The sequence below is a fragment of the Sphingobium sp. FW305-3-2-15-F-TSA7 genome (assembly GCF_058787155.1).
The window spans coordinates 111,711-168,959 of the sequence record NZ_JBYSZM010000011.1; the positions used below are offsets into that span (position 1 = coordinate 111,711).

Sequence of the window (57,249 nt, forward strand, 5' to 3'; positions counted from 1 at the left end):
ACCTGGTCGACGATGCCGACTTCTCGATGTTCCGGCTGGGGACCACCGTATTGGTGCCCGAGGCGGTCGAGCTGCTGCGCATTATCGGTGACGCGGTGAAGGGGGAGGCCGGCGCGCTGACCATCCGCGGCCATACCGATGCCTTGCCCTGGCGGCGGGGGCAGGTGGCGAGCAACTGGTCGCTGTCGTCGGGGCGTGCCGAGGCGACGCGCCAGGCGCTGATGGGCTTCGGCGTGGCCGAACCGCGCTTCCGGCGGATCGAGGGTGTCGCCGATCGCGAGCCGCTGATCGTGAAGGCGCCGACCGACCCCAGAAATCGTAGGATTTCCATCACCTTGGCCGACTGAATTCCGGCTTGCCTTTCCACTGCCAATGACTCTACATGCGTAGAATCCCTGTATGTCCCAATATGGGAAAAGGGGATATGCAACCGGAATAGCCTGTGGGGGGCTTGTGGGTTGCTTTGGCCTGTGGGGGGCTACTTGCTGGATGTTTCGCGGCGCCGTGATGGCGTTTCCTTCCTGATATCCGGTCTGATCGACCGTCGCGTGACGCCCGCCTGATGGGCGCAGCGGGATTGATCGGTGCCGCCATGGTCCAGTCGCTTGGGCTGGGCAGCGGCGTGCAGACCACGATCGTGACGCTCGATCGCGAATGGGCGACATCGCTGGCGCAGGAATTGCGCGACCACCATCTGCCGACCCTGACCCCGGCCAGCCCGGCGCGCTGGCGTGAGCATTTCGACACGGGCCGCGCCAATTGCGTGATCTTCGATCTCGATCACGGCAGCGAAGGCGCGTTCGACGCGATCGCCCAGATCAAGACCCAGTCCGAACATACGATGGTGGTGGCGGCGGCGTCGTCGCCGTCGATCAAGGTCGTGGTGAATGCGATGCGCGCCGGCGCGATCGATTTCGTCAACAAGCGCCAGCCGATGCGCGAGGCGCGCGAACAGATCTTCCAGGCCGCGGCACAGGCACGTCAGCGCGAAACCGCTCAGGTCGAGGGCAATGCCCATCGTGAGCGGATCGATGCGCTCAGCGCACGTGAGCGCGAAGTGCTGCGCCTGCTCGCGGCCGGCCTCGCGACCAAGCAGATCGCGCATCGCATGGAGCTCAGCCCGCGCACCGTCGAGATGTTCCGCCGCCGCATCCGGCAACGGCTGGAAGCCAATTCGATCGCCGAAGCGGTGAGCATCTGGATGGGCCACCGCGACCAGCCGCATCTGCGCGCCGTCGCCTGACGCGTCATCGGCTCAGACGCGGAGACGGCATCTTCGCATAGGGCGCTTTACGGTGCCCTCACCGTGTCATCCCCGCGAAAGCCCACTGCTGTCCGGAATTTCATTGGAGGCGCGCGACGGCGAGAATTCTCCTCCCTACGCGCAGCGTGGGGAGGGGGACTGCCAGCCAAAGGCTGGTGGTGGAGGGGAAATGGGATGTCTCCGCTTCGCGCTGCCTTCGAGCCGGATTCTCTTGTGATTTCTGGCAGCTACGGCGCTGGATAAGCCATCGCATTTCCCCTCCACCACCACGGCTCACGCCGTGGAGTGACGGGTCAATCGTGCCCCCGGCACGATCTTGGATTGCCGGGGGCAATCCAACCCGACACTCCCCCTCCCCATCTTCGATAGGGAGGAGAGGTTGGGCTGCGACTGTAAACCATGTCTCTACAGCAGGATCGTCAGTGCATTCCTCCGAATTACTGGGTTCGCGCCGAGCAGCCCGCAGCAAATCCCGGACACCAGTGCGCGAAAGCGGGGATCTCGCTTCTTCCTGTTCTTTCTGATGCTTCACGGAAAAGCTGGATCCCCGCTTTCGCGGGGATGACAGGTTGGAAGCATCGCAATCAGACTTCTGCAAAGGCCTCGTTTCCGCCGGCACGACGGTTGGGATATGAAGCCGGTCGCCGCAGACGAATGCCAGGAGGAATCGCGGTTCTTGTGTCCGCTTCGATTCCCCAAAAGGAAACGCCCGGCGACCTGTCGGTCACCGGGCGTCTTTTCGGCCGTCCTTCGGACGATGTGCCATTGCCGCTGGCTGGATGGGCAATGACGAAAGCAGCACCCCCACGACGCCGCATGACCGGGAACGACCGTCCCCCCGAAGCCAGCGAAACCCGGCGCGAGGAGGGCCGGTCTCGAATGGCTGGGAATGCGGACTGGAAACCGCGACACTGAAGCGCGGCCCGATCCGCAAACCGGATCCGGCGCTTTATCGGCGCCGGATCCAGCGGTGCCCGGTTTAACGCAGGAGCGAGAGAACGCTCTGCTGGCTCTGGTTCGCCTGGGACAGCATCGCGGTCGACGCCTGGCTCAGGATCTGCGCCTTGGCGAGCGCAGCGGTCTCGGCCGAATAATCGGCGTCCTCGATGCGCGACTTCGCGTCGGACAGGTTGGTCGAGTTGGTCGTCAGGTTGTTGACCACCGATTCAAGGCGGCTCTGGCCGGCGCCGAGCGAGGCGCGCGCCGCGTTGACCGAGTCGAGCGCGGTGTCGACATTGCCGATGGCGGTGCCGGCATTGGTGTCGCTGGTGACGCTGAACGCCGTCGTGACGCCGGTCAGCGCCGAGATCGACAGGCCGACGGTATCGCTGCTTTCCGCACCGGTCTGGATCGTGACGGTGGTCGCGGCCGAGGTGCTGAACAGCGTGACGTCGTTGAACTTGGTGTTGCTGACGATGCTGCTGATCTGGTTGGTCAACTCGGTCACTTCGGTCTGCATGTTGGTCCGGTCGGTACCGCTATAGGTGCCCGACTTGGACTGGACGGCCAGTTCGCGGACGCGCTGCAGCATGTTGGTGACTTCGTTGAGCGCGCCTTCGGCGGTCTGCGCCAGCGCGATGCCGTCATTGGCGTTGCGGATCGCCTGGTTCATGCCGCGGACCTGCGAGGTCATCGAGGTCGAGATGGCGAGGCCGGCGGCGTCGTCCTTCGCGCTGTTGATGCGTTTGCCGGTCGACAGGCGCTCCATGGCCGAGCCCAGCGCCTTGTTGGCGGAGTTCGAAGCGTTCGCTGCCCGCAGCGACGCCATGTTCGTATTGATAACTGTCATGTCTGGTCTCCAATTCTTGCCGACCCACGCCCCATCGGTGGGCCTGATGTCGCTTCAGGCAACACGTGCCGTCAGCAAGAGCGGCGAATGCATCCGGGAGTTAAGGGGATGACCCGAAATTAACCAGCTATTTCTTTGAAAAATAACGAGAATAATTAATCGCTACAGGGATTTTGCGGTACCCCCATTTGCGTCATCGTTAACCTTAACGGACCCATAACCATCGTATTGAAGTTGCCGGGGTTGGGGGGCATCGAACGATGACCAGACTAGATCATGACGATATCGTGTTGCGCGCCCATGGGCAGCTCGTCCATCGCGCATCGGCCATCTTCGCGGCATCGGCGGGCGACCGTGGCGACGCCGGCTGCACGGTGATCGCATCGGACGCCGAGCAGCCCGCGGGCCATCGCGGCCGCATCGTCGCTCTCGAACGCAGCAACATGCCGTCGATCGAGCGCCTGACCGCCAACCGGCTGAAGCTCGCTTATGACGATGGCGGATCCGAAGCCTCGCTCGCGGCACTCATCGCCTGCGTCACCAAGGCGGGCGACCCGATCGCCGCCGATCCCGAAAGCCTTGCGGTGCTCTCGCTTGCCGAGCGTCTTGCCGCCAGCGACATCCCCGTTCTCGTCAACGGCCCGACCGGCACCGGCAAGGAAGTGCTGGCGCGCTTCATCCATTCGCGCAGTGCGCGGGCCGACAAGCCCTTTATCGCGGTCAATTGCGCTGCGGTTCCCGAAGCGATGCTCGAGGCATTGCTGTTCGGCCATCAAAAGGGTGCCTTCACCGGCGCCCACGCTGCCGGCGAGGGCTTTTTCCGCGCGGCCGATGGCGGCACATTGCTGCTCGACGAGATCGCCGAGATGCCGCTTGCGCTTCAGGCGAAGCTGCTCCGCACGCTGCAGGAAGGCGAAGTCGTTCCCCTGGGCGCGACCAGGCCGATCAAGATCGACGTCCGCATCATCGCATGCGCCAACCGCGACCTGCCGCTCGAAGTCGAGGAAGGCCGGTTCCGCGCTGACCTTTTCTACCGGCTCAACGTCTTCCCGCTTTCGCTGCGCCCGCTGTGCGAGCGTCCCGAGGATATCGCGCCGCTCGCCTTCGCTCTGGCGCTGCGCCACGCGCCGGTCGGCGCGCCGCTGCCCTGGCTCGCTGCTGACGCGCTCAATGTGCTCAAGGCGCATAGCTGGCCGGGCAATATCCGCGAGCTCGAAAACGTCATGCGCCGGGCGCTGCTGCTGTCGAACGGCGATGGCGAGATCGGGTTGCGCCACATCCATTTCGATCGTCCGGCGCGGCTGGTGGCCGCGAACCCGGCCATCCCCCCGATGCAGCTGCCCAATGCGGTCCATGCGGTCGCGACGGACGGCGAGGCACTGAGCAAGGTCGTCCAGCTGTCCGAAGCGCGCGCCATCATGGCGACGCTGGAGGCCTGTGACGGCAGCCGCGTTCGCGCCGCGAAGCGCCTCGGCATCTCGGAGCGCACCTTGCGCTACCGCCTGGCGCGCTTCCGTGACGCCGGCCAGATGATTGCGGGAGGCACGGCATGACATCCCCGATCGGCGGCACTGCCGGCCTTCAGCAGATCCTGTCGATGCGGCAGGAGATGATCGACAAGAGCCAGCTGCTCCAGAATCTGCGCGTCGGCGGTGCCCAGTCCGAACCGCAGGGCGTTGCCCCCGCACAGGGCAATGGCCCGGCCGGCGGCTTCACCGACGCGCTCAAGACCGCGCTCGACGGCGTCAACGCCTCGCAGCAGCGCGCCTCCGATATCTCCGCCGCCTATGAGCGCGGCGAAGTCACCGACGTGTCGAAGGTCATGCTGGCCCGTCAGGAAGCGGGCATCGCCTTCGAAGCGACGCTGCAGGTCCGCAACAAATTGCTGTCTGCCTATCTCGATATCCTGCGCATGGGAGTCTGATAGATGAGCGATCTCGTTCCCACGGCGCCCGTGCCGCTCGGCAATCCCCGCCCCGGCGGGGGACAGCGCCTGCCGTTTCTCCAGCAGGTCAGCGGTTTTGCCGCCCAGCCTGCGGTCAAACGCACTTTGCCCTACGCCGCTGCCGTCGGTGTGCTGGGCTCGGCGGCGCTTGCCTGGATGATCCTGAGCCCCGCGCCGCAGCGCGTGCTTTATTCCGAACTCGGCGATTCCGAGAAAGCCTCGGTGACGCAGGCGCTCGACAAGGCCTCGATCCCCTACAAGCTCGATCCTAATTCGGGCGCAGTGACCGTGGGGGAGGGCGATATCTATCGCGCACGCATGATGGTCGCGTCCGACGGCGCGGTCGCGGCGCCGAGCAGCGGCACCGATCTTATCGACTCCATGCCGATCGGCGCCAGCCGCAGCGTCGAGGCCGAGCGTCTCCGCGCCGCGCGCGAGCGTGAGCTGCAATTGACGATCATGGAGATCGACGGCGTGGAATCGGTCCGCGTCCATCTGGCGCAGGCCGAGAAATCGGTATTCGTGCGCGACAATTCGCCGCCGCGCGCCTCGGTGATGCTCAAGCTCGCGCGCGGGCGCCAGCTGTCCGACGGTCAGGTCAGCGCGATCGTCAATCTGGTCACCGGATCGGTGCCGGGCCTGTCGAACGACGAGGTCAAGGTCATCGACCAGCATGGCCGGCTGGTGTCGGACCGGAATGCCGGCAGCGCCAATATCGACCGGCTGAACATGCAGGCGCGGATGGAAGAGAAGCTGCGCAGCCAAGTCTCGCAGCTGCTGGCGCCGATGTTCGGCGACGGCAATTTCTCCACCGAGATCCAGGTCGATCTCGACATGAATGCGGTCACCTCGGCGCGCGAGAGCTGGAACAAGGAAGGCGCCGTCCGCTCCGAAACCACGCAATCCTCGCCCATGGTTGAAAACACCATCGGTTATGGCGTGCCCGGCGCGCTGTCCAACACGCCGCCGCCGCCGACCCAGCTCGTGCCCGGTGCGCCGCAGGGCACGCCGGCCAAGCCGCCCGCGCCGGCGCCGGCGGCGTCCGCCGCCGCGACCCCGGCGCCCGGTACGCCCGGCGCAGCCGCCGCGGGCCAGGCGCCCGCCGCGCCCGCGCCCGATGTGGCGCAGAGCGCCACGCGCACTTATGAACTCGGCCGTGAGGTCGCGGTGTCGAACGGCGCGCCCGGCGACATCAAGCGATTGTCGGTCGCGGTCGTGCTCAGCAGCAGCGCGATGGCATCGCGCAAGCCCGCCGATATCGCGCAGATCAAGGCACTGGTCGGCGCCGCCGTCGGCGCAAATCCGCAGCGCGGCGACCAGGTCGAAGTCATCGCCCGCAAGTTCCAGAGCGAAGCGGCCGTCGTCGTGCCCTTCTACCAGGAGGCCTGGTTCGCGACCGTGCTGCGCAATGCCGTCGCGCTGATCTGCGTCCTGCTGCTGATCTTCTTCGGTCTGCGCCCCGCCATCGCGGCGATGCGCCGCAATCGCGAGGAGAAGGCTGAGAGCGACGGGGACGGACCGCGCGCGCAAGTCGCGAATGACGCCGGCGCGGACGGAGCGCCGATGTCGACCGAAGCGCTGCTGACCGGCCGTCTCGACCAGATGAAGCTCGCCGATCAGGTCGGGTTCGCCCAGCGCTTCATCAGCGAACAGCCCGACAGCGCGATGGCGGCGATCCGCCAGATGCTTGCCGAAGCCGATTCCACCAAGGCCGAGGCGGCATGACCGAGCATAAATCCGATTTCACCAAGGCCGAACGCGCTGCGATCATGATCATGATCATGGACGATGAGCAGGCCGCCGAAGTGCTGCGCCATCTCGAGCCGCAGGAACTGCGCCTGCTCGGTCAGGCGATGTGCGACCTCAAGGACGTGGCGCCGTCGCAGGTCGCCGCGACCATCGGCGGTTTCCTCGATCGCACCCGGCGCCAGGGGCTGGTCAGCCACGACAATACCGGCCGGGTCCGCAACCTGATGAACATGGCGCTGGGCGAGCGCAAGGCCGACAGCCTGATGTCGCGCATCGCGCCCGCCGCGAAGACCAGCTCGATCGAGCTCACCAAATGGCTCGACGCCTCGGTGATCACGCCTTTGGTCAAGAACGAGCATCCTCAGCTGATCGCGGTCCTGCTCACCAATCTGGAGCCCGAGACCGCCGCGCAGGTGCTGCATGCCCTGCCCAGGGCGCTCCAGCCCCAGGTGGTGCATCGCATCGCGACATTGGGGCCGGTCACCGCGGGTGCGCTCACCATGCTCGAAACCGTGTTGTCGCAGCGGATCACCGACAATCATGGCCCCGCCGCGCTCAATCTCGGCGGTCCGCGCGAAGCGGCGGAGATCATCAACAGCGCGTCGCGCGCCACCGAAAAGCGGATCATGCCCGAACTGGCCAAGATCGACCGGCTGGTCGCCAAGCAGATCGAAGGCGAGATGTTCAAGTTCGACCATCTGCTGTCGATCGACGACAAGTCGATGGGGGCGCTGCTGCGCGAGATCGATTCCGAACAGCTCATCGTCGCGCTCAAGGGGCTCGAGGACGAGGACCGCGAAGCGTTCTTCCGCTGCATGTCGAGCCGCGCCGCCGATGGCGTGCGCGACGAGATCGAAGCGCGCGGCCGGATCAAGCTCAGCGAAGTGGTCGACGCGCAAAAGGCGATCGTCCAGATCGCGCGGCGGCTCGCGGCCGAAGGCACGATCTCGTTCGGCGCCGGCGATGACGATTATGTCTGAGCCGACCCATGACTAGGGCCTTGTCGATCACCGAACTGGCCGAATTGCTCGCGCGCGATCCAGGCGGCGAATTCGCCTTCGAAAGCGCCGGTTTCGACGCCGAGGCATTTGACGGTGACGATCTCGATGTTTTCGATGCCGGGCAGGCGGCTCAGCCGCGATCGGCCGCCGATTTCGCGGCATCGTCCGGCAATGCCGCCCAGGCCTATAGCGAAGCGTCGCCGTCCGGGCCCCGCCATTTCGCCCCCAATCCGGATATCGCCCGGGCCTTGGGCGTCATGCCGCAATCCTCCGATGAGGATCCGATCCGCCAGGCCTGGAAATCGGGCTTCGAGGACGGCGTCGCCACCGAGAAACGGCTGGCGCGCGAAATGCAGGGTGAGGATGTGGCGGCGCTGACCGCCTTTGGCGATCAGATCCGCCAGATCGATGCCGCCGGCATGCAGATGCTGGAATGCCGGATACGCGATGCGGTGGTGGCGCTGTGCCGGCAAGTGATCGACGAGTGTCCGATCGCACCCGACCGGCTCGCCGCGCGGATCGAGACCGCCGTCCGCATGCTTGCGGCCGGGCACAATGAAAAACGCGTCGAGGTCAGCCCCGGCGATCTGAAGCTGCTCGGCGGTCTGCTGCCCGCCGAATGGACGCTGACCGCCAATCCCGATCTCACGCGCGGCGCCATCCGCGTGATGACGCCCGAAGGCGGCATAGAGGACGGCCCCGAACAATGGAAACTGGCGCTGGAAGAGGCGATCCGCACATGCTGAACAGCCTTGTCGCGCTGCTCGACCGATTCGAAGCGGCGGAGATCGATGGCGGACTGCACAGTTTTGGCCGCCTGACCGCCTGCGACGGCCAGTTGCTCGAAGTCAGCGGCCTCGCGGTGCCGATCGGCACCCAATGCCTGGTCGATTATCAGCCTGGGCGCAGCGTTGCCGCCGAAGTCATCGGCTTCCGCAACGGGCTTTCCATCATGATGCTGCTTGCCGATCCCATCCTGATCCGGCCGGGCGCGATCGTCCGGCCCGCGGGCCTGCCCGGACTGGTGCCGGTGGGGCATGAATTTCTCGGCCGCTCGGTCGACGGTGAAGGACGCCCGATCGACGGCGGCCGGCCGATCCGCTCGGCCGAATTGTGGCCGGTGGGCGGCATTCGCGGCAATCCGCTCGACCGCAGCCCCGTTCGCCTGCCTTTCGATACCGGCGTGCGCGCGCTCAATGCGCTCACCACATTCGGGATCGGCCAGCGCGTCGGCATCATGGCGGGGTCGGGCGTCGGCAAATCGGTGCTGCTCGGCATGATCGCCGATGGGGCCCGGGCGGATGTCGTGATTGTCGGCCTGATCGGCGAGCGCGCCCGCGAGGTTTCCGATTTTGTCCAGCATCGCATGGCGGGCGAGATGCGCCACCGCACCGTCGTCGTCGCGGTGCCGGCCGATCACGCGCCCAACCTGCGCGTTCGCGGCGCGCTGCATGCGACCGCGCTCGCCGAATATTTCCGTGCCCAGGGGCTGTCGGTGCTGCTGATCATGGACAGCCTGACCCGCGTCGCGCACGCCGCGCGCGAAATCGCGTTGCTGCTCGGTGAGCCCTGTTCGGCGCGCGGCTATCCGCCCTCGGCGCTGTCGACCTTGACCAAATTGGTCGAGCGCGCGGGCAATTCGGGCGAAAGCGGCGGGGCGATCACCGGCATCTACACCGTGCTCGCCGATGGCGACAATCAGGACGATCCGGTGGTCGATACCGCGCGATCGATCCTCGATGGCCATATCGTGCTCTCGCGCGATCTTGCCCAGCGCAATCAATATCCGGCGATCGACGTCGCCGCATCGCTCAGCCGGGTGATGAGCGACATCGTCGAACGCGATCATATGAAGATCGCGCGCGAGTTCCGCGCGCTGTCCGCCACTTACGAAACCAATCGCGACCTGATCCTGATGGGGGCGTACCGCGCCGGCAGCGATGCCGGGATCGATCGCTCGATCGCGATGCACGAACATCTCCAGCATTTCATCTGCCAGGCCGAGGAAGAGCGCGTGCCGCTGACCGATAGCATCGGCCAGCTTGCCGCACTGCTTGGCCATGGCCAATGATCCCGCGCGGCTGAAGCGATTGCGCCGGATCGAAAAGGTCCGCGCCGTCGCCAAGGAAATGAAGCTCGCCGAGGCGGCGCGTGCCGAAAGCACGCTGCACCAGCTGCGTGGCCTTGCCGAACGGACGCGGGAGATGGCGGCGGGCTATGCGGCGCGCGCCGATCCGACCGATGCCGGCCAGCTTGCCGGCATGTTCACTTTCTCGCAGTCGCTCAATCGCATGTCGGACAAGGTCTCGGCGGATGCGGCGACCGCGCAGCATCTTGCCGATCGCCTGGGTCGCGACGTCCATGCCGCGGAACGCAGCCGTGCCACCGCGCAGGAGCGTGCGGACGATTACCAGGCCGCCTTGGCGCGCGCGGCGGCGACGAACTACGCCGATGCACCCGGCCGAAAAGGGTTTGGCACGAAGTTTGAATAGCAAAGGGCGAACCCGTTCGAGGACCTTTGCCCCAATGCCCGATGTTGCCGCCCCGATCCTCCAGCCAATGGCGCAATTCCTGGCGATTGGCGTGCCGATTGTAGCCGATGGGGCGGTTGCGGGGGATTTTGCGGCGCTGCTCGCCCAGCAGGTCGTCGATATGCCGGCGCCGACCTTGCCGGTACCCGGCAAGATCTTGCCGGCCGGCCGGCAAGACTTTGCCGCCCTGCCGTTGCCGGTCGTGATCATGCCGGGCGAAGCCACCCCGGACGGCGATATCGAAGATGCGGTCGATGGCGATGCCGAGAGCGACGACGATCTGGCCGCAAGCGCGCCGCTTCCCGAAGCCCTGTTCCCGATCCTCGCAATGCTGACCCAGCCCATTTCGACGCCGACGCGACCGGAGCCGGTGACCGCCGAACGCCCTGCCACCATCACCGTCACCGCCGGGGACGCTCGTCGCCTGGAGATGCCCGCGATCGTGCCCGCCGAGGTGCGTGCGCAGATGGCCGCTCCAGCCGCCAACCCGGCCGCCGCGCCGATCGCCGATCAGGCCGCGATCATTGCCGATATCGCCGATACGGCCGCACCGGCTCGCCCGGCGTCGGTTCAGCCGGCCCAGCTTCAACCGGCCCGGCTTCAACCGGCACCGGCACACAGCGTCGCGTTCGTGATGCGCGCGGCGCCTGTCGCCGTGTCTGCCGCGACGCCGATCGTCCAGCCGGCCTTGGCACCCGTCATCGAAATCCGGGCCGCGGAGTTACAGACCGCCGATGCCGAAGCGCCGGTGCAGGATGCCCGGCCGGTCCGCTTCGTGCCGCAGCCGGTGGCCGAAGCGCGCAACGCCGCGTTCGCATTGAACGCCGATCCGGTTGCCGAGCCCGTCTCGCACAAGCGGCGCGCAATCGTGGATCCCGCCGCGACCACCGATGCTTCGGGCCTGCCCGTCACGACGTCGACCGAAATCCGCGGCGTGGCCGCACCCTCGGCGACCGGCGCGATCGACGCCATGCCCCGCGATCGCGCGGCCGCCTTGGTGGAAACCATCGCGACGCTGCGCAGCGAGGCCAAGGGCGGCACGCTCAATCTGGCGATCCAGCATGACGATTTCGGCCCGATCGCGATCCGCTTCGAACAGGCCGACGACAGCGTCGTCGTCCGCTTCGACACGCGCGACGCCGATCTGGCGCGGATGATCGCCGATGCCACGCCCGATCTGAAAGCCGCCGGCGAACCGCACGGCATGCGCTTCGAACGCCGTGACGGCGCCGGCACCGGCGCGAACATGGGCAGCTCGCACGATGCGCCGCGCCACGGCCGTGAACCGGCCGGCACCCGATCCGACCAACAACGGCCACAGTCCGGCGCGACGCGCGGCCGTGGCGGCATTTTCGCCTGACATTGACCTTCCGGAGACCATGAGATGAGCACCGCAAAGACCGTGGGCGCCCCCGAGGCACCAGTGAAGAAGAGCAAGGGGCTGATGATCAAGCTGCTCGCCGGGGCCACGCTGATCGGCGCCGGTGGCGGCGTCGCTTATGGCCTGATGCTGCAGGGCGTGATCGGCAGCGCCGCCGAGGCCAAGGAAGACAATAATCCCAAATTCGTCCGCAAGGGCGAGGCGGATCCCTATGCGCCGGCGGGCGAGGGGCATGGCGAGGGCGCGGGCGCGAAGGAGATCGACGGCGAGGGCGGCGAACCTTATCGCACCAGCTATTACAGCTTCAACGACGAGTTCACCTCGAACCTTCGCGAGAGCGGCCATTTCGTCCAGTTGAGCCTGGCCGCCTCGACCAATTATGACGGGCGCGTCCTGCTCTGGCTCAAGAAGCACGAACTGGCGATCCGCTCGGCCATATTGATCGTGCTCGCCGACACCAGCGAGGCCGAGGCCTATAGCGTCGTCGGCAAGGAAAGGCTTCAGAAGCGGCTGACCGACGCGATCAACAAGGTCCTCGTCACCAATGAAGGCTTTGGCGGCGTCAAGGCCGTCTATTTCAAGTCGTTCATCGTCCAGTGAACGCGCATGTCGGCCTTTCCAGCGACGGGCGGGGCCCGTCGGCGCAGCACGCGGGCACGCTGCTGTCGGGCAGCCAGTCGGCCGCGCTCGATCTGGATCCGCTCAACCAGCTTGCCGGGCGCCTTCGCAAGGGCATGAAGATGGGCCTGGAGCCCATTCTCCACACTCTGCCCGAAGTGACGCTGCAGCCCGCGGCGATGATGCGCTACGACGCCTATATGGCCGACGTTCCGTCGCTGGCCAGCAACAGCCTGTTCCGCATGAAGCGCTCCGATGCGCGTTTCCTGCTGTCGGTCGATGGTGGCGCGATCATGCGCCTGGTCGATCGCTATTTCGGCGGCAGCGGCGCGGCCGATCTCGTCCTGCCCCAGGAATTCCCGATGTCGGCCGAACTGATGATCGACCGGCTCGAAACGATGATCGTCGCGCGCCTCGCCGATGCGATGGGCACGTCCACCGTGCCGGAGATCGAGCGCGAGAAGCATGAGGCGACGATTGCGCATCTCGCCTATCTCGAGCCGAGCGACCAGATCGTGCTGTCGCGGATGACCGTCAGCGAGGCCGCGCGCGACCCCTGGCATATCGATTTCGTCTTTGCCGGCACTGCGCTCCGCATGCTGGTGCCGAAGCTCACCAACCGCGTCACCAGCAGGCGGCCCGGCCATGCCGACTGGGACGATATGGTCCAGTCGCCGCTGGGCGAAGTGCCGCTGTCGATCCGCGCGGTCATGGCGGAAACCTCGATCTCGATGGCGACGATCGCTGCACTCGAACCCGGCCAGATACTGCCGATCTCGCTGGCCCGTCACATCGCGCTGCGCGTCGGCGAACAGGCGATCGGCTTCGGCACCATGGGCAAGCATGACGACCGCATGGCGGTCCGCATCAAGCAGATCCTCAAGGACTAAGGACCAGATGATGACCATCACCGCGAAGAAATTCGACATATTGAAGGACGTCGACGTCCGTCTGACGGTCGAGCTCGGCCGCACCAATCTGAAGCTCAAGGAACTGCTCGCGCTCGGCGAGGACAGCGTCGTGACGCTCGACAAGCTGTCCGACGAGCTGCTCGACGTGCTCGTCAACGGCACGCTGATCGCGCGCGGCGAAGTGGTGACGCAGGGCGACCGTTTCGGCCTGCGCATCGTCGAGCTCGCCAACCGCGCCGGCGGCAGCGACGAGGATGCCGCCTGATGCTCTGGTACATCGTCAAGCTGCTGGTGATATTGCCGATGATCGCGGGGCTGGCCTATGGCAGCCTGCGTCTCGCCAAGCATATGCAGGGGCGCCTGTCGCCCAACCAGGGTGATCGCATCGCCAAGATCATCGAATCCTCGATGCTCTCGCCCGGCATCAAGATCGCCGTCATCGAATTCCATGGCCGCGAGATCCTGGTGTCGGCGACGCGCAACGGCCTCGTCACCCTGGCCGAGGCGCCGGCGCGTCCGCGTGCCGTTTCCGCGCACGGAGACGTCAAGTGAAGCGTATCCTGTTCGCATTGTGTTTCATGGCGGTTCTGATCGCGCCCGAACTGGCGCATGCCGCCGCCGCCGCGCCGGCGGCGATGCCGGCCGTGCCTGCGGCGCTGCCCGGCGCGCTCGATCGCGCATTCGGCGAGATCAGCGGCAATCAGGGCGGCAGCATGTCGCTGTCGCTCCAGTTCCTGCTCATCATGGGTCTGCTCACGATCCTGCCGAGCCTGTTGCTGATGATGACCAGCTTCACGCGCATCCTGATCGTGCTCGCGATCCTGCGCCAGGCGCTCGGTCTCCAGCAATCGCCGCCCAATCAGGTGCTGATCGGCCTGTCGCTGTTCCTGTCGCTGTTCGTGATGGCACCCGTGCTCGAACAGGTGAACACCAACGCCATCCAGCCCTATTCGGCGGGCACGATCAATGCCGAACAGGCGATCGCCAAGGGTGGCGAGAGCTTCCATGCCTTCATGGTCACGCAGACGCGCAAGACCGATCTGCAGATGTTCTCCGAGATGGCCGGGCAAAAGGGTTACGCGCGCGCCGCCGACATCCCCTTTTCGATCCTGATGCCCGCCTTCGTCACCAGCGAGTTGAAGACCGCCTTCCAGATCGGTTTCCTCGTCTTCCTGCCATTCCTCGTCATCGATCTCGTCATCGCCAGTGTGCTCATGTCGCTCGGCATGATGATGATGTCGCCGACCGTCGTCTCATTGCCCTTCAAGCTGCTGCTGTTCGTCCTGGTCGACGGCTGGGCGCTGCTGATGGGCTCGCTCGCCGCCAGCTTCGGAACCTGATCCCATGGACAACGCAACCTCGCTTCTCGAACTCGCCAACCGGACGATGTGGATCGTGGCGCTCGTCGCGGCGCCCGTCCTGCTTTCCTCGCTGGCGGTCGGCCTCGTCGTCGGCATGATCCAGGCGGCGACCTCGGTGAACGAACAGACGCTGACCTTCGTGCCCAAGCTGGCGGTCACCGCATTCGTGCTGGTGCTGTTCGGCGGCTCGATGATGGGCCTGATGACCGATTTCACCCAGGACCTGTTCGCGATGATCCCGGAGATCACCCGGTGATAGCGATCGATTTCGGCTTCGGAAGTATCGAGGCCGAATTATGGCGGATGATGTTCGTGATGACGCGGATCGGCGCGGCGCTGATCGCCGCTCCGATCTTCAGCTCGGCCGGCGTGCCGGTGCAGCTGCGCGTCGCGATCACCGGCGCCATCGCGATCCTGGTGACGGCATGGACCGACGTGGCGGCGCCCGCGGCGCTGCTGTCCGCGGCGGGCCTGGTCGCGGTCGCCAGTGAAGTGATGATCGGCCTTGCAATGGGTTTCGTCATCCAGCTGACCTTCGCTGCGCCCACCATCGCCGCCGAAGTGATCAGCGGCACCATGGGCATGAGCATCGCCACCGCCGCCGATCCCAATTCGGGCGCGGGATCGACTGCGCTCGGCCAATATTTCTCGATCCTGCTGACGCTCGCCTTTCTCGCGGTCGACGCGCATCTCGAATTCGTCTCGCTGATCGTGCGCAGCTATGCGGTTTTCCCGCCGGGCGGGGCCTGGCTGTCGGCCGCCCAGTTCGAACAGGTCGTCGATTTCGGCGGTGACATGCTGGTGACCGCGGTGTTCCTCGCGCTGCCGGTCACCTTGATCCTCGTGCTCGTCAATGTCGTCACCGGCATCGTCAGCCGGTCCGCGCCCTCGCTCAACCTGTTCGCGCTCGGCCTGCCGGCCAGCGTCTTCGCCGGCATCATCGCGCTCGTCATCGCGGCGCCGCTGCTCAACGAACAGCTTCTCGGCCTGGCGGGCGACGCCGTCGCCGATGTCGAAACCATGCTGGTGGCCCGATGAGCGAGCAATCCGGCGAAAAGACGTTCGCACCAAGCGAAAAGCGGCTGCGCGATGCCGCGAAGAATGGCGATGTCCTGCGCTCGCGCGAACTGGCGACTGCCGTCGTCGTGCTGGCGGGCGTCGCCTGGCTCTGGTTCGCCGACGACTGGATGATGGCGAATTTCACCGAGGTCTTTCATATCGGCCTGCGCTGGGACCGTGCGGCGCTCGACAATTTCGAACCGGGCGCGATCCTGCGCGCGGTGCTCGGCGCCGCCCTGCCGATGGTGCTGATGCTCGGCGTCGTCACGATCATCGTCTCGCTCGCCTCGCAGCTCGCTTTCGGCCATGGCCGTTTCATCGCCGGCAATGTCGCGCCCAAATTCAGCCGCATCAATCCGCTCTCGGGCCTCAAGCGCATGTTCGGCGCCAATGGCTGGATCGAGCTGGGCAAGGCGCTGGTCAAGGTCGCGCTGCTCGGGGCGATCGCCTGGTGGTTCGCCCAGGGCGTGATCGGCTCGATCCTGGGGCTCGGCCGCGGCAATCTGTTCGGGCAGCTCGATTATGCCTGGGATCTGCTGATCCGGCTGATGTTCACGCTCTCCGCCGGCCTGATCGTCATCGCGATGTTCGATTTTCCGATGCAGCTGATCCGCCAGCTCGGGCGCCTCAAGATGACGCATCAGGAAATGCGCGACGAGCATAAGGAAAGCGAAGGATCACCCGAGAAAAAGGCCGCGATCCGCCAGCGCCAGCGAGAGATCGCCAAGGGCGGCGTCCATCGCGCGATGCGCGACGCGCAATTCGTGATCACCAACCCGACCCATTTCTCGGTGGCGCTGGCCTATGATCCGACGCGCGCCTCCGCACCGATCGTGCTCGCCAAGGGGCGCGGCGAAAAGGCGCTGGCGATGCGTGAGCTGGCGAAGGAACTCGACCTGCCGGTGCTCGAATATCCGATGCTCGCCCGCTCGGTCTATTTCACCACGCGCGAGAATATGGTGATCCGTGAGGAGCTGTTCATCGCGGTCGCCTCGGTGCTGGCCTTCGTCATGTCGCTGAAGCGCGGCGAGCGGCCCCAGCGCCCGGTGATCGACGTGCCCATGGCGCTGCGCTTCGACGAATTCGGGCGCGCGAGCGCATGAACCAGGTCCGGCATTAAGTTTCGGACCAGAGGGCCGTTCTTGCGATCATGGCATCGATCATCTCATCATTGGGCGCCGGCAGCGGCATCGACATGGCGGCGCTCACCACGCAGCTGGTCGAGGCGCAATTCTCCGCCAAGATCGCGCGGCTCGACAAGCGGGACGAACAGCTCGACGCGCAGATTTCCGCCGCATCGTCGATGAAGAACAAGATCCAGTCGCTGGCGAACGCGCTGGGCGATCGGGTCCGCACCGGCGATCTGACGCCGCTGCCGACCATCGCCAATGCCGCGGTCGCGACGGTCAGCCGCGCGTCGGTCGCGGCGCCGAAATCGGGTTCCTATTCGCTCGAAGTGCTGGCGCTGGCGCGATCCCAGTCGGTGGCGAGCACGCCTTATGCCAGTGCCGCGAGCAATGTGGGGTCGGGTACGCTGACATTGCGCTTCGGCGCGGTCGACGGCGCGACTTTCACCGCCGATGCGGACCGCAATCCCGTGGCGATCACCATCGCGTCCGGCGCGACGCTCCAGGATGTCGCGGACGCGATCAACGGTTCGGGCAGCGGCGTTTCCGCCTATGTCGCGGTGACGACGACGGGTGCGAAGCTGGTGATGAAGGGCGCCGAGGGCGCCGAGAACGGCTTTACCATCGAAGCGAGCGAAACCGTGGGCGACCCGGGGCTGGCGGCTTTGGCATGGGCGCCGGGCGGCACCTCGTCCGCGCAGGTTCTGTCGAATGCCGGCGATGCGCTCTACCGGCTCGACGGGCTCGAAATGTCGAGCCCGATCAACACCGTGACCAGCGCGATCAACGGCCTGTCGATCTCGCTCACCGGCACCAATATCGGCAATCCGACGCGGATCGGTTTTTCCAATCCGTCACCGAACATCACCAGCGCGCTGACCGATTTCGTATCCGCTCTCAACGAGATCAAGGCCGAAATGGCCGAGGCGATGGACGCCCAGACCGGCGATATCCGCCGCGACAATGGCGCGCAGGCGCTGCGCCGCGACCTTGCCGGCCTGACCTCGCGCATCATCATGCCCAATGCCGCCGAGGGCGAGCCCGCGACGCTGGCGCAGCTCGGCGTGAAGACCAATCGCGACGGCAGCTATGCGCTCGACACCGCGGTGCTGGCCAAGGCGCTCGCCGACAATCCGGAGGCGGTGGCGGCGATGTTCACCCCCGGCCTTTACGGCGTCTATGCGGAGATGGACCGGATCTCGCGCGGCACGTCCGCGGTCGGCAATCCCGGCTCGCTCGCCGCGTCGATCCAGCGTTATTCGAGCATGAAGACCAGCATCGTCGAGGATCGCGCGGATCTGGGCGAAGCATCGGAGAAGCTGCGCGCGCGACTGAGCAAGCAGTTCACCGTTGCCGACACGCGCGTCGCCGGATTCAAATCGACGCTGACCTTCCTGCAGAACCAGGTTGCCGCCTGGAACAAGTCGGACTGATATGCTCGCGCTCAGCAAAGATCCCGCCGCGACCTATCGCCGCATCGAATTCGACGCCCGGGTCAGCGGCGCCGGCCAGGCCGAACTCGTGACCCTGCTGCTCGAGGAACTGCTCTCCGCGCTGCAATCGGCGCTGTTCGCCTATGATCATGGCCATAATCAGCGCAAGAGCGCGGCGATGACCCGCGCGATCGCGGTGCTCACGACAATGGAGCTGGGCGTGACGCCCGGTCCCGCTGACGGCATCGGCGCGACCCTGCTCCAATTCTACCGGGGCGGCAAACGCACGATCCTCGATTCGGTGGTCCGCTTCGATCGCGAAGCGATTGCGCGCCTGCACGGCGATTTCGAGGATATTCGCCGGTCGTTCGTTCAGCGCTGAGTGTGGCAAGCGGCGCGTCCGCGCCTGCTTGACGAACTGAAATAGGGCGCGCGATTGCGCAACAATTTCGTCCATTCCCGACGCGTCAGCGGCAGTTTCGATCGCAGTAGCTCGCTGTATCGCGCCGGCGAATAGAGGGTCGGCCAGTCGGACCCGAAGACGAACCGCTTCATGCCGATCTCGCGCATCTTCGCCGTATAGGCCAATATCAGTGCCGGGTCCGTTTCCTCGTCGACCACGATCAGCGCGACGTCGAAAACGAGATTCTTCGTACCCGGCTTCCCGTGTCTGATCGCCTCGGCATAGCGGCCGATCGCGGCGACGGCGGCGGCATCCAGCCGGCCCGATCCGCCGCCATGCGCGATCTGCACGGGCGTATCGCCCGCGAAGGGCAGGATGCGATCGATGAAGTTGTCGACGTCGGAGACGGGATAATCCGCCTCGCTGCGCACATGCGCGACGATGGCCAGCCGGTTGTCGCGCGCGAAGGCGAAGATCCGCGCGAGCCTTTCGACATGGTCGGACGAACGCGGCTCGAAACCCGCATTGCCGAGCTGGATCTTGATGCCCGTCACGCCTGGCCGGCAGGCCCAGTATCGCAGTTCGTCCATCGCGAAGTCGCTCAACGGGTTGATGCCGATGAACGCCAGCAGCCGCCCGCCCGACGCCTGCGCCGCCGCGACGGTGTCGGCATTCTCGATCCGCGTCAGCCGCGCGGCCTCGGCGGGCGGCAATGTGCTGAAGCGCGATGCGAACATATAGGCTTCGGACAGCAGCACGCCCTGGCGGATCCCCGCCTCGTCGAGCGTCTTCAGCACGTCGGCGAGCGTGCGGGTCTTCAGCAGGTCCTTGTTCAGCCGCTCGAACCGCTCGGGCGAGTCCGCCGCCGCCTTTTTGATCTGGACGGTGACCTCCGGCCCTTGGATGTGGAGATGGTGGTCCGCGGCGGGGGGCCGGGGTTTCCCCGCCGCGTGCACGGCTCCCCCGGCCGTGAGGCTCAACGCCATCGCGGCCAGGGCGACCTTTGCAGTCTTCACTAGAACCGGATCCGCGCGCCGGCCGAGAAATAGGTGCCGATCACGTCGTAATAGGGCGAGTAGGTCGACGACTTGGGCGGATCCTTGTCGAACAGGTTGGAGACGTCGATGTACAGTTCCGCCTTGGGGCCGCCGCCCGGCATCGCCACTTTCACCGTGGCGCCCAGATCGACATAGGCAAAGGCGGGGATCCGCCCGTTGACGTTGTTGACCGTATTGTCGGTATTGCCCGCCGAGATATAGCGGCCGCGCATATAGGCGCCGAACGCCGGCCCGTCATAGCTGACGCTCGCGGTCGCTCGCAGCTTCGGCACGCCGAAGCCGAAGGCGAAATTCTGCGACTTCACATATTCGATCCGGCTGATGCCGTCGTCGGTGGTCAGGCTGTTCACCCAGCTCGCCAGCCCGCGCAGCGTCATGCGTCCCTCGCCCAGCCGAAAGCCGTAGGACAGGTCCAGGTCGATGCCGTCGGTCTTGTAGCGTGAAAGGTTCACGTTCGACGACAGCACCTGCAATATGTTGCCGGCGCCGTCGCGCTGGACACGTACGCAAAGATCCTGATTGCCGTTGGCGCAACGCGCGACGATGTCCTGCGCAGCGAGTGTCACGATCACATCGTCGATCTTGATCTTGTAATAATCGATCGAGACGCTGAGACCGGGGAGCGATGGCGGTGAGAAGACGAAGCCACCCGTCATCGTATCGGCCGTTTCGGGCATCAAGTTCGGATTGCCGCCGCCGATGACGGTCACCTGCGAGCTTTGCCCGGTGACGGGATCGGCCACCGGGGTCGTCCCTTGAGTCCGCGTCGTGAACAGTTCCGACAGATTGGCCGATCGGATGTCGCGAGACCGGGTGAAGCGCCCGCGAAAACCGGGGAAGAATTCGTTGGTCACGCCCAGCTTCCACGACCAGATCGATCCGGTCGTGCTGTAGTCGCTGACCCGGACGGCGCCGTTGAACTGCAGGTCGTTGAGCAGGGCGACATCTTTGACGATCGGCACGAGCACTTCGCCGAACGCTTCCTTGACGGTGAATTTGCCCGCCAGCGGCGCGGTGTTGAAGCTGGTGAACGCGCGCGCCAGCGAAAGCGGATCGGCGACCTGGTTGATCGCCTCGCGCCGCGCTTCGGTGCCGATCGCGATCGAGACCGGACCGGCCGGCAGGTCGAAGGGCTCGCCGCGCAGGCTGATGCCGCCGACATCGAGTTGCGACTTCGCCCGGATCGACGGTGATCCGGTGGCATAGGCGGCCGCGGCGGCGGAGACATTGCCGTCGCCGAACAGGTTGATCGGCACGCAATTCGTCGTCGGATTGGCCAGCGCGACGCGGCAGATCGGCTGGCCCGTCACCGGGCTGATCAGCGAATCGATCGCCTGCGCGAAATTCTGCGTCAGGATCTGGTTGTGCGTGCTCTGCCGGTTCCGCGTCTCGCCATGGCTGTAATAGGCGCTCCACCGCCAGCTTTCGCCGAACCGGCCGTCGAGCGCGATCGTGCCCTGCGTCGTCGGCCGGTCGATATCGAATTCCAGCGTCGCGAAATCGCTGTTGAAGCGGCCGAAGGTGAAGCTGGTCTGCCCGGCGGCGGCAAGCTGCGCGCGCACCGTCGCGGGCAGGAAGGCGTTGTCGCTCTTGATCGTGATCGTGCCGCGGCTGTTGTCGGCATAGGCGTCGTACCGGTTGTAGAAGCGCGAATGCCGGATCTCCGCCGTCACCTTCAGCGCGTCGGAGAGTTCGTAGCCGATCCGGCCGAGCATATTGTAGCGTCGGATCGGCGCGACCAGCGGCGCCACATCGTCGTTGCTGGGTCCCTCGCCGCCGAGCATCGACGTGCCGATCACCTTGCCGAACTGGAAGTCGCGCAGCGTGCCGTCGGGATTGAACGCCTTGTTGCGCAGCGCACCGGACAGGATCAGCCCGCCCACCGCGGCATTGGCGAAGCCGACATCGGGCGCCAGATAGAATGCGCCAGCGCCGTTGGAGACTGACGACCAGCGCCCGGCATTGCGGCGCAGCGTGCGCGGCTGGATGCCCTGATTGTCATAATATTCGCCGCCGATCAGGATATGGCCGCGTCCACCCGCGAAGGATTTGCCGAACGCGCCTTCGAAGCGATAACCATCATAATCGCCGCGGCTGGAAATCGTGGCTTCGCCGCCAAGCTTCACGCCATCCAGCCTGTCGTCGAGCGCGATGTTGACCACGCCCGCGACTGCACCCGAACCCCAGGCTGCCGATGCGCCGCCGGTGACGATGTCGACGCTCCGGATCAAGATGGTGGGAACGGTGTTGAGATCGTTGTCCGCCGAAAATCGGCGCCCGTCGAGCAGCACGAGGGTGCGCGCGATGCCCAGGCCGCGCAGGTCGACGGGGGACGATCCGCCATCGGAATTGGTGGTCGTCACCTGCGGTCCGCGTGTGCCGCGAAACTGGGGCAAGTCGTTCAACGCCTCCGCGACGTTGCTCGGCCCGCCCATCTTCAGCGTCTGCGCGGTCACCGAGACGACGGGCGTCGGTGCCTCGAACGCGCGGTCGATGCGCGATGCGGTGACGACGATCTCGCTGGTCTCGGGCTCCGCAGGCGGATCCTCGGCGGCGATGGCCGACACCGGCTGGGCGGCCAGGGTGACGGTGCCGTTCTGGTTCGACGTGATCGCAAGGCCAAGCGGCGCGATCAGCCGGTCGAGCGCCTGGCGCGGTGTGAGCTTGCCCCGGACGGCGGGCGTGCGCCGGCCATTCACCGCGGCATAGGGAAAGACGATCTGGCGGTCGGCCTGTTTCGCCCATTCGTTGAGGCCGTTGGCGGCCGCCTGCGCGGGAATGTCGAAGCGCTGGCTTCGCTCCTGCGCGGATGCCGGTGCCGCAATCGCGATGCAGCCGATGCTCGCGCCGCCGATGATCGCTGCCCGCAGCGCCGAATGATAATCTCGCATTTTCATCCCCCCGAATTTGCCGGCCGGTCGGCCGTGCGGGGCATTGACGCGTCTGTCGGCGCGATCCTCACTTCGGGCAGCAAATAAATCTCATCGGGCGCTTAAGGTGATGGTGTCGCCCTTGCGTGTCGCGGTGACCGCAAGCGAGCGCTCGATCGACGCGCCGAATCCTTCCGGATCGGTCGCGCGGAAATAGCCGCCGAAGCGCATCGTGCCGACCGCCGGATCGGCAATCTCGATCTGCACCGCATTGTAGCGATTGAACTCGCGCGCGGCCTGCGCAAGCGTTTCGCCGGCAAAGGCGATCCGGCCGTCCCGCCAGGCGAGCGAGCGTTTGATCTCATCCGGGTCGCGCGGCGCGCGCGCGGCGTCACCCACCGCGTTCAGCGCATAGCGTTCGCCCGCGGTCACGCGTGCGATCTGTTCGCCATTGCGCTCGATCGCGACCGTGCCTTCGGACACCAGCACTTCCAGCCCGCGATCGACGCGCACCGTGAAGACGGTGCCGATCGCGCGGACGTCGCCGAGCGCGGTCTTCACCACGAACGGACGTTCGGGATCCTTCGCCACCTCGAACAGCGCTTCGCCCTTGCCGAGCCGTATCTCGCGGACCTTCGGCGCCATCGCGACCGCGACCGCGCTCGCGGTGTTGAGCTCCACCGTCGATCCGTCGGTGAGCGCGGCGCGATATTGTTCGCCGATGCGCGTTGCCATCTGCCGCGTCTCGCCGACCGGCGCGTCGGGCGCCGCAACCTGCCAGACACCGAAAGCGGCGGCGACGGCGGCGGCCGCAGCGGCGGGCACCCACCAGCGGGAATGGCGCGGTGCATCGATCGCGATGCCCTTCAGCGCGACGGCGCGATCGAGCCGGGCATTGACCGCTTCCAGCCGCACATAGGCGCCCAGGTGGCGCGGATCGGCGGCGCACCAGGCGTCGAATGCCGCGGCGTCCTCGGCGCTCAGCGGGCCGGCATCGTGCCGCGCCAGCCAGCGTGCGGCCGCAGCCTCGCGGCGGTCGGCATCAGTCATGGCTGGTCCTCCTCGACCAGAAAGCACGGGTCAGCACGCCCGGCACGCCCGATTCGATCGGGGGGCGGGTCAGCACTGCTGCACATAACCGGATGCCGCGCGCCACATGTTTTTCGACCGCGCTCTGGCTGACGCCGAGCCGGTCCGCGACCTCCTTCTGGCTCAGCCCGTCGATCTTGCGCAGCACGAACGCCTTGCGGCACGCCGGCGGTAGATGCTCGATCGCATCCTTCAGCCGCGTCAGCTCCTCATGAGCACTCAGTTCCTCCTCCGGATCGAGACCGGGGTCGACCGCGCCGAGCCGGTCGACATCGGCCACCGTCCTGATCGAAACGACCTGGCGACGCCGAATGATCGATCCGGCCGTATTGCGCGCGGTCTGGAAAAAGAACGGCCCCGGATTGCGGATGGTCTCGATCGCGCAGGCGGCCAGCCGCGCGTAACTCTCCTGGATCAGATCCTCGACCTCGTCGGCATTCCATCCGGCACGCGAAAGCCACGCACGAACCTTGGGTTCATACGGCAGGATATGTTCGGCAAACCATTCCGCCCGGGTCGTAACGAAGCTCCCTGTTCATGGGCTATCGACGCTAGACGATCGGAATGCGGAAATCCTCACCTTCACTGCCACACGAAATATTCGCTGGACGTGGAGGGGCTCCTGATCAGGCGGCGATAGCCGTTCCGGGTGCGGTCTCGGCGCAGTGCTGGACGAGGAACGCGTTCACGATCGCCTCGACCATGACGCGCGCGCCATCGTCACGTTCGCCGTCATGGCCGAACAGCCGCGATGCCGCGGCCGCCTGAAGCGTCCAGAGCAGTTGAAAGGCGGCCACCTGGGGCTCTCCGTCGAAACCGCGGGCGCGACGCACCTCGCCGAGCCATGCGGCGATCGCGGCGACCATCGGCGCCTGGATGCGCGCGTCATAGGATTGGACGATCCAGGGATGCGCCTCGCCCTCGCGCGCGACCGACAGATAGAGGTCGGCATGGCGGCGATCGCCGAACAGGCGCAGCGCCTGGAACGCGAAACGGGTGAGCGAGGCGGCTGTTGGCGCCTTGTCCGTGACCGTCACGGGCACGAGCGGCGCGATCTCGGCGAACAGCGCCTTGCGCGAGACCGCGAAGATCTCGCCGGTATTGCCGAAATAATTGTAGATCGTCCGGCGGGTCAGTCCGGTTTCGCGCGCGATATCGTCCATGCCGATCGCGTCGAGGCTGCGTCTGCGCAGCAGCCGACCCGCGGCATCGACGATCCGCGCGCGATTCTGTCGACGGCCGCCGCGCGGGCATGGCGCAGCGCGCATCTCGGGCTGGCTGGTGATGTGCAGGAACATGGTGGAAACCCCTCATAACGCTGCGCGCCGGATCGCGCGTTTCCGCAGGCAGCAGCAGGGGGTGCGCGATCGTCGGCATGGCGCGCGCGTCGAATGCGGGGGGCAATCGACCAACGACAGGATCGCGACGACGAAGGGCAATCGACAGTTTCGGGCGTTCGTGGAAAAGGCTGTGACGAACAGCGAAGGACATGCGCTGCCGTGGCATTGAGCATTCCGGAATCCGAACAGGACGAGCATCGCGCCGTCCTGTGGTCGATCGCGGCCTTCTGGACCGTCCATGCCATGGTGCTGACGGCCATTACCATGCTCGTCTCCCAGGATCCGGCGGGCATCACCGTGCGCCGTGTCTGGCTGATGCTGGTCGCGGCCATCCTGTGCTACGCGATCCACCGCGCATTGCGGCCGTTGCGCCGCCGGCCCTTCTGGCAGATCGCGGTGCTGGCAAGCCTGTTCGCGCTTGTCGGCGCAGCCATCTACGGCGCGATCACCACGGCGATCCTCTATTATGGGATCGGCTATCCGCAGATGCCCCAATTCGGGCCGCTCAGGCCCTATACGCTCGGCATGTTCGTCGAGGATGCCTTTCTCTGGCTCTATTCCTTCTTCTCCTGGACTGCGCTCTATCTCGCCTTGATCTATCATTTCGACGCGCGCGAGCGCGAGCGGCGGCTGGCCCGGGTGGAGGCATTCGCACACAAGGCGCAGGTCCGCGCGCTGCGCTATCAGATCAATCCCCATTTCCTGTTCAACACGCTCAACTCCATCTCTTCGATGATGTGGGAAAAGGAACTCGATCGCGCGGAAGGGATGCTGGTCAGCCTGTCGTCCTTTCTGCGCACGACGCTGGAGATCGATCCGTCCGAGGATGTGACGCTGGCGCAGGAGATCGCGCTCCAGCAGCTCTATCTCGAGATCGAGCAGATCCGCTTCCCCGAACGGCTCAAGGTGGAGATCGAGATTCCGCCCGAGCTGGAGGGCGCGCGCGTGCCCAGCCTGATCCTCCAGCCGCTGGTCGAGAATGCGATCAAATATGCGGTCGCCCCGTCCAAGGGCACGACACGGCTGCGCATCGTCGCGCGCCAGTTGGAGAACAGCCTGATGCTGCATGTCGAGGATGACGGCGACGGCCCCGATGTCGCGGGCGGCACCGGTGTCGGCCTGCACAATGTCCGCCAGCGGCTCGCCACCCGTTTCGGCGAGCGCTGGTCGCTGAATGCGGGCCCCGGCCGCACCGAGGGGTTTCGTGTCGTCCTCGGCATGCCGCTGCAATATACGTCATGATCCTGCGCACGCTCATCGTCGACGACGAGCCGCTGGCCCGCCGCCGCATCGCGACGATGCTCCGCCAGATCGTCGGCGTCGAGATCGTCGGTGAGGCTGAGGATGGTGACAGGGCGCTCGATCTGGTGCGTTCGCTTTCGCCCGATGTGGTGCTGCTCGACGTCAAGATGCCGGGCACCAACGGCTTCGATCTGCTGCCGTTGCTCGACGGACCCGTGGTGCCCGTCGTGATCTTTGTCACCGCGTTCAACCATTATGCCGCGCGCGCCTTTGAGGTGTCGGCAGTCGATTATCTGCTCAAGCCCGTGGCGTTCGACCGGATGCGCGACGCCATGGATCGCGCGCGCGCCGCGCTGCTGTCGCGCGATGCGGAGGGGCGTATCGCGGAGATGGCGGCAGTAATCGCGGCATTGCGCGACAATCCGCCCGAGCGGCCGGCGAAGAGCGCGTTCGAAAGCGAATTCTGGGTGCAGCGGCGCGGCGCGTTCGTCCGCGTGCCCGTCGCGCAGCTCGACTGGGTGGGCGCCGAACGCGATTATGTCCGGCTCCATGTCGGCGACGATGTCCTGCTGATGCGCGAGACGATGGGCGGGATCGAGGCACGGCTGGATCCCGCGCTGTTCATCCGCGTGCATCGTTCCGCGGTCGTCCGGCGTACCCTGATCTCGGCGATCCGCCAGGCGGGCTATGGCGCGATCAAGCTCGCACTGGTCAACGGCGTCGAAGTGCCGGTCGGGCGAACCTATGCATCGCGCGTGCGCCAGTTGCTCGTCGGCGGCGGCGTGGACGCCTGAAGCGCCCTTGCGGATCCACGCCGTCAAGGTCAGCGCCCTCCGATGTCATCCCCGCGAAAGCGGGGATCCAGCTTCTTCTTCTTTCTGATGCTTCACGGAAAAGCGGGATCCCCGCTTTCGCGGGGATGACAGGGCTGAGGGTAGAGCGTTCGAATCTCCAGCGAACAACATAACTGCCGAATTCTACACGGTTTCGTGCAGCCAAACGCGTTCAAACCGCGCCATACCTCCCCTAATATCCCTTCGAGTTTCCAGCACAGTTCCGTCGATTCCAGGCGCCGTGACGGCGCCCGATCGCGGCTGCGCGACTTTGAAAGGACAGTCACCATGATCTCATCCGCTACGCGGCATCGCATCGCCAATTTGCTCGCCTCCGCCATGGTCGCCGGGCTTTCGCTGGCGATGGCGGCGCCACCCGCCTTCGCCCAGTCCAAGGCGCGCAAGGAGCAGGTGAAGAAGATGGCGGAGATTCCGGTCTGTACGAAGCGGCTGGGCACGATCGCCATCGTCGAGCCCGAAACGCCGCAATGGGGCGCTTATGGTCTCGGTAGTCCGGAAGCGATCATCAAGGTCTTCGCCGCCAAGTCCGGCTGCTTCGGCATCGTCGATCGCAATCGCGGTCTCTCGATCGCGACGGCGGAACGCGCGCTGGCGCGTGACGGCGAACTGCAGCGCGGCTCGAATCTCGGCAAGGGTCAGATCAAGGTGGCCGATTATTTCATCGTCCCCGACATCGTGATGCAGAACGGCAATTCGGGCGGCGGCGGTATTGGTGGTGGGCTGGGCGGTCTTGGCGGCCTGCTCGGCGGCAAGGCCGGGATGATCGGCGGGTTGCTCGGATCGGTGAAGATCAAGAAGAAGGAAGCCAATGTCACGCTGGCATTGGTCAATGCGCGGACCACCGAGCAGGAGCGCGTCGCCGAGGGGTTCGCCAAAAAGACCGATATCGGCTTTGGTGGCGGTACCGGCTATTTCGACGGATGGGGCGGCGGCATCGGCGGCAGCAGCTATGCCAATACCGAAATCGGGCAGGTCGTGACGATGGCCTATCTCGACGCATTCACCAATCTGGTCCGCCAGCTCGGCGGCCTGCCGTCCGACCCGTCGGGTGCGGCGCCCAAGGCGGGCGGCTGACCCGCGTCGGCATCCCGGAGGATGGGGCAGGGGGCCTCTCCTCCGGGGTGTTCCTTCTAGGTGACTATACCCCTGGGCCAAGATTTCTGTCCGTCACCCTGAACTTGTTTCAGGGGCCATGTCCAAACCCGCGCGAAGGCGCAGGCTGCAACATGGATGCTGAAACGAGTTCAGCATGACGATGGGTGTCCCTGGCGCAGCGGGATAGCCACCTTCTTTCTTCTGGGGGGAAGAACGTGGCGCACATTCTTGCGACATGGGAATTGGGGTGCGGATACGGCCATGTTGCAAGCATCGCGCCGCTTGCGGCGGCGCTGGCCGCGTCCGGTCACAGGACGATCTTCGCGGCACGCGACCCCGTCACCGCGCACGACATGGCGGGCAGCGCGTTTGCCGGCATCGTCCAGGCGCCGATCTACACCCGCCGCCTCCGCCGGCGTGACACGCTTACCTTCGGACAGGTGATCGCCGAAGGGGGCTTTGTCGACACCGTCAGCGTCGCGGCGCTGGTCCGCGCCTGGCTGGCGCTCTTCGACATGATCGGGCCGGACGCGCTGCTGATCGAACATGCGCCGGTCTCGTTGCTTGCCGCGCATATCGCTGGGCTCCCTGCGGTGCGCGTCGGCCCGACCTTCACCGCACCGCCCGCGCGCGATCCGATGCCGACATTGATGCCCTGGGCGACACACCGCCCGGCGGAACTGGCGGAGGCCGGCCGGGTCGCCGACGGCCTCGTCCACGCGATCTGCCGCATGTTCGGCGCGCCGCCGCTGACCGGGCTGGCCGAATTGCTGGCGGGCGCGCCCGATTTCGCGCTGACCTGGCCCGAGGTCGATCATCACGGCCCGCAGCCCGATATCGGCTATTACGGGCCGCTCGCCGGCCTCGCCGCAACGGCGCGACCGCGCTGGCCGGCGGGAACGGGGCCACGAACTTTCGTCTATCTCGGTTTCGACGGGCCGGCCGGCCGCGCCATGGCGCAGGCGCTCGGCACGCTCGGCTGGCCGGCGATCTGGCATGCCGCCGCCGCGCCGGGTTTCACGCTTGCGCCCAATGTCCTCCATTCGCGCGACCCGGTCGACATGACGGCTCTGGCGTCGAGCGCCGATCTCTTCATCGGTCGCGGTGGGCATGGCGCGGGCTGCGCGATGCTGCGTGCTGGTCTGCCGCAATTGCTGTTGCCCGACACGCTCGAATCGCTGCTGGTCACCTATCGCCTTCGCCGGGCCGGGGTCGCGCTGTCGGTATCGGGGTCCGCCGGCGACGACGCGCTGTTCGCTGCGCTTCACCGTGTGACGACCGACGATCATATTCGCGCGGCCGCGCATCGTCACCGCGCCGCCTATGAATCCTATGACGCGGAATTGGCGACCGGAATCCTGGCCGGCGACATCGCCCGCGCGCTCGATATTGCGCGGCCATGTGCAAATCCCGCATCGGTTCATGACCGTAAATTGCACAGAGATGTGAAACTAAACCATTAGAAAATAAAGAGAAATAAATTCATTCAGTCTCCGAATCCGTGAGCGCGATCGATGCGCCCCGGCCAATCGCATTTCGGAGATTGAAGATGTCGAGTGTTGTGTCGCGTCCCGCCCCCTTCCGTACCGCTCCATCCCGCGCCGCCATCGGGCGATCCGGCCTGCTGATCGGTGCGGCCACGCTCGCCATCGCGCTGTCGAGTGCGCCCGCGCGCGCGGAATGCGCACCGACCACCGATGGCGGTTTCCTGTGCACGGGCACGACCCAGGGCCATGTGTCGGCCAGCGAGGGGGCGGTCACCACCGTCGCGGCGGGCGCGACCGTCAATGCGAATGCCACGACCGGTGTCGCCGTCCGCTATGACGAGGCGGGCGATCTGACCGTCAACGGCAATGTGCTCTCGGCACTTGGCACTGCGGTCGAGGCTGCGGGCGTTGGTACGCATCGCATCATCATCGGCGGCGCGGGCCGGATCGAGGGTACCACCGCGATTTCTTCGCCGGCAGACGACGGTTTCCGTGAGGTCGAGATCGACAATGCCGGCGCGATTGTCGGCAATGTGAAGCTACAGGGCGAGTCCGGGGACAGTTTCTACCAGCGGATCGGCGCCACCGTGACCGGGGATATCGCGCTGGGCGGCGGCGATGATGCCTTTTACCGCGAGGGGCGGGGCAATTTGATCGCCGCGGCCGTGAACGGCACGGTCGATGGCGGCGAAGGCACCGATATCTTCGGCGTCCGGATGACCGGTTCGGGCACCGTGAGCTTCGGCCCCCTGCCGGCCGGCTTCGAACGCTATGGCGTCGATCTGTGCGGCTGCGACGTGACCGCGACGATCGCTGCGGGCACGCTCAATGCCGGGCTGACCGCGTCGGGTGAAGGCCGGCTGATCAATCTGGCCGATATCACGGTGACCGGCGATACCCCCGCGATCGATATCGTGTCCGATTTCGAGGACGATCTCGACGGCGATTTCGGCCTGAGCGTCGTCAACCGCGGCACCGTGACCGCGACCGGCACCGATGATGGCCAGAATATGATCCAGGGCGACGTGTTCGCGCGCTTCGTCAATGAAGGCACGATCAATCTGTCTGGCAATTATCGCCACGGTATCTCGATGGAGGGCGGCTTCGGCAGCTTCGATCCGAGCGGTGAGGCGACCTTCGTCAATCGCGGCACGATCACCAGCAATTCGTCGAGCGCCGACAACACCGCCGTCGCGATCGGCGGTACCGGCCTCAACACCGGTACGATCTCGGCAACCGGTGCGGGCAATAACGGCGTGCGTGTCGACGGCTTCGGCAGCGGCTTCGTCAACGATACCACCGGCAGGATCATTGCCGACGGCATGGCGGTGACGCTCGCCGATGGCGCTGACTTCGACAATCGCGGGCTGGTCGAATCGAAATCCGGCCCGGCCGTGTCGATCGAGGGGTCGGTCTTCGGCGATCGCAGCACGATCGAGAATGAAGCGGGTGTGACGATCCGGGGTGGTGACGGCACCGCGATCGTCCGCGGCGGCGATGTCGGCAATGTCGGTGCGGCGATCGCGAACAAGGGCACGATCCAGGGCGATATCGCGCTGGCCGGCAACGGATCCGATGTCCTCTGGCTTGCAGAAGGCAGCAATGTTCAGGGCAGCGCGAATCTCGGCGCCGGCAACGATATCGTCGTCGCCGATATCGGCCGGGTGAACCGGACGGGCAATTTCGACACGAGCGGGCTGATCAGCGGCACGCTCGATTCAGGCGCGGGCAACGATACCTTGTGGCTGCGGGCGGGCGAAAGCCGCAGCGCGAACGTGATCGCGCCGACGGTCGCGGGCTATGAGGGCGGTACTGTCTACGAAGCCGCGGGCGCCGGCACCGTGCTCCGGCTCGAGGGGCCGCTCGACAGCGAAGGCAATCCGGACACCAACGACAGGCATCTCCGCATCGCGGGCGACGGCACCGTCATCATCGACATGAACATCTCGACCGGGGGCACCGAAACGCCGGCGATCACGGTGGAGGAGGATTCGACCGCGCGCTGGTTCGACGGAGAGGCGCAGGGCACCAATCTGGTGATCGCCGGCACCGTCAGCGGCGGTTTCGCCGGAACCCAGGTCGACGCCACCCATGCAAGGCGGGTCGAACTGGTCGCGCAGCAGGGGGAGATCGGCGTCGCTGGTGGCACCGCGCTGCGCACCGGCGAAGGCACGCAGGTGCTGGTCGACAGCGGTGTGCGCATCCGTATCTCGAACACGACCAAGGATTACAACGCTGTCGGCATCCATGCGGTGGGCAGCGACATCGTCAATCGCGGCAGCATCTACGAGGATCTCTCATCCAGCCCGACCGCGGTCAACATGTCCAGGGGCGTGATCATGGAGGGCGGCAGCTTCCGCAACGAGCGACCGGTCAATGGCGGACGCGGCCAGGTCGAAACCCATGACACCGCGATCTCGGTGATCGGCGGCGGACTGATCGTCAATGACGGCGACATCGTCAGCCAGCATGGCGACGCGATCCAGGCGACCGATGGCGGCCTGACGCGCATCGTCAACGGCACGCGGGGCACGATCCGCGGCCATGTGAACGGCATGCTGACGGGGACGGCGGGGGCCGCGATCACCGGCGACGCCGGCGATCAGATCGTCGAGAATGCGGGCACGATCGAGGGTCATGTGCTGCTGGGCGCCGGCAATGACGCCTATGTGGCGACGGGCGGAAAGCTGACCGGCAATCTCGATCTCGGCGCGGGCAACGATACCGTGCTCACACGCAACGGCGCGCCGGTCGACGTCACTGGCACCGTTTCGGGCGGCGCGGGGGCGGATGCCTATGGCAAGTCCTTCTCGACCAGCGGCACTTTCGATCTGGCGACCAACACCGTCCCCGCCGATTTCGAGCTGCACGGCGTCGAGGCATCGGGCGCGGCGACCGAAGTGACCATCTCGTCGGTCGCCGCGCAGACCCGCGGATTGCGGATGTTCGGCGACGGCAAGGTGATCAACACCGCGAATTTCGACGTCACCGGCCAGGCGGGCCAGCACAGCGCGATCGAGGCGGCATCGCTCGACGGGGCGAGCGTGCTCGCCTTCGAGAACAGGGGAGTGATCACCACCGACATTGTCGGCGTTTCGGGCGACGCGCTGCGCAGCTTCGCCAATTCGGGCACGATCAATGCAGCGGGTGGCGCGCTCGATATCGACTTCGTCGGTGCGGGCCAGGCATTCGGCTTCGCCAATAGCGGCACCATGGCGTCGTCGAAGGACGATGTCTCGACCGTGCGGATCCGCGCCGACAGCTTCGCCGAAGACGGCAAGAGCGCCGGTTTCGCCAATCAGGGCACGATCACCAGCAGCGGCGCCGACGGCATCGGCGTCGATATGCGCGTCGGTTACGGCATCGGCGAATTCGCCAATGGCGGCGCGATCTCGGCGTCCGGCCGTCGCGGCAGCGGCGCCTATCTCGCGTCCGAGCAACTGCTGACGGCATCGAACGCCGGCACCATCACCGCCAGCGGCGCGGCCGGCACCGCGCTGGCGCTGACTTCGACGGGCAGCGGACTGCCGGGCACGGCCGAGGATTGCAAGGACGGCACGACGCCGGTGCTTGCCGCCAGCTTCACCAACACCGGCACGCTCCGCGCCAATGGCGGCGGGGTTGACGACGAGGGCCGGCGCCTGTTCGCATCGGCCGCCGCGATCTCGGTCGGCGGCGACCGCGGCATCGTCCGGCTCACCAATGCGGCGGGCGGGCTGATCGAGGCGACCGGCGCCAGTTCGTCGGCGGTGATCGCGACGGGCGAGGGGAGCGGCTATGGCGGTGTCGACGTCGATGCCACGCTGCGCCTGTTCGAGCTCGACAATGCCGGCACGATCCGTGGCGGCGCGGACACGACGGTCGCGGCGGGCCAGGGGGTCGCTGCGGGCGGCGACACCGATCTGCGCCGGATCGGCGAGACCGACAGCGCGCGTGTGATCGCGGGCGGCATCCAGACGGTCAATACCACCGACCGGATCCGCAACCTCGTCGGCGGCCAGATCATCGGCAATGTCGATCTGGGCACGGGCGACGATCTCTTCGAGAATCTGGGCCGGCTGGAGGGCGATCTGCGCCTGGGCGACGGCAATGACAGCTTCATCTACGCGGCGGCCTCCACCTTCACCGGCACCGCCTATGGCGGGGCGGGCACCGACACGCTGCTCGTCGATCTCGCCGGCAACGGATCGGTCAATTTCGACCAGTTCCGCGGTTTCGAGACGCTCAGCCAGCGCGGCGCGGGCACGGTCACGATCCGCGGCACCACCGACATGGCGACGCTCACCATTGCGGGATCGAACATCAATGTCGCGGCGGGCACGCGCTTCGATACCCAGGGTGATACCGCGCTGGCCGGATCGGATGCGGCGGAGACGCTGACGGTCAACGGTACGGTCGGCGGATCGGTCGACATGGGCGGCGGCGCCGATGTCGTGACGCTCGCCAATGGCGGGCTGGTCGAAGGCGACGTCCGGATGGGCGCGGGCGACGACCGCGTCGTGCTGGCGGGCGGCACCGTCACCGGCAGCATCGACGGCGGCGAGGGATCGGACACGATCGGGTTCCAGATCACGGGGAATACGAGCGCGCTGCCCAACGTCCTCAATTTCGAATCGCTCGACGTCGCCGGAAACGGCCTGTTGTCGCTGGCGATGAACCAGGATTTCGACACGGTGACTCTGCGCGATGGCGCCGATCTCACGCTCGATCCCGGTGAGGGCAATCACAGCATTGGCAACATCGTCGGTGACGACAGTGCGCAGACGGTGATCATCAACACCGCGCTGACCGGCGGGGTATCGCTGGGCGGCGGAGACGACACGCTGGCGATGAATCTCTCCGGTACCCTGTCGGGCGCGCTCGACGGCGGCGCCGGTACCGACGCGCTCAATCTCAACCTGACCGGGGCGTCTTCGATCAGCGGCGGCGTCGCGGGCTTCGAGACGATCAACGTCGCCGGCGCCTCGCCGCTGACCCTCGGCGCCACCATCGCCGCGGGCCAGTCGCTCAATTTCGACGGGTCGGACAACAGCCTGATCGTCGATGCCGGCGGCTCGATCCTCGGCACCGTCAATGGCGGGGCGGGGCGCGACCGGCTGACCTTCAATACCGTGTCGGGCCAGACGAGCATGCTGGCCGCCGGCCAGGTGCAGAGCTTCGAGGATCTCGTCGCCAACGGCGCGGGCACGCTCAGCGTCACCGGCAATGCGGGTTATCAGACCATCGCGGTCAACGGCGGCAACCTGACCATCGCCAATGGCGCGGTGATCGCGGGCTCCACCCAATTCGATGGCGCGAACAATGTATTGACGCTCGGCGCCGGTGCCTCGCTTGCCGGGCCAGCCGATGGTGGCGAGGGCACCGACCGGCTGGTGCTCAACCAGGGCGCGAACGAGGTCCGTCAGCTTGGCTCGCTCAACTATGCGAGCTTCGAGCAGCTCGAATCGGGTGGGCCGGGCGAGCTCCAGATCGACACCAATGCCGGCTTCGAAACCGTCGACCTGCTCGGCGGCAGGATGACCGTGGTGGCGGGCGCGACGCTGACCGTGCCGACCTTGGCCGGCGGGGCGGGCGCCAATACGCTCGACGTTCGCGGCACATTGGCGGGCAATGTCGATCTGGGTGACGGCGACGACCGGCTGGTGATCGCCGGGCTCAATTCGGTGACGGGCACGCGTTCGGGCGGGGCCGGCACCGACACGCTCGATTTCCGGACCGCAGGCACCTACGCCGCGCCGGTCGCGTGGGACGGTACGGGCTATGACAGCTTCGAGGCGCTGAACGTCTCGGGCGGTGTGCTCTCGCTCACCGGCAATGCCAATTACCAGACCGTCTCGGTCACGGGCGGCCGGCTCATCGGCCAGGCCGGCACCACCATCACCTCGGCCAATGCGATCGTCGTCAATCAGGGGGCGACCTTCGGTTCGGCGGGCATCGTCAACGGCAATATCGACGTGCGCGGCACGCTGTCGCCCGGCGCCTCGCCGGGGACGATGACGGTCAACGGCAATGTCGCCTTCGCCGCGGGATCGAACCTGCTGCTTGAAGTGGCGCCGACCGGCAGCGACCTGCTCAACATCTCGGGCACGCTCACCGTCGCCAATGGTGCCGCGATCGACATCACCGGCATGCTGACCGCAACCCCGGGCGGCGCGCTCGATCTCGTCGTCGCGCAGGGGGGGATCACCGGCGGTTTCACCACGATCAACAAGTCCGCCACCGTGTTCGGCTTCGTCGCCACGCGCGGCAACCGGATCCAGATCGTCGGGGAGTTCGCCAACGATCCCGCCTTTGGCAGCAATGCGCGCGCTTCGATCGCTTATGCCAATGCCGTGCTGGGTGCGGGCCAGAAGGTTCAGGCCTTTACCGGTGCGCTGCCCGCCCTGGTCGATGCGACCGGCCGTTCCAGCGCCGCGGCCTTCGCGCGGCTCACCCCCGAAGCCTATGGTTCGGCGGCGCAGGCCAGCATCGACAATGGCCTGACCATCACCGACACGCTTCGCAACATGCGCTTCACCGCGCCTCGCACGATCGGCCTTTACGGCTTCTCGCAGGGATTGGCGCAGTGGAACAAGCTGAAGGGGGATGCCGGCACCGGCGCATCCGCGTCGAGCGCCAACAGCAGCGGTCTGATCGGGGGTATCGGCTATGCGATGGAGAATGCGCGCTTCGGCGGCTTTATCGGTACGCTGAAGACCGATCAGACGCTGGCGGCGCTCGGGGCCTCGACCAAGACCGAGGGCGTGGTCGGCGGCGTCTTCGCCGATGCGACGATCGGCGGCCTCGGGCTCCATGCGCTGATCGCTTATGACGGTTCGGAAGGGCTGACCCGGCGCACCGTCCCCGGGGGCGCCACCGCCAATGGCCGTTACGATCTGGGCGGCTGGGTCGCCGATTTCTCGGTCGACTATGCGCAGGATCTCGGCGGCTTCCGCATCGCCCCGCGTGCCGGCGTGACCTATGTCGCGGCCAAGCGCCAAGCGCTGACCGAAAGCGGCGGCCCCTTTGCGCTCGCGGTCGATGGCGGACGGACCAATGCCTGGTTCGGCGATGCGGCGCTGGCGGTCAGCATGGATGCGGGGGCAGGCATCACGCCCTATCTCGAAGCCGGCGTCCGCCACATGCTGAGCGGTAACGGCACCGCGGTCAGTGGGCGCTTCGCCGACACACCGACGATCGGCCCGGTCACCGTCACAGGCGTGGCACGCGACCGCACGGTCGCCCGCCTGTCGGCCGGCATCGGTGCCGATCTCGCCAAGGGTGTCCGCCTGAACATCGGCTACGGCGCCGAACTCGGCGACACCACGCGCCACACTCTGAACGGCGGCATCACGATCGCCTTCTGATCCCGTCGGGCCCCGGGGGGCGGCCCGACGACGACCCACGAAACGACAGGGAGAACCCAGATGACGCCAGGATTCCGCGCAAGGCTGATGACCACGAGTTTGATGGTCGGCCTATCGGTGCTCGCCGCACCGGCCTTTGCCCAGACCGCCGAACCGGCACAGGGCGATGCCGCTGCGGTCGAGGAGAGCGGTGCCTCGACCGCCGGTGGAGAGGAGATCGTCGTCACCGGCTCGCTGTTCCGGCGGACCGACACCGAGACGCCGTCGCCGGTGACCGTGCTCACCGCCGAAGCGCTCGAACGCCGCGGCTTGACCAATGTCGCGGATGCGGTGCGCTCGCTGTCGGCCGACAATAGCGGCTCGATCCCGACCGCGTTCAGCGGCGGCTTCGGCCAGGGTGCGGCGTCGGTCTCGCTGCGCGGCCTCACCGTCAATTCCACGCTGACGGTGATCGACGGGCTGCGTACCGCCAATTATCCGCTGGCCGATGACGGGCAGCGCGCCTTTGTCGATCTCAACACCATCCCGCAAAGCCTGATCGACCGGATCGAGGTGCTCAAGGACGGCGCGTCCTCTACCTATGGCGCCGATGCGATCGGGGGCGTCATCAACATCATCACCAAGCAGCAGTTCAAGGGCTTCGAAGGGACGGTGGAGACCGGCATCTCGCAGCGGGGCGACGGCGCGTCCTATCGCGGCACCCTGCTTGCCGGCTTTGGCGATTATCAAAGCCAGGGCTGGAACGTCTATCTCAACGCCGAATATCAGCGCGACGGCGCGATCGACGTCGGTGCGCGCGGCTTTCCGTTCAACACCGCCGATCTCTCGTCGATCGGCGGCGCCAACAACGATGCCAATATGATCGTCTCCGCGGTGCCGGGCACGGTTGCGGTCGTCCGTCCGGCCACCCAGACCGATCCGACCAATCCGTTCACCGGGGTCAATGTCGCCGGCGGGCTCTTCCGGCTGCTCAATCCCGCGCAATGCCGCGCGGTCGGCACGATCTATGTCGATCCCGACGGTCTCGGCACCGCATGCCAGGAAAACCTCAATGCGCGCTTCGGCATGATCCAGCCGCGCCAGACGCGCTACGGCTTCACCGGCCGGGCGTCGTTCCGGCTCGGCGACGATGCCGAGGCCTATGTCACCGGCACCTATTATGAGAGCAAGGTGTTCAGCGGCTTCACGCCGTCGTCGATCCGCGTGCGCAACCCGATCAACACGCTCAATGTCGTGCTGCCGGCACTGCTGTCGAACGGACAGCTCAATCCCAACAATCCCTATGCGGCGGAGGGTCTCGCCGCGCGCATCTATTACACGTTCGGCGATATCGAGCGGTCCAACGAGTCGATCAGCAAGGTCTATCGCGCGTCGGCGGGGGTGAAGGGCAGCTTCGGCGAAGGCTGGAACTACAGCGTCGATCTCAGCGGCACGCGCAACACGCTCGATCTCTACGTCAACGGCGCGCTCAACATCACGGGGCTGGTCAATGCGATCAACACCGGCAGCTATAATTTCGTCGATCCTTCGCTCAACAGCCAGGCGGTGCGCGACGCGGTGGCGCCGCAAGTGCTGACCAAGGCCAGGTCCGAGCTCTATCTCGCACAGGCCGTCGTCACCAAGGATCTGGCCGCGCTGCCCGGCGGACCGCTCCAGCTCGGCTTCGGCGCGTCGATCCGCCGCGAAACGCTGAACCAGCCCAACCAGAACGCCAATCAGGCGACATTGGGGCTGAACGCCTATACCGCGGCGGGCAAACGCACCGTTTCGGCGGGCTTTTTCGAGCTTGCAGCGCCGGTGATGGATACGCTGGAGATCGCGGCGTCGGGCCGCTTCGATCATTATTCGACCGGCTTCAACGCTTTCTCGCCCAAGGTCGGGTTCAAATTCACCCCGATCCGCGAGGTCGCGCTGCGCGGCACTTTCTCCAAGGGATTCCGGGCGCCATCCTTTGCCGAGAGCGGTGAGGGCGCGGTGATCGGCTATATCACCGGTCGCCCGCCCCAGGCGGTGATCGATGCGCACAACAACAACAGCTATGTTCAGACCTATTCGATCGGGCTCAATTCGGCATCCAATCCCGATCTCAAGCCCGAGAAATCGCGCAGCTTCACCACCGGTTTCGTCGTCCAGCCCACGCCGTGGCTCAGCTTCACCGCCGACTACTACAATATCAGGAAGACCAATGTGATCTCCGCCGGGCCGCGCTCCAACGAGGCGCTCGCCGCCTATTATGCGGGCCAGCCGCTGCCCGACGGCTATACGGTGACGCTCGACATTCCCGATCCGCAATTCCCCAATGCGATGCGCAAGATACTGTTCGTCAATTCGCCCTATGCCAATGCGTCGGCACTCAAGACCTCGGGGCTCGATTTCTCGGCAACCGCGAAGTTCGACCTGTCGGACGAGGTCAAGTTCACCAGCCAGCTCGAAGTGACCAACATCTTCAAATACACGTTCAAGGCGAGCCCGGAGTCGGAAACCCAGAATTATGTCGGCACCCAGGGCCCGTATCAGCTCTCCTCGGGCGCGGGCACGCCCAAATGGCGCGGCAACTGGTCCAACACGCTCGAATATGGTGCGGCCGCGCTGACCGCGACCGCTTATTATACCGATGGTTACAAGGCGATCGCCGAGGATGTCAGCGGCGCGGGCAACAATGGCTGCGAATATGCCAGCGACCTCTATTCGGAGGATTTCTGCCATGTGAAGTCGTTCATCAGCGTCGACCTCGTCGCCAGCTACAAGGTCAGCGAGAATTTCACTTTCTACGCCAATGTCATCAACCTGTTCGACCGGAAGCCGCCGCTCAATCCGGCCAATTATGCGGCGCTCAACTACAATCCGACCTTTGCGCAATCGGGCATTGTCGGCCGCTTCTTCCGGGCCGGCGCACGCGTGCGTTTCTGAGGGGGATTCAAGGGGCGGGACGGGCTATGATGCGCCTTTCCCGTCATCTTGGAGGCTATTGCCAGCATGATCCTGATCGTCGGAACGGTGCGCCTGCCTCCTGACGGGCTCGCGGCAGCCAGGCCCGCCATGGAGCGCATGATCACTGCCAGTCGCGCCGAGCCCGGTTGCCTTTCCTATGCCTATGCGCAGGATGTGCTCGATCCCGGGTTGATCCATGTCAGCGAGGCCTGGGAAAGCCGGGCCGCGCTCGACGCGCATGCGGCATCCGACCATATCAGGGCCTGGCGTGAAACCTGGGCCTCGCTCGGCATCCATGACCGCCGATTGGCGCTGCACGAGGCGGGGCCGGCCCAGGGCTGCTGACCGGCGACGGTCGTCAGATCATCTGCTCGAGCCGCTCGAAACTGGCTTCCATGCCGTGCTCCATGCCGCTCGCCAGCATCGCGCTGCGCGTGGCGGCGTCGGGCAGCGTCATCCGCATCGTCATCAGCGTGCCCGTGCCATCGGGCGCGAATGTCGTTTCGACATGATTGTCGGGGGTCGGGTCGGGCAGGTGCATGCGCTCGACATGGACGATCCGGCTGAACGGGATCAGTTCGACATAATGGCCGGTCAGATGGAAGCCGTTGCCGGCGCCGTCCGACCATTCATAGCGGATCTCGCCGCCCGGACGCGCATCGTTGACGCAGACCGGCATCGTCCAGCCATCGGGGCCGAGCATCCAGCGCTGGATCAGCGCCGGCTCGACATGCGCACGATAGACGGCTTCGGGCGCCGCCGCGAAGCGCCGGGCGACGACGACATGCGTGTCGCCTTCGGAAACCAGGGTCAGTTGGGTCATGATCATCCATCCTCTCTTTGTGTGGCGGGCATGTCGGCCAAGAGCGCGTCCAGCCGGTCGTAATTCGCTTCCAGTCCCTTGCGCAGCAGGCCGAGCCACTGGTCGATCTCGGTGATCGCGCTCGGGGTCAGCCGGCACGGACGCGTCGATCCCTCGATCCGCCGGGTGATGAGCCCGGCGGATTCGAGCACTTTCAAATGGCGCGAAAAGGCGGGCTGGGAGATTGCGAACGGGCGCGCCAGCTCCATCGGCGTCGCCTCTCCCAAGGCAAGACGGGCCAGCACGGCGCGGCGCGTCGGATCGGACAGCGCGGCGAAGGTCGCATCGAGGGAATTCATATCGTCTTCCTGTTATATAACAGGATTGCTATATAACGGGCGGCGCAATGTCAATGCCGGCCAGAGGCTGGCAATTTACGTGTCGGAATGGCGTTGGGGGGTGTGGCGCCATGTGGTGGCGCGCTGCGGCGTCGATTCGGATCGAGGGCGCGTCGGGATTTGTCGTGAGGATATGGGCCCGCCCCGGCGCCGGTGCCGCGATCGAACGCGGCCGGCGGCCGGGGCGGGGATAAGGGATCAGCCGTTCAGCTTGTCCTTCACCGCCTTGGCGGGGGTGAAGCCGAGCTTCTTCGAAGCGGCGATCTGGATGGTGGCGCCGGTCGAGGGATTGCGGCCTTCGCGCGCTGCGCTGGCCTTCACCTTGAACTTGCCGAAGCCGTTGAGCGAGATCTCGTCGCCCTGGGCGGCGGCATCGGCGATCGCGTTGAAGACCGAGTCCACAACCTTGCGCGCATCGGCCTTGGTCAGACCGTGATCGGCAGCGACGCGCTCGGCGAGATCATTATTGTTCATATCGGATTCCTTCCTGTCTCGTTGACGCCCGTTGCCGGGCGTGTGTCCATCCGTCGATCGAACCATCGATAGATGGAGGCCGCGCGTACGCGGTTTGGGGCGTTTCGAAAAGAGGGAGTCGTCGCAGGAATGGGCTTGAATCGTTGAAATTGCTCCAGATCGGGGGCTTTGGAGGGCAAGTTGCGGCCATCGCGACCGCTTCACCATATCCGCCGACCGGAAACCGGCGCATATGGCGCTGCCGGCAAAGGGTCAGTCGTCGTCCGCCTGATTGGCGATCAGCTTGCCGTTTCGCGCATCGATCACCAGTTCGCGGACGCGTCCGTCGGCGGTCAGCACATCGACGTCATAGGCCAGGCCCGACCGTTTGGAATCGAGACCGGCCTCGATCACATGGCCCGCCTGATAGCCGGCGGCCAGGGTCAGGATGCGGGTCATCGGCAATATTTCGCCGCGCAGCACGGCCTGCCGTTCGACGGCATCATCGTCCTCGTGACGATGGTCGGCATCGGACCTGTGGGGGCCGCCGATCGCGACTGCGGGGATCAGTACCGCCGATGCGGCACATGCCAAGGCGAGGGCGGACAGGGTGGGCATACGCATGGAAACACTCCTTCATCATGGACGATGGAGCGTCTCTAGCGGCGTGCCGCTGACGCCAGCCGGACAGGGGCCGTCAGGATTCTATCAGCTTCAGGGTGCCGTCGACAGATAGAGCGGGGTCAGCGTCACATTGGGCACGACTCCGCCGAAGCGGGTTTCTGCCAGCGCGCAGATCGCGTCGAGCAGGTCGTCGCGCCGGTCGGCGGGCAGGCTGCGGACATAGGAATAGCTGGCGTAAAGCGCGCGGACCTGTGCGGTATCGAGCGTGCGTTCGCGGCGGAACAGGAATGGCGTGAAATCGGTAAAGCCCGCCGCGCCGATGTCGGCGCGATGCAGATCGACGTCGAGCGAATAGTGACCCGTGGCCCCCTCGGACGGCGGCAGCTCGATATCGGACAGGAGTGGCGTGACGGCGTCGGCAAAGGGATCGCCGGCACCGACCTGACGATAGACGTTCCACCACAAGGCCAGCGTTGCCCCCGGCAGCAGCAATTCGCGCAGCCGGGCAAAGGCCGGCACCGGCTCCAGCCAGTGGAATGCCGCGGCGGAGCAGGCGAGATCGAAACGTCCCGCGATCGGCGAGTCGACAAAGCCATGCTCGACGACGTGGAGGCGTTCGTCGTCGATGGTTTCGGCCAGGTGGGCGGCAAGCGCGGCATTGGCTTCGACCGCGACGAGCCGTTGCGGGTCGAGAGCGAGCAAGTCGCGCGTGGCAAGCCCGGTGCCCGGTCCGATCTCCAGAATCGAAAGCCCCGGCCGATCGCCGCAGCGCTCGGCGATGGCATCGTAGAGTTCGCGCGGATAACCGATACGTGCCACGTCATAGCCGCCGACATCGGCGCCGAAGACCGATCGTCCGACCGTCCGCGCCAGGCGTCCAAGCGTCGATTGTGCGGAATCTGCCATCACCTTCGAATCCTCCCTCTGCGACCGCGTGCGTCTTGCCACGACAAGCTGACACGATGCTTTCGCGACCGCGACCATTTGATGGACGGTCATGTCGGAGCCTTCCCAAGCGCCCGTCCCGCCATGTACGAGGGACGGTGATGAAAGCGCTTGTCGACCCCGCCAATGCCCTGACCCACGGTCTGGCCATGATCCGCGAGCAGTTCCAGGTGCCGGCCGCATTCCCCGCCAATGTGCTTGCGGCCGCCGATATCGCGGCGCGGCGGTCGCTGTCCGGACATGTCGACCGCACCGACCGGTCGTTCGTGACGCTCGATCCCGCATCGTCGACCGATCTCGATCAGGCGTTTGCGATCGAACGCAGCGGCGACGACCTGCTGCTGCAATATGCCATCGCCGACATCGCCTGGTTCGTCGATGACGGCGATGCGATCGATGTCGAGGCGTGGCGGCGCGGCACGACCCAATATCTGCCCGACGGCAAGGCCGGGCTCTATCCGCCGGTGCTGAGCGAAGGCGTGGCCAGCCTGTTGCCCGACGGTCCGCGGCCGGCCGTGATCTTCACGGTCCGCATCGCCGCCGATGGCGGCGTGCGTCTCGACGGTGCCGAACGGGCGATCATCCGCAGCCGGGCGAAGCTGGCTTATGACCGCGTGCGCGATTCGGACCTGCCCGCCGATTTCACTGAGCTGGCAAAGCGCATCCAGGCTGCCGAGGCGAAGCGGGGCGCCGCGCGCGTCGACCCGCCCGAACAGGAAGTCGCCGCTCTGGACGATGGCGGCTTTCAGCTCGTCTTCCGTCCGCGCCTCGAATCGGAGGCACGCAATGCCGCGCTTTCGCTCGCGGCCAATATGGCGATCGCCGACGCGCTTCAGGCGCATCGCACCGGCCTGTTCCGCGTGATGGCGGAGCCCGACGCGCATGCCGTCGCGCGGTTGCGCCTCACGGCCGTTGCATTGGGGCTTCACTGGCCCGCCGTCACCACGCTCGCCGCATTCGAGCGGACGCTCGATGCCGCAGACGCGCGGCAGGCGGCATTCATGCTCGCGATCCGGCGTGCCGGGGCGGGGGCATCCTATATGCCCTATCGCGAGGGCGTCGTTCCCTGGCATGCCGCGATGGCCGCGACCTATGCGCATGCGACCGCGCCGTTGCGCCGCCTTGCCGACCGTTATGTCGTCCGCGCGACGCTGGCGATCGCCAATGGCGAACCGGTGCCCGGGGTGGTGGTCAAGGCGTTCGAGGATCTGCCGGCCGTCATGGCAAAGGCCGATGCGCTGGGCGCGCAGATCGGACGTGCCGCGATCGACCTTGCCGAGGCCGTGATGCTCCGGGGCAGCGAGGGCCGGATCTTCCCGGCGGTGGTGACCGACACCTATGACAAGGGCGCACGCGTGCAATTGTGCGACCTGCCCGTCGTCTCGCGCGTGTCCGGACAGGGCATGGGGCCCGGCGATACGCTGCGTCTGAAGCTGATCTCGGCCGATCCGGAGCGACGCAGCGTCACATTCCAGATCGAGGACTGATCGCCGGCCCCCAAATAGGCGCCGGCGATTGCCCGTCCGGTTTCGCCCGGTCAGTCGGTCCGATCGTAGGAGAATTGGATGCCGGCGGTCCCACCCGTCTCGATGAACAGGTTCATGAAGGCGGGCACGGTTTCCGAACGGCTCCAGTCGCGCTGCAGCTCGCAGAATAGCTGGGGCACGCTGATCAGCTTGCCGCCCGCCTGCTCGATCCGGCGCAGCGCCGCGTCATGCGCCGCGAGCGACGTGCCGCCGACGGCATCGACGGGCACATAGACCTCATAGCCTTCGCCGAGCGCATCGAGCGCCGGAAAGGTCAGGCAGGCTTCGGTCCAGAGCGCGGTCATGATGAGTTTCCGGCGGCCGGTCGCTTCGACCGCCTTGCGGAATTCCACATCCTCCCAGCTGTTGATCGTGGTGCGGTCATAGGTCGGCTCGCCGTCCAGCACCCGGCGGATCTGCGGCACGGGCGGCTTGTTGAGGCCGGTCTCCACATTCACGGTCGAATGGACGATCGGCAGGCCATAGGCCTTTGCCGCCTTCGCGCAGCCGACGATGTTGTTGAGGAGGAGCTGGCGATCCATCGATGCGATCGAGTTCACCTGAACGGGCTGATAGTCGATGATGATGAAGGCCGCATTCTGGGGGGTGAGCAGGTGATCGGTGACGGGATCGCGGATCGGTTCGCTGGACATGGGGCATTCCTTCCGATGGTCGTTGGGCACTCGCCAGGGTTCCGCGCAGGCAGGGGCCCGGCGGTCGGGAACGGGGCGAGCGGTCGCCGTTCCGATATCGATGGAAAGAAAGGCCCCGCGCCACTTGAGTATCGTGCGGAAAAGCGGGAACCGGTTTTCCGCAAAAAAAAGATGCGACAACAAATGATTACAGCGTGCTGTGCGATTCACACTTCGCGCAGCGCGCTGTAACGGCGCGGGGCCTTTCAGGTCACGCCGCGATCGCGGCGAACCGGCCTTCATTATAATCGTCGATGGCCTGGCGGATCTCCGCCTCGCTGTTCATCACGAACGGGCCATGGCCGAAGATCGGCTCGTCGATGGGCTCGCCCGTCAGGACAAGGAGCATCGCGTCGCCATCGGCGTGGATCGCGACCTCGCTGCCGCTGCGATCGAGCAGCAGCATTTCGGCTTCGCCCGCCGCCTGGCCGCCATTGACCGTGACATGGCCGGTCAGCACGACCAGCATGGCGGTATGGCCTTCGGGCAGGTCGAGCGTGATGTCGGCATCGCGGTTCAGCCGCACGTCCCAGAGATTGATCGGCGTGAACGTCCGCGCCGGGCCATGGGTGCCGGCAAGGTCGCCGGCGATGATCCGCGCCGTGCCGGCGCCGTCGGGCAGGTCGACCACCGGGATGTCGGCACTCAGGATTCCCTGATAGCCGCCGGGCGCCATCTTGTCGCGGGCCAGCAGATTGACCCAGAGCTGCACCATCCGGAACGGTCCGCCGGTCCTGGCGAAGGCCGGCGAATGATATTCCTCATGGATGATCCCGCCTGCCGCCGTCATCCATTGCACATCGCCGGGGCCGATGACTCCGCCATTGCCGGCGGAATCGCGATGCTCGACCTCGCCGTCATAGACGATGGTCACGGTCTCGAAGCCGCGATGCGGATGCTGGCCGACGCCGCGCCGGTCGGTGGTCGGCGCGAAATAATGCGGTCCCGCATAATCGAGCAGCAGGAACGGACTGATATGCGCGCCCAGGCCGTTATAGGAAAAGAGCGAGCGCACCGGAAAACCGTCACCCACCCAATGGCCGCGATCATTGCCGTAGCGGCCGAGAATCGTCTTGGTCATGGTCTGTCTCCGAGGCGATCGACGCTGTTCGTCGGCCGATCGCTGTTGATGGACAGATAAACCCGCGACGATGGTCCGGAAAGATTGCGATATCCGACGCAGCGTTCTATTTTCAGGACGATGCAGGATCTCAACGATCTCTATTATTTCGTCCAGGTCGTCGACCATGGCGGCTTTGCCGCGGCGGGCCGCGCGCTCGGCGTTCAGAAATCGAAGCTCAGCCGCCGTATCCAGTTGCTGGAGGAACGGCTCGGCGTCCGGCTGATCCAGCGCTCCTCACGCCGCTTCTCGGTCACCGAGATCGGGCGCGAATTCCATGATCGCTGCGTCGCCATGCTGGTGGAGGCCGAGGCCGCCGAACAGGTGATCGCCGAGATCCGCGCCGAGCCGCGCGGCGTGGTCAGGATGAGCTGCCCGACAGCACTTCTCGCCTTCCAGTTCGGCGCGCTGGTCGCGCGCTTCATGGCGGCCAATCCGGCGGTCGAAGTGCATCTGGAAGGCACCAATCGCCGCGTCGACGTGATTGCCGAGGGCATCGATATCGCCATCCGCGTTCGTTTCCCGCCGCTCGAGCCGACCGAACTGGTCATGCGCCGTCTCGACGACAGCACCCAATGCCTGGTCGCCAGCCCGGCGCTCGTGTCGCAGCCGCTGTCGTCGCCGGCCGATCTCGGCCGCCTGCCCAGCCTCGATCTCGGCCCGCCGCATCGTCAGCATGTCTGGCAGCTTCATCATGACGATGGCGGCAGCGCCTCGGTCAATCACCGGCCGCGGCTCGTCACCGACGATATGGCGGCGCTGCGTGAGGCGGCGCTGGCCGGCGTCGGCGTGGTCCAGCTGCCGACGATGATGATCTGGGAGGATATCGGCGCGGGCCGGCTTCTCCATGTCCTGCCCGACTGGCGACCGCGCAGCGGCGTGATCCACGCGGTGTTCCCGTCGCGGCGCGGTTTGCTGCCCTCGGTGCGCGCGCTGGTCGATTTCCTTGCGCATGAATGCGCGACCCAGCGGCGCCAGGCGGATCACTTCCTTTAGTTGCCAGCGTCAGTCGTCATTGCCCGGCACCTCGTCCGGCGTGACGATCGCCAGGCTCGGATGCGCCTGACGGACATGGCTGCCGGCGGGGATGCTCTGGGTCAGCCAAACATTGCCGCCGATCACCGAATTGCGCCCGATGGTGACGCGGCCGAGAATGGTCGCGCCCGAATAGATCACGACATCGTCCTCGACGATCGGATGGCGTGCCTCGCCCTTGGCGAGGGCGCCGTCGTCATCGACCAGGAAGCTGCGCGCGCCCAGCGTCACTGCCTGATAGAGCCGGACCCGTTCGCCGATGATCGCGGTTTCGCCGATCACGACGCCGGTGCCATGGTCGATGAAGAAGCTGGGGCCGATCTGCGCGCCGGGATGGATGTCGATCCCGGTTCGCGAATGCGCGATCTCCGCGATGATCCGTGCGACCAGCGGCGCGCCGAGCGTATGGAGCCGGTGCGCCAGGCGGTGATGGACGACCGCGGTGACGCACGGATAGCAGAGCAGCACCTCGTCGACGCTGCGCGCGGCCGGATCGCCGCGATAGGCCGCCTCGACATCGGTATCGAGCAGGCTGCGGATATCGGGCAGCGACTGCGCGAAGGCGCGGATGATCGACTGGACATCGGCTTCGACATCGTCGGGCAATGCCGGCCGCCGCGCATAGAGCAGTTCCTGCCGGATCTGTGCGGCCAGTTGCGACAGGGCCGATTCGAGCACGGTCTCGACATAGGCGTCCTCGTTGCCGGGATTGAGCTCGGGCGGGCCCAGCCGCAGCGGAAACAGCACCGCGCCCAGCGAAGCGACGATCCGGCCGAGCGACTGGCGCGACGGAAAACCGAAACTGCCATGTTCGGCATGGCGCGCATTCGCGCCGCGCCATCGGTCGCGCGCCGCGCGCAGGCCCTGGACGACCGGGCCGATCTCCTCGTTCGGGCTGAAGGGGGCGACGTCGATGGCCGACGGCCGAAACGGGTCCAATTTGCTCTGTTCCATGACCAGACAGCTCGCCCCATTGGAGGGAAATCTCAAAATAGCTTTTTCTACTCATTTGATAGAAAAAACTTGTCCCCTCATGGAATGTGGTGTGGCATCGGGGTTGGGCATGATTCCCGCCGCTCCCTCTCCCAAGACCGCGCTGATCGTCCGCCATGTGCCGTATGAAGGGCTGGCCGGATTCCGCGCGCCCATCGAAAATGCCGGCTATGCGCTCGACCGGATCGATGTCGATGCTCCCGATTTTCCGGACGCCGACCTGGTCTCGCCCGATCTCGTGATCCTGATGGGCGGACCGATGGGTGTCGGGGAAAGCGATGAATATCCCTGGATTCCGCACGAGATCGAACGGCTGAAGGCACGGCTGGATGCGGATCGGCCGACGCTCGGCGTCTGCCTGGGCGCGCAGATGATCGCGTCGGCATTGGGCGCCGACGTCTATTCCGGGCCCGAGCGCGAAATCGGCTTCTATCCTCTCGCGCTGACGCCGGCGGGTGTTGAGACGCCGCTGCGCCATCTCGACGGAACCCGCGTGCTGCAATGGCATGGCGACACGTTCGATCTGCCGCCCGACACCGAATGGCTCGCCCAGACCGATCGCTACAGGCATCAGGCGTTTCGGCGCGGAAAATCGGTGCTCGCGCTCCAATGCCATGCTGAAATGGGGCTCGATCCGCGGATCGATGCCTGGATCGCGCAATCGCGCGAGGATTTGGAAGCGGCGGGATTGTGCGGCGACCGGCTTCGCATAGACTATTACCGGCACGGTCCCGACGCGGTGGTCGCGGGGCAGAAGATGATCTCGGCCTGGCTCGGGGAACTCCAATAGGGCGCGGGCACAAGACGGGCACGAAAGGAGAGCGATATGGCGACGTTGCGCATTGACGATCCGGGCCTGATCGAGCGCGCGGCATCACGGGGTATCGCGATCGCACCGTCGACGCCGACATTGGGCGCGGAGATCGCCGGGATCGGCCTGAACGACCCGATCGACGAGTCGGTGGCGGACATCATCCGAGAGGCGTGGCTGCGCTACAAGGTGATCTTCTTTCGCGACCAGGATATCGGCCATGACGCGCATATCCGGCTCGGCCGGTTGTTCGGCGCGCTCGAAGGCCATCCGGTGATTCCGCATGTGCCGGGATATCCCGAACTGCTGCTGATCAAGGGCGTCGAAGGGGTGACGCTGACTCCGGAGACTTTCGAGCCGTTCAAGGCCTTCAACAAATGGCACACCGACGTCACCTTTCGGCAGCATCCTTCAATCGCCTCGGTCCTGCGGGCGCGGACGATACCGCCCGTCGGCGGCGACACGATCTGGGCGGATGCGGCGGCCGCCTATCGGGGGCTGCCTCAGGCGATCAAGGATCGGATCGCCGGGCTCGATGCCGAACACGACATCGTCCGCAGCTATGGCGGACGCGTCAGCGAAGAGAAGCGCGCCCAGCTCGCGCGCGATTTCCCGCCGGCGACCCATCCGGTCGTACGCACCCATCCCGAAACGGGCGAGAAGATCCTCTACGTCAACCACAGCTTCACGACGCGGATCCTCGGCATTGCCGAAGAAGAGAGCCGGCAATTGCTCGACTTGCTGTTCGAGCGGATCAAGGTGCCCGAATATCATGTCCGGTTCCGGTGGAGCCCGAACGCGATCGGCATCTGGGACAATCGCTCGACCCAGCATTATGCGGTGGGGGATTATTGGCCGGCGGAGCGCGTGCTCGAACGCGTCACCGTCTCGGGCGACGTCGTCGCGCGATGATATCGCGTCGCGCAGGCTCGCGGCGATTTCAGGGTTGAAAGGAAAAGTTGCTTTGATCCCGATATTCTCAACCATATAAGTAGACTTAATGGTTCTGGGACTGGGTCCCATCGAATAGCCGGGAGTTTCCCCCTCTCCCTTCTCCCGGTAAAGCCTGGGCCGCACGCGAGTCACGCCGTGTGCGGCCCCCTTTTTCGGAGATGGGGCGGGGCCTCAGGCCGCTTCCCCGGCGATGTTGCGCAGCGCCTGCTCGAACGCGGCGGGCGGCTGTCCGCCCGAGATCAGATAACGATCGTCGATGATCACCGCGGGTACCGAGCTGATGCCGCGCGATTGCCAGAGCTGCTCGGCGCGGCGGACCTCCTCGGCGTAACGCCCCGATGCCAGCACGTCGCGCGCGGCCGCGCCGTCGAGCCCGGCCTTCTCGGCGGCGGCGACCAGCACGTCGTGATCGGACGGCGCCTGCCCGTTCGTGAAATAGGCTTCGAACAGCGCATGTTTGAGCGCGGCCTGATGCCCCTCGATCTCCGCCCAATGGAGCAGGCGGTGCGCGTCGAAAGTATTGTAGATGCGGCTCTCGTCCGACCCGGCCATGACGAAGCCGACTTCGCCGGCGCGGGCGCGGATCATCTCGCGATTGGCCGCGGACTGTTCGGGGGTCGAGCCGTATTTCTGCGTGATGTGCTCGACGATATTCTGCCCCTCGGGCGGCATGTTCGGATTGAGCTCGAACGGCTGGAAACTGATCCGCGCATCGATCAGGTCACCGGTCTGCGCCAGCGCTTCCTCCAGCCCGCGCAGGCCGATGATGCACCATGGGCAGGAGATGTCGGATACGAAGTCGATCTTCATCGGCCGGGCCATCGGCAATTCCTTTCGATCAGCTAGAGCGATTTGCAGCTCGACGGACCCATCGAACGACTCGAGCCGTAGGCCAGCGAAGCTGAAATCGCGGTAAAACAAATAGCTTGATCTTGTGCCGATATGAGGGGTGATTGCGCGATTTCCAGAGCTGCGGTGCGATGCCGGCATATCGGCGGCGGATCAGGACAGTCCGGCCGTGCCGCCGCCATCGACCGCGAGCGCCTGGCCGGTGACGAACGATGCCGCGTCCGAACACAGCCATATCACGGCTTCCCCGACTTCCTCCGCGCGCGCCATCCGGCCGGCGGGGCTGGCGGCGACGCGGTCGTCGAGCATCGGCAGGCGTTCGCGCAACCGCGCGGCAAGCGGGGTTTCGACCATACTGGCGCACACCGCGTTGACGCGGATGTTGGTGCGCGCATTTTCCAATGCGGCGGATCGGGTGAGGCCGATGACGGCATGTTTGGTCGCGACATAGTCGCCGCCGCCCGGCACGCCGCGCAGCCCCGCGGTCGAGCCGGCATTGACGATCGCGCCGCCGCCCTGGGTCAGCATCTGGCGGATCTCGAACTTCATGCATTGGCGCAGGCCGCGCACGTTGAGCGCGAGCAGGCGTTCGAGATTGTCGTCATCGGCATCCTCGGCGCGGTGCGGCATGGCGCCTTCCGCGCCGGCATTGTTGTAAGCGCAGTCGAGACTGCCGAAGCGATCCACGGTCGCGCGCACCGCCGCTTCGATCTGCTCGGGGCGCGTGACGTCGGTTTCGACGAACAGGCCCTGTCCGCCCGCCGCCTCGATCAGCGCGACGGTTTCCATCCCGCCCGCGCGATCGCGGTCGATCACCGCCACCCCCTTTGCGCCGTCGCGTACGAACAGCAATGCGGTCGCGCGGCCGATCCCCGATCCCGCACCCGTGATGAAGGCCGTTTTCCCGTCAAATCTCGCCATGCCGATCCTCCCTCAACCGCGCCGGATTACCGGCAGCACCATATGGCTGGGCCGCGCGGCATCGTGATGGATGCGGTCGGTGCCCAGCCGCACCCCGAAATCATGCCAGAATGGATCGTCGGTCAGCGGTGAATCGCCCGGCGCCACTTCGATGCGGATGCGATGGCCGCGCTTGAAGACCCAGGATGTCGGCCAGACCTCGATCTCGAGCAGGACGGGCTCGCCCGGCACGATCGGGTCGTCGCGTTCGTGATGGTGGAACGGGCGATGCGCGCTGCTGCGTTCCGGGTCGCGCGCGCGTCGGCTCGCCTTCAGCCAGCCGCGGGTGATGCCGATCCCGGGCGATCCGCTCGCCGGCGCATCCGCCGGCGGCTGGTCGGCCAGCTTGATATAGACGTCGGTGTCGGGCTGGTCGGAGGACAGCCACAGCTTCATGATAATCGATCCGCAAATCTCGATCTCTTCGTCGAGTATCTCGGACGTGAAGGTCGCGATCGTCGCGAGCGCGTCGAAACTGCCATCCTCGCGCGGTACGGTGGTGCCGGTTCCCGGCCAGCCGCCCCAGTCGGGATGGGCATAGCTGTAATCGGTGCCCTCGCCCCCGTCCGCGTCCACACCGGCCGGCGGCTGCCATGACAGCCGCCCGTCATTGAGCGACGCCACCGCATCGGCCTTGCCGGGGGCAAGATAGAGCGGCGTCCATGCGATCTGCGGCAGCGGCCAGGCTTCGGCACTGTGCCACTGGTTGTCGGGCCGGGTGATGTAGCGCACCTCGGGCTCGTCCATGATGCCGTTGTCGATGCCCTTCAGCCAATGATCGTACCAGCGCAGCAACTCGACATGGATCTGCTTCGAAAGGACCAGCTTGTGCGAGGCATGGATGCCGCCAAAGCCGCCGCACAGCATCAGCTTCCTGGGACCGCGCACCAGTTCGTAACCCAGCACATTGCCGCGCAGATGCAGCCCGACCATGTTCCAGTTGCCGATCGAATAGACCGGGATATCGACCTCGCCCAGCCGCGCCGACGCGTCGCGCGACCGCCAGAAATCGTCATAGTTCGGATGCCGGAACGACGCGTCGCAGAAATCGAATTTCATGACATCGGCCGGTTTGTCGCCCGGCATGTCCATGATCACGCGCTTGCGGAATTTGGGCACCCACCATTGCGCGAAACCCATCGACCAGATCCCGCCATGGAAGAAGAAGTCGCGATAGGGGTCGATCGACGCGTCATAGGGCGCGATACAGGCCAGGCTGGGCGGCCGCATCGCCGCGGCGAGCCATTGGCAGACGCCGTAATAGCTGTAGCCGATCATGCCGACCTTGCCCGTCGACCAGTCCGCCGCGCCGATCCATTCGATCAGCTCGTACATGTCCTGCTGCTCGCGCGGGCCCCAGCCTTCATAATCGCCTTCGAGCGACTTGCCCGCGCCGCGCGTGTCGGCATGGACATAGACATAGCCGCGCCGCACCCACCAGGCGATGTCGAGCGTCTCGCGAAAGCGATAGGTGGGAAAGATCGGCCGGTCGTCAAATGCCTTGATATAGGGCGCGGTCGCGAACAGCGCGGGATGCGGGCCCGGTGTGGTCGGACGGAAAATGTCGACGGAGATATGGACGCCGTCGCTCATGAGCACGCGCACGTCGCGCTCGACCGTCACGTCGTCGCGCAGGTCGAGCCAGGCCGACGGATCTTCGAGCGCGTCGTAATCGGGTGTCGTCATGCGGGGATTGCCTCGGGATTGAATTCGGTCAGGCGGCTGCCGGGCAGATAGGCCTCGGCAAAGCTGCGGCGCGCGGCGGCACGGGCCAGCCATGGCGCGATTGCGGGGTGATCGGCCCAGATATGCGAAAGGCCGATATCCTCCATGCGCACGATCGTCGGGATCAGGACGATATCGGCGATGGTGAATTGATCGCCGAGCAGCCAGGGGCGCCCGTCGCCGAGCGCCGTATCGACGCGGCGGATGCACGATGCCAGCCGCTCCAGCGACTCCGCGACCATATCCTCGGGGAAACCGTCTTGCCCCATCTGCTGGTAGAAGCGCCGGCGCAGCGGCATCGCCTCCGTCATCGACGCGAAGGATTCAGCGCTCATCCGCTGGAAAAAGGCGATCAGACGGCGATTGAAGGATGGTATCCGGATCGCCGCGGTCGGCACTTCCTCGAAATAGCGCATCCATGCCCGCATCCTGGCGCGGCCCGTCGCATCGGGCGGCGACAGGGCGGGTTCCGGAAACACCTCGTCCAGATATTCGCAGATGACCGAGGAATCGACGATCGCCTGGCCGTCATGAACCAGCGTCGGCACGACACCATTGGGATTGAGCGCGAGATAGGCGGGCGACAGATGCTCGCGCACCGCGAAATCGACTTCATGCGCTTGGTAGCTCAGCCCCTTTTCGCCAAGCGCGATCCGGACCTTTTGCGAACAGGTGGATATGGCCCCGTGATAGAGCTTGAGCATCGCGATTTCCTCTCCCGGCAAGGATAGGAAAACTGCTGGTTTCGCGTCAAACTATAATCGAATAAAGGGAATATATTCCCATTAATCGAGATTATGTGGATGGGGATATCGCACTTGGAACCCCACATTGTCATTCCCGCGCATGCGCACTGGTGTCCGGGATTGTGCCGGCGGAAGACGGCGTGAGCCAGATAAGCCGGGAGGATCAGCCTGCAATTCAGCTGTCGAGATAGGGTTTGAGCTTAACGCCGCATCTCCGCGTCTCCGCGACTCCGCGTGAATCATTCCGGCTCAGCAAATGTCCCAGGCCAACAGGTTCACGCGGAGACGCAGAGACGCGGAGGATCGCCTGCCCCATGCAATGGGCCTCTTTCGTCCCATCCTCTCCTTCGTGTCTTCGCGCCTTCGCGTGAACCCGACGACTTCGGCACAGTCACCGAACTTGCATGGCTCACGCGAAGGCGCGAAGGTCCTTGATGCCCGGGTTTGAAACCCTTTCGGAAAATCCCGAACGCCAGTGCGCATGCGGGAATGACAAAAGGGGCTAGTCGACGATCGCCACGCATCGCGTCCAGCCTGCCGATGCGGCGCGGATCTTCACCGGGAAACAGGCGACGGTGAAGCCATGGCTGTCGATCGCTTCCAGATTGTGGAGCTTCTCCATCTGATAATATTCGCGTTCGCGGCCCGCCTTATGGCCTTCCCAGATGATCGACGGATCGCCGTCGCGCGCGAAGCGCTCGCGGGTGAAGCTGAACGGCACGTCCCAGCTCCAGGCGTCGGTGCCGACGATCTTCACGCCTTGTTCGAGCAGATGCAGCGTCGCCGCGCGTCCCATGCCGCAGCCGCGCTCGCGATAATCCGCTTCGCCATAACGGGCGCCGGCCGATGTGTTGACGAGGACGATGGTGAGCGGTTCGATCACCGCGCCAGACCGGGCCAGCTCGGCATCGATATCGTCGGGCGTGACGACATAGCCGTCGGGAAGGTGCCGGAAATCGAGCTTGATGCCCGGCTTCAGGCACCATTCGAGCGGCAGCTGATCGATCGTCCGCGCCGGTTTCCCGCCGTCCATGGTCGATGCGAAATGCCAGGGCGCGTCCATATGCGTGCCGCTATGCGTGGAGAGCGTCAGCCGCTCCGACGCCCAGGCTTCGCCGTCGATCAGCTGATCCTCGGTCAGGCCGGGAAATTCGGCGAAGAAACTCGGGATCGCGGTCTTGTGATCGAAATATTCGATGTGCGGCATCAGCGGCTCGGGGTCGGACGGCACCCCGATCTCGATCGGAATCGACAGGTCGATCATGCGCATGGCGCTCTCCTCAATTGGGCTTGGTGACGCGGTTGCGGAGTATGCCGATCCCCTCGATCTCGAGCTCGATCAGATCGCCCGGCTGAATCCAGCGGCTGAATTCGGCGCCGCAGCCATTGCCGACGGTGCCCGATCCGATGACTTCGCCGGCATGCAGCGTCTCGTCCGCCGAAATATGTTCGAGTATCCGATCGAAGCGGTGATGCATGGTGCCGGAATCGCCGCGCGACCATCGCTCGCCATTCACCCGCGCGGTCATCACCCGGTCGTACGGATCGAATTCGTCGGTGGTCACGATCCACGGCCCCATGATGTTGCCGGTGTCGAAATCCTTGCCCTTGGCGGGGCCGAGCCGGCCGGGCATTTCACGGAACTGCGCGTCGCGTGCGCTGACATCGTTATAGATCGTGAAACCGAAAATATGATCGAACGCATCCTCGCGACGGATATTCTTGCCCGTCTTGCCGATGACCATCGCCATTTCGAGCTCATAGTCCAGCCGCTGCGAATAGCGCGGCCAGACGATGTCGTCCTCATGGCCTATGAAGGTGAAGCGGTTGCATTTGTAATAGATGGGCTGCTCGTACCACACCGGCGGGATCGCGAAGGCGCCCGAATCCATCAGCGCGCGAAACGCCTGTTCGGGGTCGGGATCGTCGGCGACGAGCAGGCGCGCATGCTGCTCGCTGCCCTGGAGCAGGTGCCGTTCGAAGACGAGGCAGTCGCGCATCTGCTGCGGCAGCGGCAGCGGCGCCATCAGCTTCAGTCCGGCCAGCGCGACCAGCGCCGCTTCGGGCGGCGCCGCGACCAGGTCGCGTGCCCGCGCCAGCCCGGCTTCGCCTGCGTCGATCAGCGCCTGCATCGATGCGAAGGCGGGATCGGGATCGGCGGCGGCGAGATCGAGCACGCGATCCTCGCCGATCAGCGCCCCGATCCTGGGGCCGGTGGACGAACGATAGGTCAAGAGCTTCATGCAGGCTCCTCCGCTGGGGGATCGAAACGGGAAATGGTGAAGGCGGCGAACGCGCCGAGTATGGCGAGCAATGCCGCCGCCGCGAAAATGGCGCGATTGCTGAAACCGAGTTCGAGCGCGAGCGCGACGAGCGCGGGGCCGATCACCGATCCGACCCGGCCGATGCCCTGCGCCCAGCCGATGCCGGTCGCGCGGATCGCCGCGGGATAGCGCGCGGCGGCGATCGCGTTGTTGCACACCTGCCCGCCGGGAATGATCAGCCCGACGACAAAGGCGACGCCGATCATCGCGGCTAGCGATCCGCCGACAAAGCCGAAAGCGGCGACGCCGATCGCACCGAGCAGGAAGGCGGCGGCAAGGACGCGCTCGCCATGGCGCGCGACGAAATAGCCGATCAGCAGCCCGCCCGCTGCGCCGCCGAGATTGCAGATGCCCGCGGCGATCGCGGCCTGTGCGGTGGTGAAGCCATCGCGTTCGAGCAAGGCGGGC

General features: G+C 65.9%; 52 protein-coding genes (2 of these 52 running past the window's edge). 31 read left to right on the forward strand and 21 right to left on the reverse strand.

Annotated features, from left to right (window positions below):
• Together AC3WN8_RS11015 and AC3WN8_RS11020 are read left to right on the forward strand one after the other, a co-directional pair.
• On the forward strand, positions 1-347 hold the 3' end of the coding sequence (locus tag AC3WN8_RS11015) for a flagellar motor protein MotB (RefSeq protein WP_492669456.1). 535 nt of this gene lie to the left of the window's left edge; 347 of the gene's 882 nt are visible here — the last part of the coding sequence; its start codon lies beyond the left edge, outside the window; the stop codon is at positions 345-347.
• A 215-nt stretch (positions 348-562) separates the two neighbouring features.
• Positions 563-1,243, forward strand: coding sequence for a response regulator transcription factor (locus tag AC3WN8_RS11020; RefSeq protein WP_492669457.1), 681 nt, complete (start codon positions 563-565; stop codon positions 1,241-1,243).
• 1,000 nt (positions 1,244-2,243) lie between these two features.
• Here AC3WN8_RS11020 and AC3WN8_RS11025 read toward each other — a convergent pair.
• Positions 2,244-3,053, reverse strand: coding sequence for a flagellin N-terminal helical domain-containing protein (locus tag AC3WN8_RS11025; protein ID WP_492669458.1), 810 nt, complete (start codon positions 3,051-3,053; stop codon positions 2,244-2,246).
• A gap of 260 nt (positions 3,054-3,313) precedes the next feature.
• Between AC3WN8_RS11025 and AC3WN8_RS11030 the strand changes: the two genes are divergently transcribed.
• Genes AC3WN8_RS11030 through AC3WN8_RS11115 form a run of 18 tightly spaced genes read left to right on the forward strand, consistent with a single transcriptional unit; the run spans position 3,314 to position 18,551 of the window.
• Positions 3,314-4,606, forward strand: coding sequence for a sigma-54 interaction domain-containing protein (locus tag AC3WN8_RS11030; protein ID WP_492669459.1), 1,293 nt, complete (start codon positions 3,314-3,316; stop codon positions 4,604-4,606).
• Positions 4,603-4,977, forward strand: coding sequence for a flagellar hook-basal body complex protein FliE (gene fliE / locus AC3WN8_RS11035; protein ID WP_492669460.1), 375 nt, complete (start codon positions 4,603-4,605; stop codon positions 4,975-4,977). The genes AC3WN8_RS11030 and fliE overlap by 4 nt, the downstream gene beginning before the upstream one ends.
• Before the next feature lie 3 nt (positions 4,978-4,980).
• Entirely contained in the window at positions 4,981-6,723 is a 1,743-nt protein-coding gene (gene fliF, locus AC3WN8_RS11040) for a flagellar basal-body MS-ring/collar protein FliF (protein ID WP_492669461.1), read from the forward strand.
• Complete coding sequence (gene fliG / locus AC3WN8_RS11045; RefSeq protein ID WP_492669462.1) at positions 6,720-7,727, forward strand: flagellar motor switch protein FliG; 1,008 nt, start codon at positions 6,720-6,722, stop codon at positions 7,725-7,727. The genes fliF and fliG overlap by 4 nt, the downstream gene beginning before the upstream one ends.
• 8 nt (positions 7,728-7,735) lie before the next feature.
• Positions 7,736-8,494: a FliH/SctL family protein gene (locus AC3WN8_RS11050; RefSeq protein WP_492669463.1), complete on the forward strand. Its 759-nt coding sequence runs from the start codon at positions 7,736-7,738 to the stop codon at positions 8,492-8,494.
• A complete protein-coding gene (locus AC3WN8_RS11055) occupies positions 8,488-9,819 on the forward strand; it encodes a FliI/YscN family ATPase (RefSeq protein ID WP_492669464.1) in 1,332 nt (443 codons plus the stop codon). Before AC3WN8_RS11050 ends, AC3WN8_RS11055 begins: the two co-directional genes overlap by 7 nt.
• Complete coding sequence (locus AC3WN8_RS11060) at positions 9,809-10,240, forward strand: hypothetical protein (RefSeq protein ID WP_492669465.1); 432 nt, start codon at positions 9,809-9,811, stop codon at positions 10,238-10,240. Before AC3WN8_RS11055 ends, AC3WN8_RS11060 begins: the two co-directional genes overlap by 11 nt.
• 34 nt (positions 10,241-10,274) lie before the next feature.
• The gene (locus tag AC3WN8_RS11065) at positions 10,275-11,639 is read left to right on the forward strand and encodes a hypothetical protein (RefSeq protein WP_492669466.1); all 1,365 of its coding nucleotides are present in this window, start codon (positions 10,275-10,277) and stop codon (positions 11,637-11,639) included.
• Between the two features lie 24 nt (positions 11,640-11,663).
• Positions 11,664-12,260 carry a flagellar basal body-associated FliL family protein gene (locus tag AC3WN8_RS11070; protein ID WP_492669467.1) on the forward strand — a complete coding sequence of 199 codons (597 nt, stop codon included), beginning with the start codon at positions 11,664-11,666 and terminating at the stop codon, positions 12,258-12,260.
• A complete protein-coding gene (locus AC3WN8_RS11075) occupies positions 12,257-13,168 on the forward strand; it encodes a FliM/FliN family flagellar motor switch protein (RefSeq protein ID WP_492669468.1) in 912 nt (303 codons plus the stop codon). Before AC3WN8_RS11070 ends, AC3WN8_RS11075 begins: the two co-directional genes overlap by 4 nt.
• A gap of 10 nt (positions 13,169-13,178) precedes the next feature.
• Complete coding sequence (gene fliN / locus AC3WN8_RS11080) at positions 13,179-13,454, forward strand: flagellar motor switch protein FliN (protein ID WP_492669469.1); 276 nt, start codon at positions 13,179-13,181, stop codon at positions 13,452-13,454.
• Positions 13,454-13,741 carry a flagellar biosynthetic protein FliO gene (locus AC3WN8_RS11085; RefSeq protein WP_492669470.1) on the forward strand — a complete coding sequence of 96 codons (288 nt, stop codon included), beginning with the start codon at positions 13,454-13,456 and terminating at the stop codon, positions 13,739-13,741. Before fliN ends, AC3WN8_RS11085 begins: the two co-directional genes overlap by 1 nt.
• Positions 13,742-13,767: 26 nt before the next feature.
• The gene (fliP, locus tag AC3WN8_RS11090; RefSeq protein WP_492669519.1) at positions 13,768-14,529 is read left to right on the forward strand and encodes a flagellar type III secretion system pore protein FliP; all 762 of its coding nucleotides are present in this window, start codon (positions 13,768-13,770) and stop codon (positions 14,527-14,529) included.
• A gap of 4 nt (positions 14,530-14,533) precedes the next feature.
• Positions 14,534-14,806, forward strand: coding sequence for a flagellar biosynthesis protein FliQ (gene fliQ, locus AC3WN8_RS11095; protein WP_492669471.1), 273 nt, complete (start codon positions 14,534-14,536; stop codon positions 14,804-14,806).
• Complete coding sequence (gene fliR / locus AC3WN8_RS11100; protein ID WP_492669472.1) at positions 14,803-15,588, forward strand: flagellar biosynthetic protein FliR; 786 nt, start codon at positions 14,803-14,805, stop codon at positions 15,586-15,588. The genes fliQ and fliR overlap by 4 nt, the downstream gene beginning before the upstream one ends.
• Positions 15,585-16,712, forward strand: coding sequence for an EscU/YscU/HrcU family type III secretion system export apparatus switch protein (locus AC3WN8_RS11105; RefSeq protein ID WP_492669473.1), 1,128 nt, complete (start codon positions 15,585-15,587; stop codon positions 16,710-16,712). Before fliR ends, AC3WN8_RS11105 begins: the two co-directional genes overlap by 4 nt.
• Positions 16,713-16,759: 47 nt before the next feature.
• Entirely contained in the window at positions 16,760-18,169 is a 1,410-nt protein-coding gene (gene fliD, locus AC3WN8_RS11110; protein WP_492669474.1) for a flagellar filament capping protein FliD, read from the forward strand.
• Position 18,170: 1 nt separating this feature from the next.
• Positions 18,171-18,551 carry a flagellar protein FliS gene (locus AC3WN8_RS11115; RefSeq protein ID WP_492669475.1) on the forward strand — a complete coding sequence of 127 codons (381 nt, stop codon included), beginning with the start codon at positions 18,171-18,173 and terminating at the stop codon, positions 18,549-18,551.
• Here the strand turns inward: AC3WN8_RS11115 and AC3WN8_RS11120 are convergent.
• The 5 genes from AC3WN8_RS11120 to AC3WN8_RS11140 all read right to left on the reverse strand — a co-directional run bounded on the left by AC3WN8_RS11120 (position 18,542) and on the right by AC3WN8_RS11140 (position 24,887).
• Positions 18,542-19,588: an amidohydrolase family protein gene (locus AC3WN8_RS11120; RefSeq protein ID WP_492669476.1), complete on the reverse strand. Its 1,047-nt coding sequence runs from the start codon at positions 19,586-19,588 to the stop codon at positions 18,542-18,544. The genes AC3WN8_RS11115 and AC3WN8_RS11120 overlap by 10 nt on opposite strands.
• On the reverse strand, positions 19,588-22,521 hold the full coding sequence (locus tag AC3WN8_RS11125) for a TonB-dependent receptor (protein ID WP_492669477.1): 2,934 nt from the start codon (positions 22,519-22,521) through the stop codon (positions 19,588-19,590). Before AC3WN8_RS11125 ends, AC3WN8_RS11120 begins: the two co-directional genes overlap by 1 nt.
• A 90-nt stretch (positions 22,522-22,611) precedes the next feature.
• A complete protein-coding gene (locus AC3WN8_RS11130) occupies positions 22,612-23,550 on the reverse strand; it encodes a FecR family protein (protein WP_492669478.1) in 939 nt (312 codons plus the stop codon).
• Positions 23,543-24,079 (reverse strand): RNA polymerase sigma factor, encoded by a 537-nt coding sequence (locus tag AC3WN8_RS11135; protein WP_492669520.1) that lies wholly within the window; start codon positions 24,077-24,079, stop codon positions 23,543-23,545. The genes AC3WN8_RS11130 and AC3WN8_RS11135 overlap by 8 nt, the downstream gene beginning before the upstream one ends.
• Positions 24,080-24,215: 136 nt before the next feature.
• Positions 24,216-24,887, reverse strand: a complete 672-nt coding sequence (locus AC3WN8_RS11140; protein WP_492669479.1) for a TetR/AcrR family transcriptional regulator — start codon at positions 24,885-24,887, stop codon at positions 24,216-24,218.
• Positions 24,888-25,088: 201 nt separating this feature from the next.
• Between AC3WN8_RS11140 and AC3WN8_RS11145 the strand changes: the two genes are divergently transcribed.
• The 7 genes from AC3WN8_RS11145 to AC3WN8_RS11175 all read left to right on the forward strand — a co-directional run bounded on the left by AC3WN8_RS11145 (position 25,089) and on the right by AC3WN8_RS11175 (position 40,229).
• Positions 25,089-26,171 (forward strand): sensor histidine kinase, encoded by a 1,083-nt coding sequence (locus AC3WN8_RS11145; protein WP_492669480.1) that lies wholly within the window; start codon positions 25,089-25,091, stop codon positions 26,169-26,171.
• Positions 26,168-26,965 carry a LytR/AlgR family response regulator transcription factor gene (locus tag AC3WN8_RS11150; RefSeq protein ID WP_492669481.1) on the forward strand — a complete coding sequence of 266 codons (798 nt, stop codon included), beginning with the start codon at positions 26,168-26,170 and terminating at the stop codon, positions 26,963-26,965. Before AC3WN8_RS11145 ends, AC3WN8_RS11150 begins: the two co-directional genes overlap by 4 nt.
• Positions 26,966-27,292: 327 nt before the next feature.
• Positions 27,293-28,099 (forward strand): CsgG/HfaB family protein, encoded by an 807-nt coding sequence (locus AC3WN8_RS11155; protein WP_492669482.1) that lies wholly within the window; start codon positions 27,293-27,295, stop codon positions 28,097-28,099.
• Positions 28,100-28,335: 236 nt separating this feature from the next.
• On the forward strand, positions 28,336-29,583 hold the full coding sequence (locus tag AC3WN8_RS11160) for a glycosyltransferase (RefSeq protein ID WP_492669483.1): 1,248 nt from the start codon (positions 28,336-28,338) through the stop codon (positions 29,581-29,583).
• Positions 29,584-29,669: 86 nt separating this feature from the next.
• Positions 29,670-36,953: a hypothetical protein gene (locus AC3WN8_RS11165; protein ID WP_492669484.1), complete on the forward strand. Its 7,284-nt coding sequence runs from the start codon at positions 29,670-29,672 to the stop codon at positions 36,951-36,953.
• A 60-nt stretch (positions 36,954-37,013) separates the two neighbouring features.
• Complete coding sequence (locus tag AC3WN8_RS11170) at positions 37,014-39,863, forward strand: TonB-dependent receptor plug domain-containing protein (RefSeq protein WP_492669485.1); 2,850 nt, start codon at positions 37,014-37,016, stop codon at positions 39,861-39,863.
• A gap of 66 nt (positions 39,864-39,929) precedes the next feature.
• Positions 39,930-40,229 carry a putative quinol monooxygenase gene (locus tag AC3WN8_RS11175; RefSeq protein ID WP_492669486.1) on the forward strand — a complete coding sequence of 100 codons (300 nt, stop codon included), beginning with the start codon at positions 39,930-39,932 and terminating at the stop codon, positions 40,227-40,229.
• A gap of 13 nt (positions 40,230-40,242) precedes the next feature.
• On the opposite strand, the gene AC3WN8_RS11180 is transcribed toward AC3WN8_RS11175, so the two are convergent.
• The 5 genes from AC3WN8_RS11180 to AC3WN8_RS11200 all read right to left on the reverse strand — a co-directional run bounded on the left by AC3WN8_RS11180 (position 40,243) and on the right by AC3WN8_RS11200 (position 43,067).
• Positions 40,243-40,707 (reverse strand): SRPBCC domain-containing protein, encoded by a 465-nt coding sequence (locus tag AC3WN8_RS11180; RefSeq protein WP_492669487.1) that lies wholly within the window; start codon positions 40,705-40,707, stop codon positions 40,243-40,245.
• 2 nt (positions 40,708-40,709) lie between these two features.
• A complete protein-coding gene (locus tag AC3WN8_RS11185) occupies positions 40,710-41,045 on the reverse strand; it encodes an ArsR/SmtB family transcription factor (RefSeq protein WP_492669488.1) in 336 nt (111 codons plus the stop codon).
• Positions 41,046-41,282: 237 nt separating this feature from the next.
• Positions 41,283-41,558 carry an HU family DNA-binding protein gene (locus AC3WN8_RS11190; protein ID WP_492669489.1) on the reverse strand — a complete coding sequence of 92 codons (276 nt, stop codon included), beginning with the start codon at positions 41,556-41,558 and terminating at the stop codon, positions 41,283-41,285.
• Positions 41,559-41,810: 252 nt separating this feature from the next.
• The gene (locus AC3WN8_RS11195) at positions 41,811-42,161 is read right to left on the reverse strand and encodes a PepSY domain-containing protein (RefSeq protein ID WP_492669490.1); all 351 of its coding nucleotides are present in this window, start codon (positions 42,159-42,161) and stop codon (positions 41,811-41,813) included.
• Positions 42,162-42,251: 90 nt separating this feature from the next.
• Positions 42,252-43,067 carry a class I SAM-dependent methyltransferase gene (locus tag AC3WN8_RS11200; protein ID WP_492669491.1) on the reverse strand — a complete coding sequence of 272 codons (816 nt, stop codon included), beginning with the start codon at positions 43,065-43,067 and terminating at the stop codon, positions 42,252-42,254.
• Between the two features lie 140 nt (positions 43,068-43,207).
• Between AC3WN8_RS11200 and AC3WN8_RS11205 the strand changes: the two genes are divergently transcribed.
• Positions 43,208-44,593 (forward strand): RNB domain-containing ribonuclease, encoded by a 1,386-nt coding sequence (locus tag AC3WN8_RS11205; RefSeq protein WP_492669492.1) that lies wholly within the window; start codon positions 43,208-43,210, stop codon positions 44,591-44,593.
• Between the two features lie 50 nt (positions 44,594-44,643).
• On the opposite strand, the gene AC3WN8_RS11210 is transcribed toward AC3WN8_RS11205, so the two are convergent.
• Positions 44,644-45,285 (reverse strand): hydrolase, encoded by a 642-nt coding sequence (locus AC3WN8_RS11210; protein WP_492669493.1) that lies wholly within the window; start codon positions 45,283-45,285, stop codon positions 44,644-44,646.
• A gap of 250 nt (positions 45,286-45,535) precedes the next feature.
• Positions 45,536-46,405 (reverse strand): pirin family protein, encoded by an 870-nt coding sequence (locus AC3WN8_RS11215; RefSeq protein WP_492669494.1) that lies wholly within the window; start codon positions 46,403-46,405, stop codon positions 45,536-45,538.
• A 120-nt stretch (positions 46,406-46,525) separates the two neighbouring features.
• Between AC3WN8_RS11215 and AC3WN8_RS11220 the strand changes: the two genes are divergently transcribed.
• Positions 46,526-47,440: a LysR family transcriptional regulator gene (locus tag AC3WN8_RS11220; protein ID WP_492669495.1), complete on the forward strand. Its 915-nt coding sequence runs from the start codon at positions 46,526-46,528 to the stop codon at positions 47,438-47,440.
• Positions 47,441-47,449: 9 nt separating this feature from the next.
• Here the strand turns inward: AC3WN8_RS11220 and epsC are convergent, their stop codons facing one another.
• Entirely contained in the window at positions 47,450-48,433 is a 984-nt protein-coding gene (gene epsC / locus AC3WN8_RS11225; RefSeq protein WP_492669496.1) for a serine O-acetyltransferase EpsC, read from the reverse strand.
• A gap of 109 nt (positions 48,434-48,542) precedes the next feature.
• Here epsC and AC3WN8_RS11230 point away from each other — a divergent pair, with 109 nt between their 5' ends.
• Both AC3WN8_RS11230 and AC3WN8_RS11235 read left to right on the forward strand, forming a co-directional pair.
• Positions 48,543-49,262: a glutamine amidotransferase gene (locus tag AC3WN8_RS11230; protein WP_492669497.1), complete on the forward strand. Its 720-nt coding sequence runs from the start codon at positions 48,543-48,545 to the stop codon at positions 49,260-49,262.
• A gap of 36 nt (positions 49,263-49,298) precedes the next feature.
• Positions 49,299-50,195, forward strand: a complete 897-nt coding sequence (locus tag AC3WN8_RS11235; protein ID WP_492669498.1) for a TauD/TfdA dioxygenase family protein — start codon at positions 49,299-49,301, stop codon at positions 50,193-50,195.
• 213 nt (positions 50,196-50,408) lie between these two features.
• Here AC3WN8_RS11235 and AC3WN8_RS11240 read toward each other — a convergent pair whose 3' ends face one another.
• The 7 genes from AC3WN8_RS11240 to AC3WN8_RS11270 form a co-directional block, all read right to left on the reverse strand.
• A complete protein-coding gene (locus AC3WN8_RS11240; RefSeq protein ID WP_492669499.1) occupies positions 50,409-51,059 on the reverse strand; it encodes a DsbA family oxidoreductase in 651 nt (216 codons plus the stop codon).
• Positions 51,060-51,239: 180 nt separating this feature from the next.
• Positions 51,240-52,007, reverse strand: a complete 768-nt coding sequence (locus tag AC3WN8_RS11245) for a glucose 1-dehydrogenase (RefSeq protein ID WP_492669500.1) — start codon at positions 52,005-52,007, stop codon at positions 51,240-51,242.
• A 12-nt stretch (positions 52,008-52,019) separates the two neighbouring features.
• Positions 52,020-53,732 carry a CocE/NonD family hydrolase gene (locus AC3WN8_RS11250; RefSeq protein WP_492669501.1) on the reverse strand — a complete coding sequence of 571 codons (1,713 nt, stop codon included), beginning with the start codon at positions 53,730-53,732 and terminating at the stop codon, positions 52,020-52,022.
• A complete protein-coding gene (locus tag AC3WN8_RS11255) occupies positions 53,729-54,475 on the reverse strand; it encodes a glutathione S-transferase family protein (protein ID WP_492669502.1) in 747 nt (248 codons plus the stop codon). Before AC3WN8_RS11255 ends, AC3WN8_RS11250 begins: the two co-directional genes overlap by 4 nt.
• Positions 54,476-55,019: 544 nt before the next feature.
• The gene (locus tag AC3WN8_RS11260; RefSeq protein ID WP_492669503.1) at positions 55,020-55,787 is read right to left on the reverse strand and encodes a cyclase family protein; all 768 of its coding nucleotides are present in this window, start codon (positions 55,785-55,787) and stop codon (positions 55,020-55,022) included.
• 10 nt (positions 55,788-55,797) lie between these two features.
• Entirely contained in the window at positions 55,798-56,760 is a 963-nt protein-coding gene (locus AC3WN8_RS11265; protein WP_492669504.1) for a fumarylacetoacetate hydrolase family protein, read from the reverse strand.
• Positions 56,757-57,249, reverse strand: the final stretch of a protein-coding gene (locus AC3WN8_RS11270; RefSeq protein ID WP_492669505.1) for an MFS transporter. 749 nt of this gene lie beyond the right edge of the window; 493 of the gene's 1,242 nt are visible here — the last part of the coding sequence; the start codon falls outside the window, past its right edge — the gene reads right to left on this strand; the stop codon is at positions 56,757-56,759. Before AC3WN8_RS11270 ends, AC3WN8_RS11265 begins: the two co-directional genes overlap by 4 nt.

Excerpts from the sequence above, each read along its gene's own strand:
- AC3WN8_RS11020 (WP_492669457.1), top strand. The coding sequence starts at position 563 with ATGGGCGCAGCGGGATTGATCGGTGCCGCCATGGTCCAGTCGCTTGGG.
- AC3WN8_RS11025 (WP_492669458.1), bottom strand. The coding sequence starts at position 3,053 with ATGACAGTTATCAATACGAACATGGCGTCGCTGCGGGCAGCGAACGCT.
- AC3WN8_RS11030 (WP_492669459.1), top strand. The coding sequence starts at position 3,314 with ATGACCAGACTAGATCATGACGATATCGTGTTGCGCGCCCATGGGCAG.
- fliE (WP_492669460.1), top strand. The coding sequence starts at position 4,603 with ATGACATCCCCGATCGGCGGCACTGCCGGCCTTCAGCAGATCCTGTCG.
- fliF (WP_492669461.1), top strand. The coding sequence starts at position 4,981 with ATGAGCGATCTCGTTCCCACGGCGCCCGTGCCGCTCGGCAATCCCCGC.
- fliG (WP_492669462.1), top strand. The coding sequence starts at position 6,720 with ATGACCGAGCATAAATCCGATTTCACCAAGGCCGAACGCGCTGCGATC.
- AC3WN8_RS11050 (WP_492669463.1), top strand. The coding sequence starts at position 7,736 with ATGACTAGGGCCTTGTCGATCACCGAACTGGCCGAATTGCTCGCGCGC.
- AC3WN8_RS11055 (WP_492669464.1), top strand. The coding sequence starts at position 8,488 with ATGCTGAACAGCCTTGTCGCGCTGCTCGACCGATTCGAAGCGGCGGAG.
- AC3WN8_RS11060 (WP_492669465.1), top strand. The coding sequence starts at position 9,809 with ATGGCCAATGATCCCGCGCGGCTGAAGCGATTGCGCCGGATCGAAAAG.
- AC3WN8_RS11065 (WP_492669466.1), top strand. The coding sequence starts at position 10,275 with ATGCCCGATGTTGCCGCCCCGATCCTCCAGCCAATGGCGCAATTCCTG.
- AC3WN8_RS11070 (WP_492669467.1), top strand. The coding sequence starts at position 11,664 with ATGAGCACCGCAAAGACCGTGGGCGCCCCCGAGGCACCAGTGAAGAAG.
- fliN (WP_492669469.1), top strand. The coding sequence starts at position 13,179 with ATGACCATCACCGCGAAGAAATTCGACATATTGAAGGACGTCGACGTC.
- AC3WN8_RS11085 (WP_492669470.1), top strand. The coding sequence starts at position 13,454 with ATGCTCTGGTACATCGTCAAGCTGCTGGTGATATTGCCGATGATCGCG.
- fliP (WP_492669519.1), top strand. The coding sequence starts at position 13,768 with ATGGCGGTTCTGATCGCGCCCGAACTGGCGCATGCCGCCGCCGCCGCG.
- fliQ (WP_492669471.1), top strand. The coding sequence starts at position 14,534 with ATGGACAACGCAACCTCGCTTCTCGAACTCGCCAACCGGACGATGTGG.
- AC3WN8_RS11105 (WP_492669473.1), top strand. The coding sequence starts at position 15,585 with ATGAGCGAGCAATCCGGCGAAAAGACGTTCGCACCAAGCGAAAAGCGG.
- fliD (WP_492669474.1), top strand. The coding sequence starts at position 16,760 with ATGGCATCGATCATCTCATCATTGGGCGCCGGCAGCGGCATCGACATG.
- AC3WN8_RS11115 (WP_492669475.1), top strand. The coding sequence starts at position 18,171 with ATGCTCGCGCTCAGCAAAGATCCCGCCGCGACCTATCGCCGCATCGAA.
- AC3WN8_RS11125 (WP_492669477.1), bottom strand. The coding sequence starts at position 22,521 with ATGCGAGATTATCATTCGGCGCTGCGGGCAGCGATCATCGGCGGCGCG.
- AC3WN8_RS11130 (WP_492669478.1), bottom strand. The coding sequence starts at position 23,550 with ATGACTGATGCCGACCGCCGCGAGGCTGCGGCCGCACGCTGGCTGGCG.
- AC3WN8_RS11140 (WP_492669479.1), bottom strand. The coding sequence starts at position 24,887 with ATGTTCCTGCACATCACCAGCCAGCCCGAGATGCGCGCTGCGCCATGC.
- AC3WN8_RS11150 (WP_492669481.1), top strand. The coding sequence starts at position 26,168 with ATGATCCTGCGCACGCTCATCGTCGACGACGAGCCGCTGGCCCGCCGC.
- AC3WN8_RS11155 (WP_492669482.1), top strand. The coding sequence starts at position 27,293 with ATGATCTCATCCGCTACGCGGCATCGCATCGCCAATTTGCTCGCCTCC.
- AC3WN8_RS11165 (WP_492669484.1), top strand. The coding sequence starts at position 29,670 with ATGTCGAGTGTTGTGTCGCGTCCCGCCCCCTTCCGTACCGCTCCATCC.
- AC3WN8_RS11170 (WP_492669485.1), top strand. The coding sequence starts at position 37,014 with ATGACGCCAGGATTCCGCGCAAGGCTGATGACCACGAGTTTGATGGTC.
- AC3WN8_RS11175 (WP_492669486.1), top strand. The coding sequence starts at position 39,930 with ATGATCCTGATCGTCGGAACGGTGCGCCTGCCTCCTGACGGGCTCGCG.
- AC3WN8_RS11180 (WP_492669487.1), bottom strand. The coding sequence starts at position 40,707 with ATGACCCAACTGACCCTGGTTTCCGAAGGCGACACGCATGTCGTCGTC.
- AC3WN8_RS11185 (WP_492669488.1), bottom strand. The coding sequence starts at position 41,045 with ATGAATTCCCTCGATGCGACCTTCGCCGCGCTGTCCGATCCGACGCGC.
- AC3WN8_RS11190 (WP_492669489.1), bottom strand. The coding sequence starts at position 41,558 with ATGAACAATAATGATCTCGCCGAGCGCGTCGCTGCCGATCACGGTCTG.
- AC3WN8_RS11195 (WP_492669490.1), bottom strand. The coding sequence starts at position 42,161 with ATGCGTATGCCCACCCTGTCCGCCCTCGCCTTGGCATGTGCCGCATCG.
- AC3WN8_RS11200 (WP_492669491.1), bottom strand. The coding sequence starts at position 43,067 with ATGGCAGATTCCGCACAATCGACGCTTGGACGCCTGGCGCGGACGGTC.
- AC3WN8_RS11205 (WP_492669492.1), top strand. The coding sequence starts at position 43,208 with ATGAAAGCGCTTGTCGACCCCGCCAATGCCCTGACCCACGGTCTGGCC.
- AC3WN8_RS11210 (WP_492669493.1), bottom strand. The coding sequence starts at position 45,285 with ATGTCCAGCGAACCGATCCGCGATCCCGTCACCGATCACCTGCTCACC.
- AC3WN8_RS11215 (WP_492669494.1), bottom strand. The coding sequence starts at position 46,405 with ATGACCAAGACGATTCTCGGCCGCTACGGCAATGATCGCGGCCATTGG.
- AC3WN8_RS11220 (WP_492669495.1), top strand. The coding sequence starts at position 46,526 with ATGCAGGATCTCAACGATCTCTATTATTTCGTCCAGGTCGTCGACCAT.
- epsC (WP_492669496.1), bottom strand. The coding sequence starts at position 48,433 with ATGGAACAGAGCAAATTGGACCCGTTTCGGCCGTCGGCCATCGACGTC.
- AC3WN8_RS11230 (WP_492669497.1), top strand. The coding sequence starts at position 48,543 with ATGATTCCCGCCGCTCCCTCTCCCAAGACCGCGCTGATCGTCCGCCAT.
- AC3WN8_RS11235 (WP_492669498.1), top strand. The coding sequence starts at position 49,299 with ATGGCGACGTTGCGCATTGACGATCCGGGCCTGATCGAGCGCGCGGCA.
- AC3WN8_RS11240 (WP_492669499.1), bottom strand. The coding sequence starts at position 51,059 with ATGGCCCGGCCGATGAAGATCGACTTCGTATCCGACATCTCCTGCCCA.
- AC3WN8_RS11245 (WP_492669500.1), bottom strand. The coding sequence starts at position 52,007 with ATGGCGAGATTTGACGGGAAAACGGCCTTCATCACGGGTGCGGGATCG.
- AC3WN8_RS11250 (WP_492669501.1), bottom strand. The coding sequence starts at position 53,732 with ATGACGACACCCGATTACGACGCGCTCGAAGATCCGTCGGCCTGGCTC.
- AC3WN8_RS11255 (WP_492669502.1), bottom strand. The coding sequence starts at position 54,475 with ATGCTCAAGCTCTATCACGGGGCCATATCCACCTGTTCGCAAAAGGTC.
- AC3WN8_RS11260 (WP_492669503.1), bottom strand. The coding sequence starts at position 55,787 with ATGCGCATGATCGACCTGTCGATTCCGATCGAGATCGGGGTGCCGTCC.
- AC3WN8_RS11265 (WP_492669504.1), bottom strand. The coding sequence starts at position 56,760 with ATGAAGCTCTTGACCTATCGTTCGTCCACCGGCCCCAGGATCGGGGCG.